Source organism: Pseudomonas sp. GW821-FHT01E05, assembly GCF_059422425.1.
On sequence record NZ_JBWKWW010000019.1, the window covers coordinates 1 to 57,671 of the forward strand.

Consider the following 57,671-nt stretch of genomic DNA (forward strand, 5'->3'; position numbering starts at 1 on the left):
GGCGTCCCCTAGGGGACTCGAACCCCTGTTACCGCCGTGAAAGGGCGGTGTCCTAGGCCACTAGACGAAGGGGACGCTGCCCGGAACATATGGTGTATGTTCCAGTGTCCAAAACCTTATCCGAAGACTTGGCTCTGGTTTCACCAGCCCTGCCCTAGAGCAAAGCTGCTTAAAAATGGAGCGGGAAACGAGACTCGAACTCGCGACCCCGACCTTGGCAAGGTCGTGCTCTACCAACTGAGCTATTCCCGCATTGGCGTCCCCTAGGGGACTCGAACCCCTGTTACCGCCGTGAAAGGGCGGTGTCCTAGGCCACTAGACGAAGGGGACACACCTACAACATTCACTACTTACTGCGTTTCGCTGTGTGCTTTACGCTGTAAGTGGCGCGCATTCTATGGATGGATTGGGAGGTCGTCAACCCCCAGATATAAATTTATTTAAATCAATGACTTCGCCATGGTTTTGGGGGCTGTTTCAGCCTTTTCCCCGCCCAGGCTTTGGCGCCTATATTCTGGCACCCGACAAGACGTTATAGTCCAACGCAGCAAATGATGGCAATGTGCATTCATCCAGCAACTGCCGTTAATAGCGGCGCGACAGCGCGTTTCAACTCGTCGCACTGCCCTATGCGCTCAAATGCTAAGCCACTACACTCGCACGCAAACCCTATAAAGAGGTCTTAACGGTGACACCACTCATGATCACCCTGCTAGTAGTAGCCGGGATCGTAATACTGATCGCCATTGGCTACATGAACCATGTGGTGGAAAACAATAAGCTGAAAAAGGCGCGCACCAAGGTCGAACTCAACGACCGCCTGCGCCGTTGCGGCGAAATCACCGAGACCTTCCCCGGCCAGTTGATGACACCGGCACTCAAGCTGCTGCTGACCCGACTGGAGCTCAATGTCACTCAGCGCCTGTTGAACCTGAACAAATCCGACACATCTACCAAGGCGCGGGTAACCGAACTCAACGCCATGGTCGCCCAGGGCGAATCGATTCCGGTCAACAATCCGCCGGCACCGATCCAGACCGAAGCCAAAGCCAAGGATGTGCGCTTTCTACTAGAAGCGCTGCACGGCCAGGTTACTCGGGCAGCACAGGACGGTTTCCTGCCAGCCAATGAGGCCAAGCACTGGATCAGAGAAGTTCGTCATATCCTGGTGTTGCTGCATATCGAGTTCTTCAACAACCTGGGGCAGCATGCCCTACAACAGGATCAACCTGGTCAGGCGCGCCTGGCGTTCGAACGCGGCGTGCAGTACCTGCGCAAGCAGCCGGATCCGGTGGTCTATAACGAGCAGCTCAAGTACCTGGAAAAACTCCTGGCGCGCGCCAACTCGATGGTACTGACCAACATTGAGCCGGTAGAAGGTGACGTCAACGAGTTGACCGAAGGCCTGAAGACAGTGGAAGCCGACGCTGACTGGAAGAAGAAAGCGATTTACGACTAAGAGATGCTTCCATTGTAGAAGCAGCCGGTCGACGCTCGATTGGTCCGGGCGGCGTTCCGACGATGGACTCAAGGGCGACGCGTTTATTCAGAAAACACGCGTTATCGTTAACGTCCATCGCGAGCAATCGAGCGTCGACCGGCTGCTCCTGCTACAACCGGAAATGCCCAACCATCCCCTTCAGCTCTGCCCCCAGCTGCGCCAGTTCGATGCTGGAGGCGGCGTTACCCTGCATTGCCAAAGACGATTGATCGGCACTGGCGCGGATGCTGGTGACACTGCGGTTGATCTCTTCGGCCACCGAACTTTGCTGTTCGGCCGCAGCGGCGATTTGCTGGTTCATCTGCTGAATCAATGACACCGCAACAGCAATGCTGCCCAGAGCGCTTTCGGTCTGCAACGCATCGCTGACGGCCAGTTTGACCAGCTCGCCACTGCTCTGAATTTGCTGCACCGACGAATGCGCGGCTGAACGCAAAGCGCTCACCAGTCGTTCGATTTCCTCCGTGGATTGCTGGGTTCGTTTGGCCAAAGCCCGCACCTCGTCGGCAACCACCGCAAAGCCTCTGCCCTGTTCTCCCGCGCGTGCCGCTTCGATAGCTGCGTTGAGCGCCAACAGGTTGGTTTGCTCGGCCACGCTTTTGATGACACCAAGCACCGTACCGATGTTTTGTATTTGCGCACTGAGACTTTCAATGCTGGTGCTGGCCGAGGTGGCGGAGTCCGCGAGCTGCTCTATACGCTGCATGCTCTGACGGACAACCTGCTGACCGCTTTCAACTTTGTCGTCGGCCTTCTGTGCAGCCTGAGCTGCTTCTTCGGCGTTGCGCGCCACGTCATGCACAGTGGCAGTCATCTGGTTCATCGCCGTAGCGACCTGCTCGGTCTCTTCTTTTTGGCTGCTGACTTCGAGATTGGTCTGTTCGGTCACCGCCGACAGCGAATGAGCCGAACTCGCCAACTGCTCGATACCCGCCTGCAATCCACTGACGATATTGCTTAGCCCGGCACCCATCTGCTGCATCGCGAGCATCAACTGGCCAATTTCGTCACGACGCGTGACCTCCACCGTCGCACTGAGATCCCCCGCCGCTATTTGTTGAGCGACATGAATCACGCTACGCAGCGGCGCAACGATCAGACGGGTAATCACCCACGCGGCAATCAACCCGACCAGCAGCGCCAATGCCGAGGAGCCGATGATCAGCACCGAGTTCTTTTTAAGCTCCACCTGCATCGACTGATCTTCGGCTGCATAGGCCTGATCGACCCGCTCGACCACTTGCGCGGCACGCTCATGCAGTTGCTGGTAGACCTTTTTCTCCTGCACCAGCAAACCGGTGTATTCGGTAAGCTTTTCGCTGAAGCTGGCAATATGCCCGGCCACTTCGTTGAGGACTGTCTGATACCCCGCATCCTTGACCGTTGCCTTGAGCTGCTCGGCCTGGGTCAGCGCCTGATCAGCCTGCTCGATCTTGCCTTGCTCCCCACTCTCATCTTCGCCCTTGCGGCTCTGATCCAGACGCATGCGAGCTTCGTTCATCGCCTGCAGCATCAGTCTGGATACCTGACTGACCTGATTGGCTTGCGCGATAAACTCTGCACCCTCCTTGCCCTGGGATTGCTTCAGTGTGTAGGCACCATCATCGGCAAGACCGGCCTGAAGTACATCGAGGTTATTGGCGACACTGGAAACCGACCAACTGGCCATTTCCAGCGCGAGATCCTTGGCCTGGGTCAGCTCGACGAACTCATCGAAGGCTTTGCGATAAGCCCCAAGCGCCTGTTCGACATCGTTCATCACCGGGACGTTGGCCGCCGACTGCGCCTTGAGTTGCGTCGCCAGCGCGATCAGACCGTCAACACCCTCATGCAAGGCATCGGCGGTTTTCGAGTCGCCATGCAGCGCATAGTTCTGCTCCAGCAAGCGCACTTTAAGCAGGCCACTGTTGAGCGATGACATTTGTTTGAGACCATCGAAGCGATGACTGATCACCTGTAGGGACCACACGCCTATGGCTGCCACCAAAGCCGTCAGAAGCAATACCAGAAAAAACCCGATACCCAGTTTTTTCGCCATACCAAGGTTGGCAAAACGTCCTTGAGCGGCCGTAATCATTGCGCGTAGTCCCCTTCCAACACCGAATGGCATAAAGGCCATTTTCTGTTTGTGCAGATTCGCAATGGGCTGCCCTTGAGCACAAGTCTCCGGCGTCTGAATAATGGCAAAAAGCTACGCCAAGGTCGTTTTCAGGATGGTAGAGGTCGATCCGACAGAGTCGTGGCGCGGAAAAATGCCAAGGCCCGCGGGTCGTTGGCGTAGGCCACATTGATACGCAGCCATTTGCCTGGAGCACCGTCTGGATTGAACCCACCGCCAGGACAAAGCACTACACCAAGTTTGCCAGCCTGTTCGCGCACCCGAGCATAGTCGGACAACCCGGGCCGAGCCCAAATGAACATGCCACTGGCGGGTCTGCTGAACACTTCCCATTCGGCGTCCTCCAGCGCTTGCAGAGTGACAAGCCTGTCTTTGTTCAAACGCTGACGCAGGCGTTGCGCCATCTTGCGATAGGCACCGGTGGCCAACAGGCTGGCCACCACCGCCTCACAAAATCGCGAAGCTCCGAGGCTGGTAATCATCTTCACCTCGGCCAGCCTGGCGATGATGGTAACGCTGGCGCTGATATAGCCGAGCCGTAGCGAGCTGCTGAGGGTTTTCGAGAAACTGGCGATGTAAATGACCCGCTCATTGGCATCCAGAGCCGCCAGGCGCGTGCAAGCGCCATTCTGGAAATCGGCATAGACGTCGTCTTCGACAATGAAGAAGTCATGGTGGGTCGCCAATTGCAGCAATCGCTGCGCCACCAATGAAGTCAGGCTGCTGCCGGTCGGGTTGTGGTACAGACTATTGATAAACAAAGCGCGAGGTTTATGTTTCTCCAGCACGCTGTCGAGCTCATCGAGGTCCGGCCCGCTACGCGCTCTGGGAACCTCAAGCAGCGTAATCCCATGAAGCCTCAGCAAACGATGGAGATTGGAGAAGCCCGGGGGTTCGATCACCACACAATCGCCCGGTTTGAGCAGTGTGCGCACCACCAGATCGAGGGCATGACTGGCGCCATGGGTGGTCAGGATTTGCTCCTCATCCACACAGATGTTGATCCGCTTCAGATGCTTTTGCAGTTGCTGGCGCAAGAGAGGCAAACCCAACGGCGTGCTGTAGTTGAATAACGCGCTCATGTCGGTGCGAATGAGCTGGCGAATCGCGTAACTGAGGTCATCGCTTTCTCGCCAGCTTTCAGGCAACCACCCGCACCCCAACCTCAACTCACCCGAAGGGCTGCCGGTGAAGCGACTCCACCCCGCCTCGACATTTTCATACCACTGAGCTTTATTCCGGGGCTGGAGCGCAGACACCTGTTCGCCGACGAAGAACCCGGAACCCTGCCGTGATACCAGCAACCCCTGAGCAACCATCCGCTCATAGGCTTCGATGACGCTGGACTGGCTGAGCAGATTGTCCCGGGCCAATTGCCTGACAGGAGGCAGACGCGTACCGGATTGCACGTTGCCCTGATAGATCCACGCAGCCAATGCGTTGACGATTTGCTGCACAACCGGCACGAGCGCCTGCCGATCAATTTTCAAATCCATGAATAGACGATCCCTGACTGTTTTTTCTGAAAACAGTTAAGCACAGGCACGCTGCTGGCAAGGGACGATAAGGCCTTGAAATCGCCCGCCCTAACCATTTGAAACACAACACCCGCCCCTTGGCTGACATGGCCAGTGCATCGTCACCGACATCCAGACAGATGGGATAGTCACGCGCCAGCGAAGAAGGTTTTCCACAGCAAAACGCCCCGGACCAGTAAGGTCCGGGGCGTTTAAGAGGTCAAAGACCCGGCATCCAGTGGATCGCAAGCTGCACCGCTTGAACAAGCAGCATTGCAGGGCAATAACCGGGTTTTATCGCTGTACCTGATCAGAGTTTCGCGGCGTGCCGTTGGTGACGCTCCATGTAGCGCTCCACATAGGAGCACGACGGAATGACCGTGTAGCCCATGCGGTCAGCGTACTCGAGCGCCTGCTCGGTCAGCGCGGCAGCTATACCGCGGCCACGCAGTGCGTTGGGCACGAACGTCCGATAGATGTCCAGGGTTTGCTTACCCAGGTCCATATAGGTCAGGTAGGCACGATGACCGTCCACATTGGTCTCGAACTGATGACCAGCCTGGTCATGGTGGATGGACAACGCCTCGCTCATCACTACTCCTCGCGGGTCTTGGATTCTGACCACTACCTTACCGATGTTTTTCCGGCGAAGAAACATCTACTACGCCACCCCGTGCCTGTCTGGACACCGAGAAGAGCTTACCGATCCCGCACAGCCGAGCACGTTTCAAATAGTAGGCGCCATTATCGTAAATGCTCAAGGCGCGCTCGTCATCGTGTAGCTCCCGCTGGCGCGGCTCTGTATCACGTAGAGGTGGCCCGACCGAACACCCCCTGGTCGATAGCCTGTGCATTGCCGGATATTGAGACTTTATGACGAGCGCCCTGTCTTAAAGTCACCTCAACATGGACAAAGATACGTGAGCCGCTCCGCAATTTCTGAACACAAGTGTAGACCGATCAATATAGACCGACTTTCACCCACACTCCAAAACAGCCCCAGGCGGTAGCGAGCACTCATGATCCACTATGAAGCAGCTCGCCCAGCACGGGCCTCACAGCTGCATACTTTTTATACAGACTGATGAATAGTTGCTCGAAAAATATTCAAGGCCTAGAATATTTTTTGCTTCTTGCGCTACGTCAGTTTACTTACTACAAGTAATGGGTAGTATGTACGCCGGCTATTTCCTCACTCTGAAGAGATGGCTATTTAATAGAAAGTCCTTGAAGGGGAACCCGATGAACAACGTTCTGAAATTCTCTGCTCTGGCTCTGGCCGCAGTTCTGGCTACCGGTTGCAGCAGCGTATCCAAAGAAACCGAAGCACGTCTGACCGCTACTGAAGACGCAGCTGCTCGCTCCCAAGCTCGTGCAGACGAAGCGTATCGTAAAGCTGATGAAGCTCTGGCTGCTGCTCAAAAAGCACAACAGACTGCTGACGAAGCTAACGAGCGTGCTCTGCGCATGCTGGACAAAGCTAGCCGCAAGTAATAATCCCTCGGGATTGTTATCAAGCCGATCCATTCTTGGATCGGCTTTTTTATTGCCCGGATTTTCTGACGGCAATAAAAAACCGCCGAAGCTGTGAAGCCTCGGCGGTTTTTTTAGAGCGATTACTGTTGCAGATCGATCGGTATACTGGACACCAGCGGCGCATTGTTCGGTACTGCGATTTCTACCGGCATGCCATCTTCAGCGGCTACCACGTCGCGCACCACATCCCAGTTCATGCGCAGGTTATTGGCCAGGTCCTGACGCTTGAGCAAGGCGTTGATCACCGCGGTGTGCTTGTCGACTACTGACGGATTGCCTTTGTCATCCAGTGGCGTATGCGCTTCAAGATAGACCTTGCCGCCACTGATACCGAACTTGTACGGATCGTTGAGTATGCGTACCGACGTACCCACCGGCACCATGCCGGCCATTTCCAGGACGTTGTTGTTGTACATCCGGAAGCAGCCATGGCTGGTACGCATGCCAATGCCGAATTTCTTGTTCGAACCGTGGATCAGGTAACCCGGAGTCCCCAGAGTGAACTTGAACGGCCCCAGCGGGTTATCCGGGCCTGCTGGCACCACATTCGGCAACGGGTCGCCATCAGCAGCGTGCTCGGCCTTGATCGAAGCGGGAGGAGTCCAGGTCGGATTCGGAGTCTTCGCGATAATACTGGTGTGGGCGATCGGCGAGCCCCAGCCTTCACGACCGATACCCAGCGGGAAGGTGTAAACCACATTCCGGCCTTTGGGGTAGTAGTACATGCGATATTCAGCCAGGTTGATCACGATGCCTTCACGCGGGCCCGGCGGCAGAATGAAGCGCGTGGGCAGCACGACCTCAGTGCCCGCACCCGGCAACCATGGATCGACACCCGGGTTGGCCGCAACCATCTCCAGATAGCCCAGGTCGTAGGTCGTGCCCAGATCGGCAAAGGTATCTTCATACTTGGCCTTGACCACTTGCACCTGACCGACGACATCTTCGCCCGGCGGTGGTAAAGGCAGCTCCAATGCTGCAACGGGCCCCGCCACACACAGGGCGGCAAGAGACAGGTAACGGGTGACGGCAGGAAAACGCGGCAACATCCGGAAAATCCTTCGCATGATCAACGGGTAAGGGAGGGATTGTACACCGCCGCCCCCACCTTCGGGAGGCGGGGCGACGAGCTCCAGGTTGCACACAATTGGTGCAGGAGCTACCGCAAGGTTCGGGCCGCCGATCTTTTCGCCTCTTACAGCTCGAAGCGCAACTCCGGCCAGATCGGCGACGTCCCGCGTTTCTGTGATTCGAGGATTGCCCGACATAGCGAACACAGGCGCTGGTCCTGGAAGATCGTCCGGTCGACGCTCGACCAGCGCGGCTGAGCCGGCAACAAGGTGCCGCACAGCGTACGGTCGGCCGAGCCGCCCAACTCCAATTGACGCGTCACCAGATGCACCCGGACTTCCTGGCAGGCGAACAGATCCAGCTGTTCATCAGGCTCGATCAGTTGATAGGCAAACAGGGACCAGGCGGGACGCGGCATCGGGGGCTCCAAATCGGGGCGCCACATTAGCCGAAAGACTGCCAGTAGAAAAGTGTCAAAGCAGCGGTTTTAGCGTCGGCCAGACATTTTCCAGCAACTTGCCCTGGGCCACTGCCGCGGGATGTATGCCATCCGCCTGCATCAGCTCGGGAATCCCGCCCACCCCTTCGAGAAAAAACGGTACCAGCGGGATTTTTTTCTCCTCGGCGAGGTTGCTGTAAACCTCGGCAAAGGCCTTGGTGTAACGCGCACCGTAGTTGGGTGGCAACTGCATGCCCAGCAAGAGCACCTTGGCACCGCTGGCACGGGAGCTGTCGATCATCGATGCAAGATTTTGTTGCAATTGAGCGGGCGGCTGACCGCGCAGGCCGTCATTGCCGCCCAATTCAAGGATTACCAACTCAGGCTTATGCTCTACAAGCAGCGCTGGCAGGCGCGCCTGGCCGCCGGCACTGGTATCGCCACTGATGGATGCATTGACTACCTTATCGGTGAAGCCTTCGCTCTTGAGCCGTTGCTCGAGCAGGGACACCCACCCCTGGCGGGTATCCAGGCCGAAAGCCGCGCTGATACTATCGCCAACGATCAGGACAGTACCCGCCGCTGCGCTCTGGGCCATGCACATCAAGGCCAGGCCAGCACTTAAAAACCACACACGCATCGGACTCTCCATGGGCGCAAGCATTCTCACAGCGCGCAACCTTAGCAAAGTGGTTCCCAGCTCGGAAGGTGAACTGACCATCCTGCACGAACTCAGCCTGGAACTGAACACGGGCGATAGCCTGGCGATTGTCGGTGCCTCCGGTTCCGGTAAATCTACCCTGCTCGGCCTGCTGGCCGGTCTCGACCTGCCCAGCAGCGGTGAAGTCGTGCTCGCCGGTCGAGCCCTGAGCACCCTCGACGAAGATCAACGCGCACGGATCAGGGCCGAGCATGTCGGTTTCGTCTTTCAATCATTCCAGTTGCTCGACAGCCTCAACGCTCTGGAAAACGTCATGCTGCCGCTGGAGCTGGACGGCCGCAAGGACGCCCGCGAGCGCGCCAGAGAACTGCTTGAGCGGGTTGGCCTGGGTCAGCGACTCAGTCACTCACCACGCCAGCTCTCCGGCGGCGAACAGCAACGGGTCGCGATTGCCCGCGCGTTTGCTGCGCAGCCCACTGTACTGTTCGCCGATGAACCTACCGGCAACCTCGACAGCCACACCGGCGAGCGCATCAGCGACCTGCTCTTCGAACTCAATAAAGAAAGTGGCACGACCCTCGTACTGGTGACTCACGATGAACGCCTGGCACATCGCTGCCGGCGCCTGATCCGCCTTGAAGCCGGCCTGCTGGTCGCCCCACTGGAGCCTTGATGGCACACTTGCCGCTATTGCGCCTGTTCAGCCTTGCCATCCGCCAATTGCTGCGCGATGCCCGTGCCGGTGAGCTGCGGGTGCTGTTCTTCGCCATTCTGGTCGCCGTGGCGGCGAGTACCGCCATCGGCTATTTCGGCGCTCGTCTGAATGGCGCCATGCTATTGCGCGCGACCGAGTTTCTGGGGGCCGACTTGCTGCTCGAGGGGAGCTCGCCAGCGCGCCCCGAACAGATTCAAAGCGGCATCGAACTGGGCCTCGAACATGCCCGGGTGGTTGAATTTTCCAGCGTCATCGCCACGGATAACGGCATTCAGCTTTCCAGTATCAAAGCCGTCGACAACACCTATCCGTTGCGCGGCGAGCTTAAAAGCGCCGTCGCCCCTTACGCCCCGGAAGAACCCGGGGGCGGCCCGAGACCCGGTGAAGCCTGGGTCGAGGCCCGCCTGTTGCCGGCGCTGGATCTGAAGATCGGCGACAGCATCGATGTCGGCATGAAAAACCTGCGCCTGACCCGGGTGCTGACCTACGAGCCGGATCGCGCCGGCAACTTCTACAGCCTGACGCCCAGGGTACTGATCAATCTGGCAGACCTTGAGGCCACTGGCGTGGTGCAACCCGGTAGCCGGGTCAGCTACCGTGAACTCTGGCGCGGCACAGCGCCCGCCCTGGAAAGCTATCGACAGTTGATCAAGCCCGGCCTGGCCGCCAATCAGCGATTACAGGATGCCCGCGACGGCAACCGGCAGATCGGTGGCGCCTTGGGCAAGGCCGAACGCTACTTGAACATGGCCAGCCTGGTGGCAGTGTTACTTTCCGGGGTGGCGGTCGCGCTTAGCGCCACTCGCTTCGCCACACGCCGATTCGATGCCAGCGCATTGCTGCGCTGCCTGGGTTTGTCTCGCCGGGAAACCATGCAGTTGTTCAGCGTGCAATTGGCCGTACTCGGCCTGCTGGCCAGCCTCGGTGGTGCCCTGCTCGGCTGGCTCGCACAGCTGGGCTTGTTCTATCTGTTGCATGACCTGCTACCGACCGATGTACCGCCCGGTGGCCTGCTGCCGGCGATCGCCGGGATCGGCACCGGGCTGGTGGCCTTGGCCGGGTTCGCTCTGCCGCCATTGGCCGCTCTGGGGCGTGTTCCACCGCTGCGCGTGTTGCGCCGGGACCTGCTGCCAATCCCCTCGAGCACCTGGATGGTCTATGGCACGGCATTGGCGGCCCTTGCGCTGATCATGTGGCGTTTGAGCCTGGACCTGGTGCTGACCTTCGCCCTGCTCGGTGGCGGGGTAATTGCCGCACTGGTGCTCGGTGGCCTGTTGCTGGTGGTGCTGCAAAGCCTGCGTCGATTGCTGGCTCGTGCTTCCCTGCCGTGGCGCCTGGGATTGGGTCAGTTGCTGCGCCATCCGCTGGCGGCAGCAGGGCAATCGCTGGCATTCGGTTTGATTCTGCTGTCGATGGCGCTGATCGCACTGCTGCGCGGCGAGTTGCTGGACACCTGGCAGAATCAGCTGCCCAAAGACGCTCCCAACTATTTCGCGCTGAATATCCTGCCTGCCGATAAAGACGCCTTCACCAATCGGTTGATTGAGCTATCTGCACAATCGGCACCGTTGTATCCGGTAGTACCCGGTCGGCTGATCAGCATCAATGGCGAACCGGCGCGGGAAATCGTCAGCAAGGATACCGAAGGTGATCGGGCCATCCAGCGCGATCTGAGCCTGACCTGGGCTGCCAATTTGCCAACGGGCAACATCCTCACGCAGGGCTCGTGGTGGTCGCAACAGCCTTCCGGTGATGTACCGGGTGTTTCGGTCGAGGCCAAAGTGGCCGAAAGCCTGAAACTCAAGCTCGGCGATCATCTGATCTTCACCGTGGGTGGGGTCAATCGCGAAGCTCAGGTCACCAGCCTGCGTACGATCAACTGGGATAACTTTCAGCCAAATTTCTTCATGATCTTCCAGCCGGGAACCTTGAAGGATCTGCCTGCTACCTACCTGACCAGCTTTTATCTGGCTGCCGGTCATGATCAGCAGATCATCGATCTCGCGCGCGCCTTCCCGGCGGTGACCATTCTTCAGGTCGAAGCCTTGCTCGCGCAGCTGCGCAGCATCCTCGCCCAGGTCACGCTGGCGGTGGAGTATGTGCTGTTGTTTGTTCTCGCCGCGGGGATGGCGGTGCTGTTTTCCGGTTTGCAGGCGACCCTCGACGAACGCATTCGTCAAGGCGCACTGCTGCGGGCCCTCGGCGCGGAGCGACAACTGCTGGTCAAGGCGCGGCGTATCGAGTTCGGTCTGCTGGGTGCGGTCAGCGGCATGCTGGCAGCATTGGGGTCGGAGTTGGTGAGCCTGGTGCTGTACCGCTACACCTTCGATCTGGCCTGGCACCCGCATCCGTGGCTGCTGCTGTTGCCGGTAATCGGCGCGCTACTGGTGGGTGGTGCCGGGGTGTTCGGTACCCGGCGGGCCCTGAACACCAGCCCCCTGACGGTCCTGCGCGAGGGTTGACTGGCTCGGGCCGCGCTCCTGAGCTGCGGCCCGTGCGACAACCTATTTCACGTATTCGATTTTGTTCACCCACCACTCCATGTCTCCATGGGGTGTAGGAACGACAACGTCGTCTCCGACTTCCTTCTTCAGCAACGCACGGGCCATGGGCGAATCGATGGAGATGTAATCCATGCGTTCATAAATCTCGTCGTAGCCGACTATTCGAAAACGCTTGGTTTCACCCTTTTCATTTTCAATCTCGACCCAGGCGCCGAAGAAAACGCGCCCCTCCTGTTCAGGTGAATACTCCACCACCCGCATATCTTCCAGGCGCTTGCGGATGTAACGGACGCGGCGGTCTATCTCCCTCAGCAGCTTCTTGTTGTATTGGTAGTCTGCGTTCTCGCTTCTATCGCCCAAGGAAGCCGCCCACGTGACTTTCCGGGTGGTGTCGGGACGCTTCTCTCGCCAAAGGTAATCCAGCTCCTTTTTAAGGGCCTCATGTCCTTCCTTCGTGATGATTTTCGTGCTCAATGGGTTGCTCGCTTTTCCTGGCGCGGATGCCAGCTTACCACTCAGAAGTTCGCTGAAAACCCGGGGGTCGCAGCAATTTCTTCGTCCTGATTACCCGCTCAAGCTTTCTCGACCAACGGATAAAGCGCCTCATCGAACTGCGACAAGCGCGGGAACTCGATAGGTTGGTCCTGGGCGATGTTTTCCAGGCGCTGCTGATAGCTATGCAGGAATTCCTTGCGCGCGTCGTCGCTGATGTACGGCACATGCCAGGCCACGAACGGCTCCAGCACATCGAACCCGACGTAGGCCAACGTGCCACGCAGGATCGGTCGCAACATGTCTTGCAGCGGGCCATGAATCGCACCGTCGCCGAACATGTGCTCACGGCCGCCCAGCGTCACCGTCACCAGTGCCTTCTTGCCACTGAGCCCGCCCTGATCGTAGAAACGTTTGCCGCCATAGCAGACGCCGGAAACCAATACCCGGTCGATCCAGCCTTTAAGCATCGCTGGCGCCGAGAACCAGAAAATCGGGAAGTTCAGAATCAGCAGATCGGCCCACAGCAGCTTGTCCAGTTCCTGCTGGATATCCGCCGCCAGTGACTGGCTTTTGACCCCCAGACGCTGCTCCAGCGCATAGACCAGATAGTCCGGATTCTCCCGCGAGGAGAAGTCATCAGCGCTGGCCACCGGGTTCCAGTTCATGGCATACAAATCACTGACCTGCACCTGATGCCCCTGGGCTTTCAGGGTTTCTACCGCCTGTTCGCGCAAGGCGGCAGTAAAGGAGTTGGGCTCCGGATGGGCGTGGACGATCAATACATTCATAGGAGTTCCTTGGACGTTTTCAAACCTGGAAGGCGAAGGCTGGGCAACGGTCATGGCGAAATCACACTTGCATCGCCTTCACTTCAACAAACTCGGCCAACCCTTCTTCACCCCATTCGCGACCGTTGCCCGACTGTTTGTAGCCACCAAACGGCGCCTGATAGTTGAACGCCCCGCCGTTGATAAAGCACTGCCCGGCGCGCATTTGCCGCCCCAACCCGAGTGCACGCTCAGTGCTGCCAGCCCATACACCGCTGGACAGACCGAACGGCGAGTCGTTGGCCATTTGTATCGCGTGTGCTTCGTCCGTATAGGGAATCAGGCACAGCACCGGGCCGAAGATTTCTTCCTGAGCGATGCGCATCCGGTTGTCGACATCAGCAAACAGCGTTGGCTTGACGTAAAAACCGCGCTCGAACTCCTCGGCCGTTTCGCCACCACACAGCAGGCGCGCGCCCTCTTGCTGACCGATTCGAATGTAGTCGCGCACGGTACGTCGCTGCGCCGCCGAGCACATCGGTCCCAGGAAGCTCTGCCGGTCGAGCGGATCGCCCATGCGCAGGCTTAGTGTCTCGGCAAGGGCCAGTTCCAGCGCCTCGGCGTAGCGGCTGGCGGGCAGCAGCATACGGGTCAAGGCGGTGCAGGTCTGCCCGGAGTTGATCATCACGTCCTGCACGCCGTAGCGCACCGCGGCTGCCAGATCGGCATCTTCGCCGATCAGCAACGGTGACTTGCCGCCCAGTTCCAGGCATACCCGCTTGACCGAAGGCGCCGCCGCCTGCGCCACGCGTACGCCGGCGCCGGTAGAGCCAGTGAACGAGACCATGTCCACGTCCGGATGCCTGGCCAAGGCCTCACCGACCTTCGAACCCGGCCCGCTGACCAGGTTGAATACTCCGGCCGGCAGGCCGATGGCCTCGATCATTTCGGCCAGCAAGAAGGCGTGCAGCGGGGTTTCCTGACTCGGTTTGACCACCACCGTGCAACCGGCCGCCAGCGCCGGCGCGAGTTTGCCGATCAACTGATGCAGCGGGTAATTCCACGGATTGATGAAGGCGCAGACGCCGACCGGCTCGCGGATCACCAATGAGTTACCGACCTCGCGCACCTCATCCATCAACCCGGCGATTTCGATGTACTGCTCAAGTCCGGCAATCGGCCCGTCGACTTGCACCGAGCGGCACCACTGCACCGGCATGCCCAGTTCGGCGGTAATCACATCCGCCATCTCGTCTGCCCGCGCTCGCAGCTGATCGGCCAATCCGCGGATATAGGCTGCACGCACGCTGGACGAGGTCCGCGACCACGGACCGAAGGCCTTCCGTGCCGCAGCCACGGCGCGTTCGACATCACGCTCGTCACCCAATGGCACCACGCCTGCGACCTGTTCGGTGGCCGGGTTGATCACCTCGGCCATGCCCTGACCAGAAGGCGTCTGCCAGGCGCCGTCAATAAAAAGAGCCGTGTATTCACGCATCAACCAGTATCTCCATCAATTCATTGGCACAGCGAGCGATCCGCCTGCAAGCATCACGCAATGGCCCGGTGTCCAGCACCAGCCCCAGGCGAATATGCCCGGCGGCGCTGGGCCCGAACGCTTCACCGGCCAGTACCGAGACACCGTGCCGATCCAGCAGGCGGTCGGCGAACGCCTGAGCGCTGAGCCCGGTTTCGCGGATATCGACCATCACAAACATGCCGCCATCGGGTTTCAATGCGCGAACGCCGGGGCAGTCCGCCAGGCATTCGCAGACCAGATCCCGGCGCTGGCGATAAGCCAGGCGCATGGCTTCCAGCTCCGGCAGTTGGGTTTCCAGCGCAACCACCGCGGCGTCCTGAATAAAATCCGGGGAGCCGTAGAGCATGCACAACGCGAGGTTTTCCAGATGCCCGGCGAGTGACGGCGGCGCGACCACCCAACCGACGCGCCAACCGGTCATGGCGTGGGATTTCGACAGACTGTTGAGGGTTGCGGTGCGCTCGGCCATGCCCGGCAAACTGGCCGGGCTGATGTGTTCGCCCTCGAACAGCAACTCGCTGTAGACCTCATCGGAAATCAGCCACAGATCATGAGCGATGCACAGCTCGGCCAGCGCCTGCCAGGTTTTGCGCGGCAAACTGGCGCCAGACGGGTTGTGTGGACTGTTGAGCGCCAACGCCCGAGTACGCGGCGTAATGCGCGCGGCGACGTCTTCGGGCAACACGCGAAAGCCGTTCTCGGAGCGCACCGGTACCGGAATCACCACCGCGCCGCAGGCACCGAAGACCGCTTCATAGGTGACGTACATCGGCTCGGCGACGATCACTTCATCGCCGGGATTGAGCACGCATTGCGCGACGCTGAACAACGCACACTGCGCACCGGCCAGCACAACGACCTGATCGGCATCGACCTGTTGGCCGCTGCGTTGCCGATGGCGTTTGGCGATGCTTTCTCGCAAGGCACGCTTGCCGCGCACCTCGGCGTAATGGGTATTGCCCGCCAGCAGGCTGTCGATGGCCGCTTGTACGATCGGCACCGGCGTATCGAAATCCGGGTCGCCCACCGATAGCAGCAAAATGTCTTTGCCCTGTTCCTGAAGCGCCAGGGCACGGTAATGAATTTCCCAGGCAGCCGCGCCGTCACCGGCGATACGTTGGGTCAGATCGGAAAAGCGCATGGTGATGTATTCCCTGTGTATGTTTTTAACCGACCAGAGCACTGGCGTGCTTGAGTTCGATGAGCGTCACACCGTTTCGGTTGAAACCGGCACGCAGTTCGGCTTGCAATTGATCCAGGTTCTGCGGTTGCGTCACGGTGCATCCGAAGGCACGGCCCAGCGCGGCGAAATCCGGGTTACGCGGCAGCACGCCAACAGGCTCGATATCCAGCCCGATCATGTCGTCGCGGATCTGCCCCAAGGCATCGTTGTTCCACAGCAGCACCACCAGCGGGCTGTCCAGCTCTTCCACGGCGGTTGCCAGCTCTTGCGCGGTGTAGAGAAAACCGCCGTCGCCGACCAACACCAGGCCAGGTCGGTTCGGCGCACCGAACTTGGCCCCGATACCCGCCGGCAAGCCGTAACCCAAAGTGCCGTAGCCGGTTGGGTGCAGCCAGCTGCGCGGCGCATTGCTACTGAAGGCGTAATTGCCGGTGTAGGCCAGTTGGGTCATGTCGCTGCTGATAAACGCGTTGTCCGGCAATTCGGCCGAGACCCGGTCGAGGATCGCCTGATGGATCGACTGCAAGGCTCCGTGCCCGGCCTTGACCGCCTTACGCAACATGTCGACCGCTTGGATGGCGGCGCTGGCGTCGCGTGCGGGCTCGGACAGACGCGCCAGCAAGGCGGCCACGGTTTCTTGAGCATCGCCCTGCAAGGCCACCGCGCACGGGTAAAAATCGTTGAACTTGCGCGAGTCGATATCCACCCGTAACAGCTCGGCATTCAGCGGCAAACGCTCGCGCCAATAATCGGTGTCGGCCATTTCGGTACCGACCGCGAGCACCACATCAGCTTCGGCGATCAGCTTCCAGCCAGGTTCCACGCACAAGGTGGAGCCGGCATTCAGTGGCGCATTCGGCGCTAACAAACCTTTCCCTGCGACGCTGCTGAAAAACGGCGCCGCCAGCCGCGTGCTCAATGCCTCAAGCGTTTGTGCTGCATTCAGCGCACCGCCACCGGCGATGATCATCGGGCGGCGCGCCGCTTGCAGTTTCGCCACAGCCTGATCCAGCACCTCGGCAGCCGGTACGCCGCGCCCTGGACGGCGCACCACTTCATGGCTCCAGTCACGCGTCACCGGCGCGGCCAGCACATCCAGTGGCACCGAAATATGCACCGGGCGCGGCCGCTCGCTGTCGAATACCGCATAAGCGCGGGCGATCAGTTCGGGCAAATCCTCGGCACTCAAGGCGACCGCCGAAAACGCCGTGATCGGCGCCGTCATGGCGCGCTGATCCTGGGTTTCGTGCAGGCAGCCCCAACCTTTGCCAAGACTGGCCGTATGGTTGACGCTGGAAATCACCAGCATCGGGATCGAGTCGGCGTAAGCCTGACCGATAGCGGTCGCGGCATTGGTCACACCGGGACCGGTAATGATGAAGCACACGCCCGGTTTGCCGCTGACACGCGCATAGCCGTCGGCCATGAAACCGGCCCCTTGCTCATGACGGGTCAGCACATGACGAATGCCGCTGCCGGGCAAGCCGCGATACAGCTCCAGCGTATGCACGCCGGGAATGCCGAACACCGTGTCGACGCCGTAGTTGGCCAGCAGGCGCACCAGAGTCTGGCCGCCGGTCAAGGTTTTGCTTTGCATGTTCATATCCTCACGCTTGACCGAAGCGAATCAACGCATCGACCGCAGTCGTGCCTTGGGCACCGACCAATAATGGGTTCACATCGAGTTCGAGCAACTGCCCCGCGTTTTCACAGGCGTAGTCCGCCACAGCACGGATCGCTGCGACCAACGCATCCAGATCCGCCGCTTCACGACCGCGAAAACCTTGCAGCAATGGTGCGCTGCGCAGGCTCGACAACGCAGCGCGAATGGCGCCGTCGGAGGTCGGCAACAGCAGGCTGCGGCTGTCCTTGAGCAGTTCCACCAGAATCCCGCCAGTACCGATGACCAGCGCCAACCCGAAGTGGGTTTCACGCTTGATACCGACGATCAATTCGGCCAACGGCGGCGTTGCCATGCGCTCCAGCAGTACTTGATCGAACGGCACCCCCGGTGCGTAGTCGGCAATCCGTGCGCGCATCTGTTCCAGCGCGTCGCTCAATGCCTGCGCATCGCGCAGGTTCAGCGCCACCGCACCGGCTTCAGTCTTGTGCGGCAATTGGGCACTGACAGCCTTGAGCACCAGTGGATAACCCAGCGAATTCGCCGCTGTCAGCGCGTCGCTTGGGGTACTCAGCAGGCCTTGCGGCGTCGGCAGGCCAAAGGCGCGCAAGGCTTGTTTGGACTGCCATTCATCCAGCAACTGCCCCTCACCTTCCAGCGCCTGTGGACAAATCGGCACCAACGCCGACTCTCCGCGCGCAAGCAATACCTGACGATTGTGCTGATAACCGGCAATCCGCCCCCACGCCGCCAAAGCATCTTCCACGCCTTGCAACGCCGCCACGCCATGGGCATGCAAACGCTCGCGAGCGCTGGCCGCAAGCAGCTCGGGAAAGGCTGAAGTGACGAAACCGGTCTTGCCGTGACGGGTCAACGCCGCGCAATACAGTTCCAGCAGCAGATCACATTCCTTGCGCTCGCCGGTCGCCTCAGAAGGGTAATCGAGCACCAACATGGCGGCGTCGGCTTCGGTGCGCAGGGCGCTATCAAGCATCTTGTCCAGCGCTTCGCGGTTGCCCCAGATCGCCGTGGTGAAATCCAGCGGATTGACCAGGTTGGCGTAGCTGGGCAGCACTTGATCCAGCTCGAGCCGCTGGCTTTCGTCGAGTGTGGGCAGGCTCAAATCGTTGCGTTCGGCATAGTCGGCGATCAGCCCGGCATCACCACCGGAACAGGCCAGCGCGATCAGACTCTTGCCAGCCGGTAAATTGCCACAAGCCGCGGCTTTCAGGGTCTCGACAAAACTCACCGGACCACTGACGCGAATCACCCCCAGGCGATCGAACAGGCTGTCGTACAGTGCATCGGAACCGGCCAGCGAACTGGTATGGCTGAGGGCCAATTCAGCACCGAGCTGCGACACACCGGTTTTCAGCGCGATGATCGGAATGCCCTTCTCCAGCGCCTTGTGCGCCGCGCGGGCAAAGCCTGGAACGTTTTTCAATCCTTCCAGATGCAAACCGATTGCCGTGACGCGCGGCTCGTCGAGCAACACATCCATCAGCTCGGCGATGCCCAATTGCGCCTGGTTGCCGACTGAAGCCATGTAGGCCACCGGCAACGAGCGATCACTCATGGACAGGTTGTAGGCAAAATTACCGCTCTGGGTCAGTACCGCCACGCCTTTCTCGACCGTCTTGCCGCCATGGGCAACCGGCCACAGTGCGCAACTGTGCAGGTAATCGAGCAAGCCATAGCAGTTGGGGCCGAGCAAGGCCATGTCGCCGGCGGCCTTGAGCAGCTGATCTTGCAAGGCCTGGCCTTCAGCGCCGGTCTCGGCAAAACCCGATGCGTAGCAAATCGCTCCGCCTGCACCTTTGACCGCCAACTCGGCGACGCAGGTCAAGGTCAGTTCGCGGTTGGTGGCAATGAACACCGCGTCCGGGCCGCACGGCAGTTCTGCCACGCTGCGCACGCACGGCACGCCTTCAAGGCTGTCGTGTTGCGGGTTGACCAGCCACATCTGGCCCTGGTAGCCGCCTTCAGCGCAGCGCTTGAGCGAACGGGCCATGCTTCGGCCGCCGACAAACGCCAGATGGCGCGGCGCGAGCAGGCGTTTGAGGTTGTCGCGAATGTGTTGGGACATAACCGTTCTCCGACCCGATCAGCGCAGCAGCGGCCGCAGTAGCTCGCGGGAAATGATGTGGCGCTGAATCTCCGAGGTGCCTTCCCAGATCCGTTCGATCCGGGCGTTACGCCAGATGCGCTCCACCGGACCTTCGTCCATCAAGCCCATCCCCCCGAAAATCTGTACCGCCTCGTCAGCCACGCGACCGAGCACTTCACTGGCGAACAGTTTGGCCATCCCGGCTTCGCCGTCAGTCATGGAGCCCTGATCCATTTTCCAGGCGGTGTGCAGGGTCAACAGCTCGGCCGCGCGGATTTGCGTGGCCATGTCGGCCAGCTTGAACGACACCCCCTGATAGGTACCGATGGGTTGACCGAACTGCTTGCGATCCGCCGCCCATTGCAGCGACACGTCCAGCGCACGCTGGGCCTGACCGACGCAGTTGGCGGCAACCATCACCCGCCCGGCGGTCAGCCAGGCGTTGGCCACGTCCCAGCCCTTGCCGACTTCGCCCAGCACTTTGGAGGCGGGTACGCGGCAATCGTCGAAGAACATTTCATAGGTGTGATAACCGCGGTTGCTGACGCACTTGGGCCCACGGCGAATGGTCATGCCCGGCGTGTCGCGGTCGACCAGGAACGAGGTTACGGCATTGCGCTTGCGACCGTTGTGTTCGTAGGTATCGGTCACGGCGAAGACAATGGCGAAATCGGCGTGCCCGGCATGGCTGATGAAGTGTTTGCTGCCGTTCAACACAAAGTCATCGCCCTCACGCACCGCGCGGGTCTTGATGGCATTGGCGTCAGAGCCGGCGCCCGGTTCGGTCAGGGCGAAGCAGTCAATCTTTTCACCCTGGATGCACGGCAACAGATAGTCCTGAATCTGCTGGCCGGTGCAAGCCATGAGGATTTTCGACGGACGTGCGACAAACACATGCAGCGCCCACGACACCTTGGACAGCTCGCGTTCGATCAGCGCCTGGGACAGGTAGTCGAGCCCGCCGCCGCCGACCTCTTCCGGCATGTTGAAGGCATAGAAACCCGCCGCCACAGCTTTGCCGCGAATCTGTGCGGCCAGCTCCGGAGAGACTTCATCGGCGCGATCGACCGCTTCTTCATGGGGCAGCAGTTCCTTGGCGACAAAACTGCGAACCGCATCCACCAACATTTCTTGTTCTTGGGTCAGCTGGAAATTCATTGCGCTACCTGCTCTTCGATAACCGAGTATTCGATGACGTTCTATTCGTTGGCTGGAGAGCCCGCCTGGTCGTCGACCCTGTTTGGCCGACCTATTTACCGACAAAGGCCGGCGCGCGTTTTTCCATCGCCGCACGCAACGCTTCGGCGCCGTCTTCACTGCGACCGCAGAGCAAACCGGCGGCGAGTTCCGCGCTCAGTTGTTCAGGCAAGCTGCGATGGGCGCCTTCACGCATCAGTTTCTTGGTCTGGGCGAAGGCGAAGGTCGGGCCGCTGGCCAGACGCGCGGCCAGTTCGCCGGCCACGCTCAGCAGTTGCTCATCGGCACACACTTCACTGACCAGGCCTGCCGCCAAGGCGCGATCGGCGCCCCAGAGTTCATCGAGGAACAACAGACGCTTGGCCTGCTCGACACCGATCAGACGCGGCAGATGCCAGCTGGCACCGGCATCCGGCGAATACGCCATGCTGGTGTAACCGGCCTTGAACCGGGCGGACTGCGCGGCGAGACGCACATCGCAGCACAGCGTCAAATCCATCCCGGCGCCGACGGCGGTGCCATTGATCGCGGCGATGGTGGGTTTATCGAGGCTGTGCAGACGGCTCATCATGGCGTGGGCGGTTTCTGTCCAGCCGTAGCTTTCCAGTGCGCCACGTGCCTCGGCTTCAGCCCATTCAGCGAGATCGGCGCCGGCGCAAAAACTGCGGCCAGTGCCGGTCAAAACGACGACCCGCACAGCAGGATCCGCGTTGAATTGATCGAGCAAGGCGTGAAGGCTTTTCAGCGTCGGGATATCCAGCGCATTGCGTTGTGGTGCGCGGTTGAGGGTGATCCAGGCAACGCCCGCTTCGACCTGACTGAGCAGAGAAGATTGAGTAGTCATACGAGTCCTCGAATTATTGTGATTGACGACATGGCACCCATACTAAACGACTGTTCAGTAAGGCGGCAATCCTGCGGCCAAGGGGCCTGTAACAGCCCTTAAAATTAAATAACTTATTGTTTTAAAAGAAAAAAATTATAGATTTCGAATATCCGCCGAAAAAGCTGTTACATCTTTGAACAACTGACCACGGCGGCTGCTTGCGATTGAGGAATCGGGGGGATGATGAAATGCAGGAGCGAGCTTGCTCCGGGCGGCGTTCCGACGACGACGACATCACATTCAACGGGGATGTTGACTGTCAGTCCGCTATCGCGAGCAAGCTCGCTCCTACAGGTTTTTCGTTTGTTGGCTCAAACCGTTGGCAGGGCCTGCGCCAGAGCCGCTTGACGTTTACGGTTGGTCATGAAGTAAGCGCCGTAGCAGATGGCGATAAAGCCAAAGCCCCAATACAGCGACGGACGTTGGGTCTCGTCGAGGGCCAGGAAGACGAACAGCGAGCAGCACAAAGCGATGCACAGCAGCGGCAGGAACGGGAACCACGGCGCACGGTATTTCAAATCGCTGAGTTTGCCGCCGCCCTTGATGTACGCACGGCGGAATTTGTATTGCGCCAGGGCGATCACGATCCAGGTCACGGTGCCGGACATGCCGCTCACGGCCATCAGCACCATGAACAGGGTGTCGGCAGCGACGAAGCTGGTCATCAGCGACACCAGCGCAAAGCACAGGGTGATGCTCAGAGCACGCAACGGCACGCCGCGAGAGCTCAGTGGCGACAGGCTTTTGGGTGCCATACCGGTTTTCGACATGGCCCAAAGGATCCGCGTCGAAGCGTACAGCCCCGAGTTACCGACCGACAGAATCGCCGTCAGGATCACGAAGTTCATCAGGTCCGCGGCGTAAGGAATGCCGACCATGTCGAACACCTGCACGAACGGGCTTTCCATCAAGCCGGCCTGCTGCCATGGCACGATGGCCGACAGCACCACAATCGCCAGCACATAGAAGATCAGCACGCGGAACACCACGTTGCGCACAGCCCTGGGAATACTTTTCTCCGGCTGATCGGTTTCGCCAGCGGCAACCCCCATGATTTCGCAGCCCTGGAAGGCGTACACCACGGTCATCATCACCGCGAACACCGCAGAGAGCCCGTTGGGGAACAGCGAGTCACCGATCAGATTGGTCATCATCGGCGCCGGGGCACCACTGGTCAGCGGTATCGCGCCGAAAATCACCAGCACGCCAACGATGATAAAGCCGAGGATTGCCGCCACCTTGATGCCGGAGAACCAGTATTCCGCTTCACCGAAAGCACGGGTCGCCAAGGCGTTCAGTCCAAACAACACCACCACGAACAGCGCCGACCAGTACCAGATCGGGATAATCGGGAACCAGCGCACCATCAACATGCCCGCCGCGGTGAATTCCAGACCGACTGTGGTTGCCCAGCTCATCCAGTAAACCCAGCCAATCATAAAGCCGGTGGCAGGCCCGATGTACTTGGTGGCGTGGGTCTGGAAGGATCCGGAAACCGGCATTTCCACCGACAGCTCGCCGAGGCAGACCATCACCAGATACATCAGAAAGCCGGCCACCAGGTAAGCCAGAATGGCGCCCACTGGCCCGCCCTGGTTGATGGTGACACCCGAGCCCATGAACAGCCCGGTGCCGATGACCCCGCCCAGCGACAGCATGAAAATGTGCCGGCTTTTCAAGGCTCGGGTCAGGTGTACGCCTTTTCGTTCGATAGATTCGCTCATGACGGCACCTCTTAAAACTGGGCGAGGTGCGCGGTGGATGACAGGAGGTCATCGCGCGGGGAAAGATCAGCTTTACGGCAGTTCATTATTATTATCTCCAATAAGCTTCGAAGACCGCGTCCGGCGCGGTTGTCCCGATTATTGGAAAGCCATGTAAGTTCGCGTTGTACGCAAAGATCAAAGATGTAATAAGTCGTAACGAATTTGTGCGTCAGGCATTCAACACGTCTGCCAGCACCCCTTGCGAACGCTGCAACACCCCATGGAACTGCGGCACCAGCGCGTGTATCGCCACGGTGTCGTTGATCAGTGCGGCCTCCTCGAAGGCTCGCAGGACATCGGCCAAGGCGCGGAACCCCAGCGAATCGCTGCTCCCGGCCAAACGATGGGCCAGATGCGCCACTTCCGTGCAGTCACCCGCCTCGATGGCTTCCGTAAGCGCCGTGCGATGCTGGGCAATCGAGTCGCGCAACACCTTCAGCAGGCCGTGAAGTTTTTGTTCGCCGAGCAAGGTGCGATGGGTGTGCAGCAACTGCCAGTCCATCAACTCGTGTTCCAGCGCAGGCTCGGGCATGGGCGATTCACCGGCCAATGCCTGGCGCAGACTTTCGAGTTTCAACGGTTTGCCGAGAATGCCCTGCATACCGGCATCCAGATAACCGCGTACCAAGGTCGGCTGCACGCTGGCGGTCAGAGCGAAAATACGGCTGTGTTGATTGGGCCCAGACGTGCTGCGGATCAGTCTGCACAGCTCGACGCCGCTCATTCCCGGCAGATGCACATCCAGCAGAATCAACTCGAAGGATTGCTTGCGGCAGCACTCCAAAGCCTGCTCGGCATCTTCGGCGAGACTGACCCGATGCCCGTCCCGCTCCAGCAAGCCGCTGACCACATCGCGGTTCAGCGCCACGTCTTCGACCACCAGAATGCTCAGGGCCTGGCCCGGCGCACTGGTGGCGGTGGCGTTCGCAACCCCCACGACCGGTTGCAGGGTCAGCTCGAACCAGAAACAGCTGCCCTGCCCCTCCTGGCTGTCGACACCGATGCGCCCGCCAAGAACTTCCACCAGATGTTTACTGATCGCCAATCCCAATCCGGTGCCGCCATAACGCTGCGCCACGTCTTCGCTGGCTTGAGTGAAACGCTCGAAAATCTTTACCTGCACCGCTGCCGCGATGCCGATGCCGTTGTCGGTCACGCTGAAACGCAGGCGCTGTCCAGTTATCAGATCACCAGCAGCCAGCAGCGCGACGTCAACGGTGATCTGCCCTGCCTCGGTGAACTTGACGGCATTGGCCAGGAGATTGCTCAACACCTGACGCAAAAACTGCTCGGCACCGTGGCAACGATCTGCGACCTGCGGATCAAACCGGCAATGCAATTGAGTGCCATTGCTCAACGCCCTCGGCTCAAGCAGCGTCAGCACTTCATCGATCAGTTGCCTGACGGAGAAATCGACGAGCTCCGGATGGCTTTCACCTTCTTCCAGCCGGGCGAAATACAGCACTTCGTTGAGAATCGTCAGCAAACCTTCGCCGGCCTTATACAAAGCTTCCAGACGTTTACCATCGCGCTCCTCGAGGCGGGCGCCGCGCAGCAGTTCAGCCATGCCAAGAATGCCATTGAGCGGCGTGCGCAGTTCATGGCTCATGGTGGCGAGGAAGCGCGACTTGGCGAGGTTGGCCGCTTCGGCATCGTCCTTGGCGCGCAGCAGACTGGCGGTGCGTCGCTCGACCATTTTCTGCAGTTCGTCACGCTTGTCTTGCAGTGCCAGACGGTCGACTTCGCGCCGGTCGATATCGCTAAGGATTGCCCGGCGCATGTCATCGAGCGCGTGAGCCACGGTATCGATTTCGTCCTCGGTACCGGTGCTGCTTTTATCCAGCCGCAAAGGCTCGTGCCAGTCTCCGGCGGCAATTCGCCGGGCAAAATCGGCCATGACCTGCAGATGTCGGGTCACCAAACGGTAGAACAACCCCGAAAGCGCAACCGCCAGACCGCAGAGGAACACACTCATCCATAACAGGCTGGTCAGCCCGGTGGCGTACAAACGGCGATACACCGCCCCCAGATCGGTACTGACTTCCAGCTCGCCCAGATGCCGCGATGGGCCGGCCGGCGGCTGATAGTTCAGCTCGAAACGCTCGATGCGCAACGCCCCCGGTGCAGATGAACTGCCTTGCAGCAGGTCAAAGTCAGGGCTGCTCAAACGCACGCGGGCCACATCGGAAAAATCCACCAACCCGCGTAATTGCACATTCAACTGCTCCTGGTTGAGATCCCAGAGGCTGCGCTCCAGACTTGCCAGGTAGCCGGCCCGGATCAGTTCCATGCGCGAATCGATATCACGCATTTCACGGCGGTACTCGAAGTACAACTGCACGGTGCTGGCGAGGAGGGTGAAACAGAGGCTGAACAGCAGGATGAACAGCAGCAAACGCCGCAACAGGCCGCTGGGATTGGTGCGTTTCATTGCGCATCCGCCGGCAGGTTGATCATGTCTCGGTAGGTGGCTTCACTTTCGTTCAGCCAACGTTCGATCTCGCCGGAGTCGACCATCCGCTGCAGTTGGGCGTCGATATCGGGCATGCGTTCGGCCAGTGCGGAACGGCGTGACACCGCGACCCGTAAATAGTCCACGCTCAACGAATTGGGCAATGCCTCGATGTCTGCGGCGCCCGGCAAGTGTTCAACGAACAGCTGCCCGGTGCGTCGCTCCTGAGTGATGAAGTCGATCCTGCCGCGAATCAGTTTGCCGAAGTTCTGTCGACTGTCGGACACCCATTCGATATTGCCGTGCTGAGCGACGAAACGATCGAAGTCCAGCCCATAGCTTTCACCGAACAGTAAACCGCCACGGTAGTTGCCCAGGTCTTCAAGCCGTTCGAACTTCACCGGATGTTGGCGATTGACGAACACCGCGACTTCTTCGCGCAACACCGGCACCGTCGAGAAGCGCATGCTCTGCTCGCGTTGCGCCGTGCTGTAGGCCAGGACCACGTCAACGCGGCCTTCGGCGGCGTCCAGCAAGCAGCGCTTCCAGTTGCCCAGCACGACGATGTCGACCTCATAACCCAGCTGACCAAACAAGCTTTTGACCACGCTGGGCGCAAGGCCGCGCACCTGTTTGCCGTCGCTCCAGGAAATCGGCGGGTAGACCGGATAATCGCAATAACGAATTCGCTCGGCCGCCGCAGCGCTTGTACCCGCCAGCGCCAACAGCAGCCAGAGCAGCCGCAACATGCCGTTCAGGCAGCCTCACTGGCGGTGAACAAATAACCTGCGCCATGGATGGTAATGATCAATTGCGGTTCGGCGGGATCGTCATGCAGTTTGCGCCGCAAGCGCCCCACCAGGACGTCGATGGAGCGATCATTGGGCACCCATTCACGGTTGCGGATCTGATCCATCAACTGGTCGCGACTCAAGGTATGGCCACTGTTGCGCAAAAACACACTGAGCAACTGGTATTCACCATGGGTCAGCAGGGTTTCGCCACCGGCTTGATCGATCAAGCGTCGGCGATCGGTATCCAGTGCCCAGGCAGCGAACTGTTTGACTTGCTGACGAGGCAGCACCGTCGCCGGCTTGTGCACCTGGGCATGGCGAACCCGGCGCACCAGGTTTTTCGCCCGAGACACCAGTTCACGCGGGTTGAGGGGTTTGATCACATAATCATCGGCGCCGCATTCGAGGCCGACGATGCGGTCGATTTCGTCGTTGCGCCCGGTAATCAGGATGATCCCGACCTCCGAGCGTACGCGCAGCTCGCGGGTAAGGGTCAGGCCATCCTTGCCCGGTAGCCGGATGTCCAGCATCACCAGATCGACAGGGGTGGTTGCCAGAAAGGTTTCGGCCAGTTCCGCGGTTGCGGCGCAGTGCACTTCGTAGCCTTCCTGCGAGAGGTAAGCATGAAGGAGTTCGCGAATCAGCGGATCGTCGTCGACGATCAGTACCCGAGGAGTCATCGCTTGTTGTCCTGCCTGTGCCCGAAGGCGCGTTTCTTATTAGAGTTTTTCCTGCATCAGCGGCAGAGAGTATCCATTGCTGAACAGTCGATCAACAGCCCTCCGTCTGCAGCCGGAAACGCTGGCGACCGCCCGCCTGCAAACCGTCGACCCAGGCTTCGCAAATCTGGATGCCCTGATTCGGGGTGAACGTGCCGGGGTTGAGTCCCGACTCCAGCCACAAGCCGTCGAGCAGCGCGCTCAAACCAATAGCGGCAAGGTCGGCATCGAAGTCTTCCCAGCCCTCTTCCTGCGCCAGATCGTTCAACACCTTGCGCAACTCGGCGCGGTATTCACCGTAGGAATGCTCGTGGGCGAGGTTGATCGCCTCGGCGGTCTTTACCGCGCCCCAAAACGCCAGCCAGGCATCCAGCAATTGCGGATCAAGCATTTCGGCCGAGAACGATGCGCGAAAGAACGCCGACAAACGCTCGCGCGCATTGGGTGCGGCTTGTTCCATGGCTTCGCGTAGCAGGCTCATGACTCGACCGGTGACCGCCATGTAGGCTTCGGCCACCAGTTCATCCTTGCCTGAATAGTGATGACTGATCAGCCCGACCGAAACCCCCGCCTGCGCGGAGATCTTGCGGATCGAAGCGCCCTGGAAGCCGTGGCGTTTGAGGCACACCAGCGTTGCCTCGATCAGGTTGGCCTTGCGCAACTCCGGCTCCATTCGGGAAAAGCGGGCTTCCTGAGTCATTGTGGTCAATCTCCTGGGATCAGTCGTTGGGCTGGTTGTTTGCAGCCACTAAGCTGAACGACTGTACAACAGGAACTCGAACTGTGGCGAGGGGGCTTGCCACGCGAACCGTAGCGGCTGCTACGGGCATTAAGGTCTGCGCCTATTTGCTCGCCCAGGCATTGAAGCGCTCTTCGAGTTCTTCACCGTGATCGACCCAGAACGGCACATTCATCGACAACGCGCCGGTCAGGTTCTGCGGTGCGGTCGGCACCCATTGGGCCAGCTTGGGATCCAGGCGCGCCGCCGCTTGCGTGTTGGTTGGCCCGTAAGGAATCTGCTCGACATACTTGATCTGCGCGTCGGATTGGTTGGCGAAAGCAATGAACCTTTTGGCCTGGTCCACATGTGTTGAGCCTTTGATGATTGCCCAGTAGTCCATGCCGTACAGGCTCCCAGGCCAGACCAGCCCCAGATGGCTGCCGCCTTGCGCGGCGGCGGCGATGCGCCCGCTGTAGGTTGAGGTCATCACCACGTCTCCGGAGATCAGCCATTGCGCCGGTTGCGCGCCGGCTTCCCACCACTGGATATAGGGTTTGAGTTCAGTCAGTTTGGCGAACGCACGATCTACGCCCGCGGGTGTGCTCAATACCGAATACACGTCCTCGACTTTCACCCCGTCCGCCAACAAGGCGAACTCAAGGTTATACACCGCACGTTTACGCAACCCGCGCTTGCCGGGGATTTTCTGTACATCCCAGAAGTCCGCCCATGAAGCTGGTGCCTGCGCCAGTTTGTCGGTGTCGTAAGCAATCGCCACGCTCCATACCAACGCGGCGGAACCGCACGCTTGTGCCGCATCGGGAATCAACTGGTCCTCTCGTCCAAGTTTCTTCCAGTCGAGTCGCTCGTACATGCCCTCATCGCAGCCGCGCATCAGGTCCGGGCCTTCGATCTGCACCACGTCCCAATCGACGTTGCCGGTGTCGACCATCACCTTGATCCTGGCCATCTCGCCGTTGTATTCGCTTTGGATCAGCTTGCTGCCGTCCGCTGCGCTGAAGGGTTGAAAGAAAGCCACATCCTGGGCTTTTTGACCGGCACCGCCATAACCGACCACCACCATGTCCTGTTCTGCTTGAGCGCTACCCAGGCCCATGGCGAGGGTGAGAATCAAAGGATAAAAACCGTGCTTGAGCGTATTCGACTTCATCAGTGGTTCCTCGTGCTGGTATCACTCAGCGAGCGCTGCCGTGACCCGTTTTTATTTTGGTGAGGTTCACCCCAGGAGTGGGTGCGGATTGAAGCTACTCAACCACAATTAAAAAAACAAGTTGATTTTTTACTGAGGGTAAATTTCTATAGCGGAATAATAACAACGCCGAAAATCCTGTTTACCGGCCTCGGCTAGCCTGGAGTACCACACCATGCCGACTTCAAACCAAGCGTTTGCGCACCTCTTCGAACCGCTGCAGATCCGTGGCAAGCGCCTCAAAAACCGCATCATGTCCAGCGGTCACGACACGTCGATGCCGACCGACAATCTGGTCAACGAGCAATTGATCGCCTATCACCGGGCGCGTGCCGAGGGCGGCGTGGGCCTGATCGTGCTGCAAGTTGCCGGGGTGCATGACAGCGCGCGCTACACCTCCCATGTGCTGATGGCCACCGACGACGCCTGCATCGAGGGCTACCGAAAACTGGCCGAAACCTGTCATGCCCATGGCACCGTGGTGCTCTCGCAGATCTTCCATCCGGGGCGGGAAATCATGGAGTCCAGCGATGGCCTGCTGGCCGTCGCCTACTCGCCTTCGGCGGTGCCCAACGAACGCTTTCGGGTCATGCCGCGCGCGCTTGATCAGGCGATGATCGACGACATCGTCGCCGGCTATGGCGCAGCGGCCCGGCGTTTGTATCAAGCCGGGCTGGACGGTGTGGAAGTGGTCGCCAGCCATGGTTACCTGCCCGCGCAATTCATCAACCCACGCGTCAACCAACGCACCGACGGTTACAACGGCGACCTGCAACAGCGCCTGCGGTTTCTGCGCGAAGTCATTGCGCTGGTGCGCGCGAACACTGACGAGCAGTTCATCATCGGCTTGCGCATCTCCGCCGACGAACGCGACCCCGAGGGCCTGACCGAAGACGAGTCGCTGGCGGCGGTCAAGTCACTGCAGCAGTACCTGGATTACGTGCACATCGTCGCGGGGACCTCGGCGTCTTTGGGCGGTGCGGTGCATATCGTGCCGCCGATGGCCATCGAACCGGCCTATCTGGCCAAGGAGGCCGGGACGTTCAAGGCCAGCCTGTCGATTCCGCTGTTCGTCACTGGACGCATCAACCAGCCGCAGGAGGCCGAACTGATCATTGCTCGCGGTCAGGCCGATGTGTGCGGCATGACCCGCGCACTGATCTGCGACCCGCAAATGCCGAACAAGACCGACGCCGGGCGCAGCGAAGATGTTCGAGCCTGCATCGCCTGCAATCAGGCGTGCATCGGGCACTTCCACAAAGGCTTGCCGATTTCCTGCATTCAGCACCCGGAAACCGGCCGTGAACTGGTTTTCGGCTCCCTGCAGCCGACCACCAAACGCAAGCGCATCATGATCGCCGGCGGCGGTCCGGCCGGGATGAAGGCGGCCGCCGTGGCCGCCGAGCGCGGGCATGAGGTCACGCTCTATGAAGCCAGTTCGCAGCTCGGCGGGCAGGTCCTGCTGGCGCAACTGCTGCCTCGGCGCAGCGAATTCGGCGGCGCCAGCACCAACTTGCAGCGGGAAATGGAACTGGCCGGCGTACGCGTGGTGCGCAACACCCGCGTCGACCGGGCACTGGTCGAGCGCGAACAGCCGGATCTGGTGATCGTTGCAACCGGTGCCGAACCCTACTGGCCGGCTTTCGAACGCGGCGGCGAACTGCAAGTGGTGGATGCCTGGCAGGTGCTGCGCGACGAGGTCAAGCTCGGGCGTTCGGCGCTCGTCGTCGACTGGCGTTGCGACTGGATCGGCCCCGGCGTCGCCGAACGTCTGGTGCGCGCAGGGCATCAGGTGCAACTGGCGGTCAACGGCACCCATTGCGGGGAAAACCTGCCGCTGTACGTGCGCGATCAACTGGTCGGTGAGCTGCATCGGCTGGGCATTCCGATCACGCCCTATGCCCGTCTGTACGGCTGCGATGACAGCACCGTCTACATGCAACACACCGCCAGTGCAGAGCCGATCATGTTCGAAGACATCGACACCCTGGTGCTGTGCCAGGGCCATCAGCCGGTGGATACGCTGGGCGCGCAACTGCAGGGGTTGGTGGAATTTCGCCGGATCGGCGACTGCCTGGCACCGCGCACGGCCGAAGAAGCGATTTATGAAGGGTTGAAGGTTGCCTGGGACCTCTGAGGCTGCTTTATACTCCGGGCCCTTGTCAGCGCCCTCGCTGACGTGCCATCGGCAGGCTCGAGCGTTTCAGACGCTCAGCCAACACTCGGTTCGGAGCACGCAATGAGCAACAGCAGCAACCTGCCGCCTGCCAGCGCCGCGTCCGCCAAACAGAGCGGCGCAACAGAGCCGCACTTTCTGGGCACGCGGATTCGCGGGCTGCGCAAACGCCGGGGCATGACCCTGACCGCCCTGGCTGAGATGAGCGAGCTGACGGCAGGCTATATCAGCCAGCTCGAACGCAATCTGGCTTACCCCTCGATTCCGGCGTTGTTCAACATCGCCCGCAGCCTGGGCGTCACCATCCAGTGGTTCTTCGCCAGCGAAGCCAGCACGGCCCCCGAGGACAGTGGTTACGTGGTCCGCAAGAACAGCCGAATGAGCGTGCATTACGAAGACGGCATCGTTGACCAGTTGCTGACCCCGCAACCCAATCGTCAATTGGAGATCCTGCATTCGCGCTTTCCGCCAGGCACTTACAGCCAGCAGAGCTATTGCCATGAAGGCGAGGAAGCCGGATACCTGCTCTCCGGCAACTTTGAGCTGTGGGTCGGCGAGCGCTATTTTCAGCTCAATGAAGGCGACAGTTTCAGTTTTTCCAGCCAGGAACCTCACCGTTATGGCAATCCCGGTGAGGTCGATGCGGTGGTGATCTGGGTAATCACCCCGCCGACCTTTTGAAGCGCCAAAAACAACAAGAAACTGCCGGAACCCGTGGTGTTCCGGACAGTGAAATCCAGCAAAGGCGACCCCATGAACGACCTGATCAAGTGCAACCAAAGCGGCGGACTGTTGACCTTGACCATCAACCGTCCGGACAAGCTCAATGCCCTGAGCAACAGCATGTACACCCGTCTGGCCGACCTGCTGTTTGCTGCCGCCGAAGACCCCGAGACTGCCGTGGTCATCATCACCGGGGGCGAACAGTGCTTTACCAGTGGCAACGACCTGCAGGACTTTCTCCAGGATCCACCGACCCATCTGAATAGCCCGGCGTTCCGTCTCATGGACGCGGTCATCCATCTGGACAAGCCGTTGATCGCCGCGGTCTGCGGCGCTGCCATCGGTATCGGCACCACCCTCCTGCTGCATTGCGATCAGGTGCTGGTCACCCGTAATACCAAACTGCGCATGCCCTTCGTGAACCTTGGCTTGTGCCCTGAATTCGGTGCAAGCCTGCTGTTACCGCGCATGCTCGGCCATGCCAGAGCCGCCCGACTGCTGCTCTGGGGGGACGGCCTGGACGGCACTCAGGCGGTGGCTTGGGGGCTGGCCAATGAAGTGCTGGACGACGGCGAACAATGTCTGGCCGCAGCACAACGGATGGCCGATCGACTGCTGGCCCTGCCTCGCGAGTCCCTGTTGCACAGCAAACGGCTGCTTAAGCAGCCAGTGCTGAAGGAACTGGAGGAAACCCTGCGCAGGGAAAACCTGCTGTTTATCGAACGTCTGAACAGCACCGAAGCCAAGGACGCGTTGAACGCCATGCTGCAACGCAGTAGCGCCAATGCCTGAACCCACTGGCCTCAGCGGCGGGTAATCAACCCTTGCCGGGCGATTCGCGTCAGTTGCTTGATGACTTCTGCCGCGTGCTCGGCGCTGGGTGCCTGAATCACCGCCAGATCGAAACTGTTGCTGGCAAAGCGCGCCAGCGACTCCCCGTCTTCGACAAACTGAATCAGAAAAGCCGAAGGACCACCGGTGCGTCGCGGCCAGCCATCGAGATAGCGCAGCAAAGTGGGTTGATGTTTACCGCCAAGAAGGATTTTTGGATTGCGCTGGGTGAGGTCCGCCGTGATCGGCGCCAGACGTATAAGGGGGCGAAGTGCATTCATCGTGTCGAGTCTCTGCCTCAAAAGTCTGCATGGCAGGTGAGAGGCAACACCGAACCAGCGCTTTAGCGGTATTTCGAAGCCTGTTTCAAGCTTCTGTCGGTAACCCTTTGAGTCACCTGGCGCCCCGCAAGTAGCTGTTTAAATCGGCGCATGAGCAGCATCCTAGAGAAGCCGATGGTGCAGTGTCAAGAATCTCGATGATCACTCTGCTGCCCGACGTCCTCCGTTGAAAACCGCTCTCGATAAGCCTGAGGTGTCACCCCCATGGCCCTGAAGAAACTGCGCCGCAGCGTCTCTTCACTGCCAAACCCGCACTGCGCCGCCACCCGCTTGATCGGCACGGCGGTATCACACAACAAGCGCCGCGCGGTCTCCACCCGAATCAACTCAATCGCGCGAGCCGGAGTCTGACCCGTCTCGGCCCGGTAATGCCGCACAAAGCTACGGTCACTCATCCCGGCTTGTAGCGCCAGGGTCGGGATGTTGAGTTCCATGGCCAGGTTTTCGGCGATCCAGGCGTGGAGCTCGTCGAAGCGATTGCCGTCTTTTTGCAGGGACAAGGTCACGCTGAATTGCGACTGCCCACCTGGGCGTTTGAGAAACACCACCAGTTGCCGTGCAACCTCCAGGGCCATGGCTCGGCCGAGGTCTTCTTCGACCAGGGCGAGTGTCAGGTCGATACCGGCGGTCACCCCGGCCGAGGTCCAGACCGGGCCGTCATTGATGAAGATCGGGTTGGGCTCGACCCGCAGTTGCGGATGTTTCTGTGCAAGCTGTTCACAGCGGGTCCAGTGGGTGACCACGCGCCGACCGTCGAGCCAACCGCTGGCAGCCAGTAGAAAAGCGCCGGTGCAGACCGAAGCAACCCGTCGCGATACTGATGCCTGCTGGCGTACCCACTCAACCAGGCTGGCGTCTTCGGCCGCCGCGTAGACGCCCCAGCCTCCAGCGATAATCAGCGTGTCGCACGGCCGGTCCTTCGCCGGCAGCGGATCGGCCACCAGCGCCAGCCCGGCTGAAGACATCACCGGTCCCGTCTGCGCGGCAATCACCGTCGGCGCATAGGGCTGCGGCAAACCTTGCTGACGGGCCAGATCATTGGCCGAAGCGAAGACCTGCAACGGCCCGGTCACATCGAGCACTTGCACGTTGGCAAAGGCCAGCACATAAACAGTTTTCGGTTGGGTCGTCATGACTGGCGTAAATCGTGGGCTTATTGGCGTATACGCCAAATCCTACGTCGATAGAGTGAAGTCGTCCACCCATGCCGGGTGAGTGCATTGGATCGACCACGAGGATTGTGCAATGACGCTGCAGATCGGTTTTCTGTTGTTTCCACAGGTTCAGCAACTCGACCTGACCGGGCCTTATGATGTGCTGGCCTCGCTGCCGGACGTCACCGTGCATTTGATCTGGAAGGACCTCGAACCGGTGAGTTCGAGCACCGGCCTGATGTTGATCCCGACCACCCGCTTCGACGACTGCCCGCCCCTGGACGTGATCTGCATTCCCGGCGGTTCCGGTGTCGAACCGCTGATGGAAGACACCGAGACCCTGGACTTCATCAAACGTCAGGCCAGCCACGCGCGCTATATCACCTCGGTCTGCACCGGCGCCCTGGTGCTGGGCGCCGCAGGACTGCTACGCGGCAAACGTGCAACCACTCATTGGGCTTACCACGAGTTGCTTGGCCCGTTGGGCGCCATTCCAATACGCGAGCGTGTGGTGCGCGACGGCAACTTGCTGACCGGCGGAGGCATTACCGCCGGAATCGATTTCGCGCTGAGCCTGGCCAGTGAATTGTTCGGCGAAGACACGGCGCAACTGGTGCAGCTGCAGCTCGAATACGCTCCTGCTCCACCGTTCGACTCCGGCAGCCCGCAGACTGCACCGCGCGCGGTGCTGGAGGAAGCCAATCGGCGCTCGGCGCAATCGCGCAAGCTACGTGGTGAGGTTGTCGATCGGGTTGCGCAGCAGCTGAGTCACAACTGGTAAAGCTGCGCCGAACACACAATCTGTGGCGAGGGAGGTCTGCGCGCGGAAAGCGTCGTCGCCGAGCTAAAGCGTAAGGGCGTGATGGTGACAACGGCAGAACCGTTTGCGGCGACCGCCCATGCGCCCCACGCACTGCGGGGGGCGATCGGGCTGCCAATGTTGAAACGGACGCTGGAAACCCTGCGCGAAGTGGTCGAGGTCTGAAGCTGCGGACTTTTCAGCAGATAACAAAAAACCCGCCGAAGCGGGTTTTTCAAGACCATTACGACATCCTGTCGGCTGCATTCCATGCAAATGGTCGGTCATCCATGACCCTGAGCGCGTCCTTCGCTTCAGTTGATGGATGTAGATTAGGCTCAATGCCCAAGCGTCAACAGACGACATTCCATCGACCGCGTGTAAGCCTTTCGCCATAACCGCGCCGTCGTGCAGTAAATGACGATCGGCGCACCGTTTTGGATAACCTCAATGCGCAGCGAGATACGTCTCAATGTTGCTCATCTGCTCGTCCCAGCCCCTGCTGTTCATGCGGAAGGCTTTCAGACGACGCTCCGCCGGGATGTCGTCGAAACCGGACTCCACTACCCGCAGCAAGGTGCCGGCGTCCGGGTCCTCCGGATCCTCCGAGTCCCCCAGGTCTTCCAGCTCAAACCGCACCAGCGTGGTGGGCTCCGCCGAATAGTCGACACCGGGATCCACGGCATAAGGATGCCAACGGAAGGAAAAAACCAGCTCCGGCTCGAGACGCTCGACCAGTACATCCCACACAAGATGTTCGTACCCCGGATAGGTGATTTTCCCTTGGGTACGCTGGCCCGCGACGAAGCGTTGCCCTTTGAGCGCCACGCCGAACCAGTCACCGAAGGCTTCAGCATCCGCTAGCGCACGCCAGACCAATGAGCGCGGCACGTTGAGCAAGACCTTTCTTTCAATGTGATCTGATGATGTGTTCATAGCAATCCTCCTGAATGAACAGTAGGCCTGCCCGTCCCGGGGAGCAACCCTCACGTTACATCAGGTATTCTCAACTATCGGCAAACGTCGGGAAGTTTGGCCATTAATCCCCCCATATGGCCGGTAATCGTCATTAAAAGTAGATACAAGGATGAATCCGTGAATACCCTCAAAGGCAGTTGCCTGTGCAAAACCATCGAATACCAGCTCGATAGCCTCGACATGCCGATCAGCCACTGCCATTGCCACACCTGTCGCAAAGCTCACGCCGCCGCTTTTGCTTCCACGGCAGGCGTCATGCGAGAACACTTTCGCTGGGTCAAAGGTCAGGACAAGCTTTCATCCTTCGAATCTTCACCGGGAAAACTGCGACACTTCTGCTCTGTCTGCGGTTCCCATTTAGTGGCACAGCGCTTGGGTCAGCCTCATGTGATTGTTCGCGTCGCGACGCTCGATGACGATCCGGGAATCAAGCCACAGGCGCACATATGGACGTCCCATGATGTGCCGTGGCTTGAGTATGAAGCGGTAGTGTCCTGGCCAGAATGGCAAGAGTGAAACCCGTGGCCGGCTACCCTCTCATCCGAGAGCAGCCGGTTTGACCATCAGCGCACAAACACCTGTGCCGTGGTAATCGCCATATCCCCACCCGGCATTTTGATACTGCCCACCTGCTTCAGGCTGTCGGCATCAAAAATCGCCACGTCATTGAAGGTCCCGGCCAGGTAGATCTTGCTGCCTTCCTTGTTGAACGAGATGCAGTAGTAGGAGTGATCCAGGGTTGTCGACTGGAGCAGTTTCTTCTGCTTGATATCGTACTTGGCCAACCGGTTGAGGACGCCGAACATCAGGTTCGGGTCTTTGGGTGAACGCATGCCGCTGAAATAGATTTCCGTCAATGGTCCGAAGTCGGTGGTTTCGGTTTTGCCGGTTTTCAAGTCGATGCTGAACAGGCCGTAAAGGAGCTCGGCGGTCGCCGGGTCTTCCTTCTTGTCTTTGAATTTCGCTGCGGTGTAGAGCAGCGAGAAGTCATGCCGATAGGTTTGCTGGTTCCACACGTAGAGCACGTCCGGCGGGCTGTACAACGGACGCTTCCAGTGGCGGCTGGGGATCAGCACGTCGAATTTTCCGGTTTTCACGTCGACCTTGTAGACGTCCGCGCCTGCCACATAGAGTGTGCCGTCATCGCCGCTTTGCATAATGGTGAGCTGCCGTGGCGCAGGGAAGCTGCGGACCGGTTTGGCGCTCATGCCGGCGTCGGTGGCGTAGACATCCAGCCGTGGCGCCTGCACTTCGTAATGGTCACTGCGCATCAATGTCGGATTGGCGACGGTGTAGAGCTCCTTGCCGTCGTGGCTGACGGTGAAGGCGAACATCGAGCGCGCTTTCTCACCCGGTTGTTGGGTGATGCTGGCGTGGAATACCTGCTTGCAGCTATCCAGCTCGACGCCGTAAACATCCGCGTAATGGTTGTTCAGCACGTAGGCAATCTTGCGATCCGGGGACAGCTGGATAGTGCCCGGGCCGAAGGCGTCCGGCAGTTTGCAGGTCTTGTACAGACTGTCGGTCTTAAGGTCGATGACGTGCAGGTTGTTCGGGTAATTGGTGGTCAACATGTACTCGTGACCGGTTTCGAGAATCGGGTTTTCATCGGCCAGTGCCGTGAACGAACACACGCCCAGAATGGCGGAAGCGGCAAGGCCGCAGACATTGGTGCGAAGCATGCTGGAATCCTTCTGTGGGATTATTTGTCTTTCGGGAACTATTTGTCTTTCGGAAAAACAGTCCCCAGATTGCGCCAGCTCTCGTTGGAGGCTTGCGCATCTTTGTTCCAGTCCGGGTAGGTGCTCATCATGTCCGGCACCTGGGCCGGCCACCAGCAGGGGTCGGAGCAACCGTAAAGGTCAGCCTCCATCGGCTGGCACAGCGACGACACGCCGCCAAAGGCGTCGATCTCCCAACCGGGGTCGGTGGTCGAGGCGCAGCCGGCGACGGAGTTCATCGCCACCACTTCTTCGATACGGTTTTCGGCCGCGGCCTGATCGAGCTTCTGGGCTTTGTTGTTGATTGCCTTGAGATGTTTCATATCAGTGAGCCTTGCGCGGAGTGATGTAGCTGCTGATGAACGCAGGGTTGTGGGCCATGATCCGGGTGTAGACCTGGATGCCGAAGTCGACCCAGTCACGCATCAACTCGCAGTAGTGATAGGTCGGGTGCGTCGGGTCGCCATAGCGGGCGTAGCTTTCGTGGTAGCAGCCGCCGGAGCACAGGTTGCGGATGTGGCAGTCTTCACAACCGGTGTTGGTGCGGTCCAGACGCTGGGACAGGAAGTCGTTCAACTCGACCTGCTTCACCCCGCTGTGGACGTTGCCGAACGTCGGTAACGACGAACCGGTAAAACGGTGGCACAGGTTGAGCTCGCCTTTGTGATCCACCGCCAGCATCTTCAGACCCGCACCGCACGGCAGGGCTTTTTTGTGGCCTTCGTGGATGTCGGTGATTAACTGGTGCAGGTTGGAGAAACCAATATTGCGGTGCTCCAGTGCCGCTTCCAGATAACGCCGACCGAGTTTTTTCATGTTGGCGAAGACTTCAATCAGCTCCTCGCTGGACAGGTTGAAGCTGCTGATGTCGCCAGAGGTCACCGGGGCGAATCCGACTTCGGCAAAGCCCAGCTCATTGAACAGGTGATCCCAGATGGTTTCGACGTCGGTGACGCCTGTGGTCAGGGTCACTCGCGCGCCCACCGGGCGGCTGTTGTAGCGCGACAAGAGCATCTCGGCCTTGCGCCGGACCACGTCGTACGTACCCTGCCCGCCCACGGTGATACGGTTGCGGTCGTGCACGGTTTTCGGGCCGTCGATGCTCACTGACAAACCGAAGCGGTGAGCATTCAGGTAGTCGACGGTCTCTTCGGTGAGCAACGTCGCGTTGGTGGTCATGACGAACTCAACGAATTTTCCGGCCTCGGAAAAACGCTTCTCGCAGTAGTCGACCATGTATTCGATCAGCTTGCGATTGCTCAGCGGCTCGCCGCCAAAGAACACCACAGTGAAACGCTCTTCATCCGGGGATTCGCGCAGCAGCATTTCCACTGAAGCGATCGCCGTTTCGACGTCCATTTTCTTACCGGCCGACGGCTTGTCGAGGTCTTCCTTGTAGCAGTAGGTGCAGCTCAGATTGCAGCCAGTGTTGACGTTCAGCACCACGGTATTGATCGCCGTGCGCTCGACCCGTTTGACGCCGATGTCCGGGGTCAGCGGCGAACCGTCGCTGACCAGTTCCAGGGCGATCAGCTCGCGCAGGGTCTCGGTGATTTCCTCGCCGCCGTAGCGCGCGGCCAGGCGCTCGATCAGGTCGTCGGACGAGCAACCGGGACCGCGCAAGGTATCGATAATCGTGCCCGTCAGTTCATCGCTGGCAAACAGCGAACTGCTCGGAATGTGGAACAACATGCGGTCGGCATCGACATGCACTTCGTGCAGATTCCGCTCGATCAGATTCAAAACAGCGCCCATCGCAACCTCCTGTGCAAACCCGGTTATTCAGGGTCTGCGGTCATTCCTGAAAATGCCTGAACTGCTGGTTTAGCCAGACCATCAGGGAATGGGTGGATTGTTCCAGCGTTGCACGGTGACAATCATGTGGCCTTCACCGGTCAGGGATTTTCCGGCGTCATCCACGGCGGCGATTACCTTGAGGTTGCCCGCGTTGTTAGTGGACATTTTGCGTTGTGGATTGGGCCCGGCATCGCCCGGAGTGAACACCCCGTTGTCGGCCTGCATTTGGCCTGCGAACTTGACGTCTTCGTCCTCCTTGGCGCGCTCGTCGAAGGCTTCGACCTTCCACTGCGCCGGGAACACGCCGATCCGATATGGCTTGCCGTCAGCACCTTTGCCCCAGGCTTCGGCATCGAAACGGCCCTGGACCTTCGGTGTGGAACCGCCGCCCTCGCCGATCCGTGCCACCGAAAACCCGGGCACAACCTTGACCTCGGCTATGTTGCTATAGACCGCCAGCGAGGCACCTTTGAGGCTACCCAGCGTGACCTCGCGCAAGCCTGGCTTCGCATCCGCAGCCGCCTTGAGTCTGACCCGCAAGCGCTCAGGGCTTTGCTCCAGCACTTCGACCACGTCCACGCCTTTGCCGAAGTTTGGTTTGCCAGTGAGACCGCTGCCGATCAGCGTGACTTCAGTTTCGCTACCGGCTTTCAGGTAACCCGGCTGCACCGCCAGCAAACGACTGGAACCGTGCCTTGCCGCAATAAAGTCCAGCCCGCGCTCATCGTGCTCGGCCTCGAACATGCGGCCTTGCAGTTCGCTGCCCTTGGCGGCGAACACCTGACGCATGACCACGCCATCGATCGTCACGTTGCCGCGCCATTCGTAGCCGCTGTAGAGGATTGCGCTGCCTTCGCCATTGAACGGGCTGCCGTCGGCGTATTGGCCTTTGACGCTGACCTTGAACTGATCGGTGCCAGCGGTGCTGACGGTCATCACGCCGGCCAGTTCACCCTTGCCCGGCAACTGGCCGCTGAAGCTCCAGTCGCCTGCCAGTGAGTCGGCTTTCGGAGCTGTTTTAAGCCAGTTGTTCCAAGCCTGGTTTTCCAGCGGATAACGCTTGGCCAGCAGCGGCACCATGTCCTTGCGAGCGATATCGAACCAGTCACGGTCGCGGGCCAGTGCCTGATACTCCAACGAAGGCCATTGCCCCAGGTGGAAGTTCACCAGGCGTTCCCACTCCTGAGCCGGCCGCCGTTGCAAGGCAACCCGCGCACCGGAGTGGCAGCGGCCACACATCTGGCTGGTCTGGTCATCGAAATGCTCGACGGTATTGAGTCGACGCTCCAGCGCATAACGCACACCGTCAGTCTCGCTCGGCGCCAGGCCTTGGGTGTCGGCCAGGTATTTGACCAGCGTACGACGGTCCTCATCGCTGATCTGCAGACCATGCATGGTCTGCATACGGGCGATGCTCATCAGCCAGCCTTCCGGGGTCTTGCGCTGGTGGCTGATGCGGCTCAGAGCGTTGCCAGCCTCGGGGGTGTGACAGCCCTGACAGGTTTCCTTGAGGATGGTCTGCGCATCACGCGCCGCCATGCTTGGGGGAGAATGCAGGGCCACACAAGCGGCTATCGCCAGCAGGCTGCCGCTCATGCCTGATCGGAGTTTTCTCTTCATCAACGTCGAACCTCGCACGGTGCTTTCTTATTTTTTATGGATCGTTTTTATGGTCTCTACCGTCAACCGGCACGCTGTTGACGCAGGCCTGAGAAACGTCTGACATGAGCAATACACGGAGCGTGCCAGCTTATAAATAGTGTTTTTAATCAAGGTATTAACCGAAATCCGCGGCCGCAGACCGATTGGATCGATGGTTGCCAACGTCTAATTTCGCGACAACTGTTCCACTCTGAGACGAGCATAGGCGATAGATCCCATAGCAGCCGAACGCAGGCTTCGCCAGCTGCTACGATGACGGCTTAACCGCTTCAGCACCCGGCCCGGACGCGGCCTGACAGGAATCCAGCCATGCTCAACGCCCTGCTTTTCGACCTCGACGGTACCCTGACCGACACCGACAGACTCCACCTGCTGGCCCTGCAACAGCTGCTGCAGGAGGAGGATGGCCGGGCGTTCACGAAGGAAGAATTCGAAGCCCACGTCAGCGGTCAGGCCAACGCCAACATGTGCCGCTATCTGTTCCCCCAGCGCTCGGTGGCCGAACACCAAGCCTTTGCTGATCGCAAGGAAGCGCGGTTCCGTGAACTGTCACCGCAACTCACGCCCATGGCCGGGCTGGTGCGGCTGTTGGACTTTGCCAGGGAACAAGGCATCGGCGTCGCCGTGGTGACCAATGCCCCACGAGCCAATGCCGATCACATGCTTGAAGCCTTGGGTTTGCGAGAACGCTTTGAGACGGTGGTGGTCGCGGAAGAACTACCTCGGGCCAAACCTGACCCGCTGCCCTATCTCACCGGCCTTGAATGCCTGAACGCCAAAGCCCACGTCGCCATCGCCTTCGAGGACTCGATCCCCGGGCTGACGGCAGCGGTGAAGGCCGGCATCTTCACGGTCGGCCTGGTCACCAGTCAGAGCCGTGAAGCATTGCTGGCTGCCGGGGCGCATCTGGTGATTGATGACTTTACCGATGCGGCGCTGTGGGAAGTGATTGATCGGATGCTGAGTCGCCAGGCTTAGAGCGACGCGTGCCTCCAAGGGCTGTTAATGCCCTTGGGAGCGAAAAATCGGCGAAAAAACAATCGGAGACGTCTCAGTGCTGTCGCAAATTGCGACGAAGCACCTGCCCCAGCACGCTCGCCAAAATCCATAACTTGCTGAAAATCAGCCAGTTATTCGAACTTATCCACTTGGCACAGCCATTGCGAAAGACCTCGCCTCACTTCGAACCTTTATTTTCGAACAACAAGAGGTCACGCCATGCAGCTCCCTTCCCTGCTCCCTGCCACCACTGCTTTTATTCAACGCGCGCCACGCATGCTGATCGGCGCCGAATGGGTCGAGGCCGCTGACGGTCAGACCATGCCGTTGCACAACCCGGCCAGCGGCGAAATACTTTGCGTGGTGCCCCGTGCCACAGTGGACGATGTGGATCGCGCGGTGCTCGCGGCACGCCAGGCATTCGATGATTCTGCGTGGACTCGCACCCGGCCTCGGGAGCGGCAGAACCTGCTGTGGAAACTCGCCGATCTGATGCAGCGCGACGCCGAAGTACTGGCGCAGCTGGAATGCCTGAACAACGGCAAAAGTGCGGCGGTGGCACAGGTCATGGATGTACAGCTGTCCATCGACTTCCTGCGTTACATGGCCGGTTGGGCGACCAAGATCGAAGGTTCGAGCGTCGAAGTTTCATTGCCACTGATGCCGGATGATCAGTTTCACAGTTTCATCCGCCGTGAAGCAGTGGGTGTGGTCGGGGCCATCGTCGCCTGGAATTTCCCGCTGCTGCTGGCCTGCTGGAAACTCGGCCCGGCACTGGCGACCGGTTGCACCGTAGTGCTCAAACCGGCTGACGAAACACCGCTGACCGCGCTGAAACTGGCGGAGTTGGTGCTCGAAGCCGGCTACCCGACTGGCGTGTTCAACGTGGTGACCGGCACCGGCATTACCGCTGGCTCAGCCCTGACCCACAACCCGCTGGTGGACAAACTGACCTTCACCGGCTCCACCGCTGTAGGCAAAGAAATCGGCAAGATCGCCATGGATTCCATGACCCGCGTCACGCTGGAGTTAGGCGGTAAATCACCGACCATCGTCATGGCCGACGCCGATTTGAACAGCGCCGCAGCAGGCGCCGCCAGCGCAATATTCTTCAACCAGGGTCAGGTTTGCTGCGCCGGTTCCCGGCTGTATGTGCAGCGCAAACACTTTGACAATGTAGTGGCCGACATCGCCGATATCGCCAACGCCATGAAGCTCGGCAACGGGTTGGACCCTAGCGTGCAGATGGGTCCATTGATCTCGGCCCGCCAGCAGGAACGGGTTTATCGCTATATCGAAATGGGCCGTGAAAGTGGCGCGACCATCGCCTGTGGTGGCGAGCAGTTTGGACCGGGCTTTTTCGTCAAGCCGACAGTGATCGTCGACGTCGATCAGAAGCACTCGCTGGTGCAGGAGGAAATCTTCGGCCCGGTGCTGGTGGCGATTCCTTTCGACGACGAAGCCGATGCCCTGCGCATGGCCAACGACAGCCCCTACGGTTTGGGCGCGAGTATCTGGTCCAACGACCTGGCGGCGGTGCACCGGATGATTCCGCGGGTCAAGTCCGGTTCGGTGTGGGTCAATTGCCACAGCGCCCTGGACCCGGCGCTGCCGTTTGGTGGCTACAAAATGTCCGGTGTCGGGCGGGAAATGGGTTATGCGGCGATTGAGCATTACACCGAGTTGAAGTCGGTGCTGATCAAGCTGTGACACCCTCACCTGATCGTTCCCACGCGGAGCGTGGGAACGATCAAACAGCTTTTGTAGGAGCAGCCGGCCTATACCCCTGCCCCAACAACCATCCGCGAACCATCCTCCCCTGCTCCACCGTCAAATCCGCCAGCGCCTGTTCCGCTGGCCGGGTTTGCAGACGTCGCAGTAAAGGCGCCAGCTCAACGCCCTGCAGATGCCAGATCCCCAGCGGCTGATCCGCCGTCACCACCACCTCGGCCTCATCCACCAAACCCTCGCGCAACACCGGTGCACGCTGTATCCGTAGCGAGGCGAAGTCCGCCGGTTTGTGCGCCGGTTCGCTGTCCGGCCACTGGCGACGTGCCTGCCAGAACGGCTGCTCCTGCCAGCGCTGTTCATCGGCATAGAAGTCACGACCGATACGGGCAAAACGTAGAAACAGTTGCTCGACTCGTTGCTGATGAAACTGCTTTGCCAGGGCCGCGCGTTCAGGTGCACGGAGTAACGTGTTGATCACCACCGGCGCCTGCAACGCCGAAGACAAGGACTGAAAGATTCCGTTACCCGACAGCGGATCAACCGCCATCGCTGCATCACCGACCCGAATCCAGTTATCCCCGCAGACCTGCGGACAAAGGATCGCCGTGCTGCTGCGGGCATGCAGTTGCAGCTCGATTTCAGGTGCAGCGCCAAAAAAGTCGATCGCCAACGCCGATGCCTGGCGCCTGCCCCGACAGTAATCGAGCAACTGCGCCTTACCCGGCAACCCGGCGCTGGCCACGTCCACCGTCAGTTGCCAATAACATTGACCATCGGCCCGCCGCGCCATCCAGGCCCAACCGTCTTCAAGACTCTCGACCGCGCTTGCCGTGGTGCCCGGCGTACCTTGCCAGCGGTTGAGCAGGCTGACGGTTTCCGGCCCGCGCAGACCTTTACCCAACGCCGGAGCCTGGCGTCCTCGCGACTCAACCAGAAAATGCGCCGCTATATCTGCGCGCCCTTCGACTTCCACTCGATGGCCCGATACCTCTGAATGCACCGCCAGCACCCGCCCTTCGACCAACTCGACACCGGCCAGGCGCAAATCTTCGCGCAGGCCTCGATCAAAGCGCGGACGATCCAGCAGGAATTCGATATTTTGCGCGTGTTGCTGAGCGTTCCACGACACCTGACGCTGGGACGGCAGCGTCGCATCGTCCAATGCATGGGTAAAGCCCGCGCTACGCAGGGCGTCGAGAACCCGCACCGAAACGCCTTCCAGTGCCGCAAACCGGCGCCAGTCACTGACCAGCGTCACCGGATAGCCAAGCCGCCGCAAGCCCAAGGCCACCGCCGCCCCGGCTGGCCCGGCCCCGAGAATGAGGATCGCGCTCATGTCCAGACGCGCCGCTCAGGGCCGCGGTAACAGGCATTCTCGCGCAGCCATTCGATGATCTGTGGATTGCTTGCATCGTCATGTTCGGCCAGATAATTGGCGATATGCCCGCTCAATGCCCCACACCCCAGACTCGCACCGGATTGCCCCGGATGAGTGCCGCGAACACAGGCCGCGAAGTCCGCCTGCTGGCTGTTGAGCCACGACCATTGATGCTCGCCACAGCGTGCATCGCCGGTGACCCGCAACACCCCCGGATAACTCGCCGGAAACACTGCCGCGCCCTGCGCCGGGCAGGAAGCGCAGAGCAACACTCCACGCTCCTGCGCCAACCCGCAGGCTTCGCGCAGCAGGCTGCGATCCTGACGCAAACCCAGGCTCAAGTTGATCAACCGCACATCCTGCTCGACCAACCAATCAATGGCCGTGGCGATCTGCAACGCACTGGTCACCCCGCGCTGATCGAAAACCTGCGCAACGCAAAACAACGCCGACGGTGCACGCTGACAAATGGCATCGATCACTGCGCTGCCATGGCCGAGGGGATCATCATGCAAATCATCTTCAGCCAGCCCCTCATCCACCAGACAGAAACGCCGCCCGGCGACCACTCGCGTTCGCTGCGCCATTGAATGACCGCTATCGACAACGCCGATCCGCAGCTCAGGCTTCATGCAGCACCTTCGATGACTTGAGCACACCGTCCACCAATTCAAAACGCAGGTCGGCGTCCGCCAGGGTCGAGGGCCGATGACTGATCAGGATCCGCGTACGCCCGGCAAACAGCCGGTCGATGGCCTCGATCACCTCGCGCTCCGTGGCTTCGTCGACCGCCGAAGTGGCTTCATCGAGCACCAGAATCAACGGGGCTTGCAACAGCGCGCGGGCGATGGCGATCCGCTGTTTCTGACCGCCCGACAGCTGCTGGCCGCGCTCCCCCAACGGGCTGTCGAGGCCTTCGGGCAAGGATTCGATCAGGCTGTCGAGTTGCGCCAGACGCGCCACTTCGGTAATCGCTTCGCGGCTGGCCGAGGGCACGCTATAAGACAGGTTGTCCGCCAGGCTGCCGCGAAACAGTACGATGTCCTGACTGACCACGGCGATGCGCCGGCGCAACTCGAACAGGTCCAGCTCACGCAGGTCAACGCCATCGAGCAACACCTGGCCGGACTGTGGATCGTGGTGGCGTTGCAGTAGATCGATCAGTGTCGTCTTGCCAACACCGGAAGCGCCGCTCAACGCGACTTTCAAACCATAAGGGATTCGTGCTTCGATGCCGCACAAGGTCATCGGGCGCCCTGGATGGCTGTAATGCACCGCTTGAAAACACAGCTCACCCGAGCTCGGCATCGGCTGCGGATCGGCCGGGGTAACGACGCTCGGTTCTTCACCGCGCAACTCCATGACCCGGCCAAGGCTGACGGTCATGCGCTGGATGGCCACGTACAGCCCGAGCAGACTCTGCACCGGCCCCACCGCCATCCCCAGATAAGTGGAAAACGCGATCAGCGCACCGAGCTGCCACGTCCCCTGCACCACCCAGTAACCGCCAATCAAAAAAGCACAGGCGCGGGACAACGAGGTCAGGGTACCGGGGACCGACTGGGTGAAAAACTCAGTCACCTGCAGGCGCAGCAACTGACTCATGTAACCCTGCCCCAGCCTCTCCAGCCGACGCGCTTCGCGTTGTTGTTGACCGGCGCTCTGGATGAATTTCATCACCGGCAAAGTCTCGACCAGGAACGACGACATGTCTGCCGAGCGCTCACGCAGCTGTCGTACATCGCGCTCGACCTTGCGTCGCATCCAGCGCAACCAGAGCACGTCCAAAGGAATCAGCACCAACGCCAGCAGCGAGAGTTTCCAGGACAAGGTCAGCAACATCGCCACCGCGCAGACCAGCCCAATGACGCTGGAGACCGCGGAGAACAGCGAATCGACAGCGAAGCGCTGGATCTCCGCAACGTCGCCGTCGAGGCGCGACATCAGGTCGCCGATCCGCCGTTGCCCGTAAAAGCCTGGCGACAGTGTCTGCAAATGCCGATACAGGTCATCGCGCAGGGCGAATAGAATTCGTCCGGAAAGCCGCGTGTGCAGGTATCGATTGATCCCCGACAGCGCCGTGCCGAGCAACCCGGCAACGATCATCAATCCGGCAATCAGTACCAGCATGGGAAAGTTGCGCGCCAGCAGGCCATCGTCGATCAGCAACTTGGTCAACCACGGTTGCACCAGCACCAGCAACGAGGCGCACACCGACAACCCGAGCAGGCCGCCGATGGCCAGGCGATGGGGCCGGACGAAGCCATACAGCCACTTCAGCGCGGCTTGCAGCGCTTGTGGGTCCCGGCTATCGATCAGCCTGACAATCAAGCGCTGCATCAGTTGCGCAACTGTTTGAGTTTGCGATACAGCGTCGCGCGACTGATACCCAACGCGTCGGCGGCGGCCGACACGTTGCCTTGATGGCTGTCCAGCGATTGGCGGATCAGCTCCAGCTCGTTCTCGCGAATGCTGCCGGTCTGCGGCCGGTCACTGGTGTTGAGCTCATCGAGCATGCTGTCGGGCAGATGCTCCGGGCTCAACTCGATCTCGCCTTCTTCGCGCATGGCCAACGCGGTGCGCAGGACCATTTCCAGCTGGCGGATATTGCCTGGCCAGTGATAGCCGGCCAACAAGGCGTTCAAATCCTCGCGGAGCCTGATCGCAGGCGCGCCCAATTTTCCCAACAAGCTGTTTACCAAGGCGCTGAAGTCCTCACGCTCGCGCAGGGCCGGCAACATCACGCTGATGCCATTGACGCGGTAGAAAAGGTCCTCGCGAAAGTGCTTGTCCTCCACCAGACGCTTGAGGTCGCGGTGGGTGGCGCAGATCAGCGCCACATCGATGTCCTGCTCCTCGCCGGCGCCCAGCGGCGCGACTTTGCGATCCTGCAAGACCCGCAACAAACGGGCTTGCAACGACAGCGGCATGTCGCCGATTTCATCGAGAAACAGCGTGCCGCCGTGGGCCTGTTGCAGACGGCCGATCATCCCGCCGCGACGGGACCCGGTGAAGGCACCTTCACGATAGCCGAACAGTTCCGACTCGATCAGACCTTCCGGGATTGCCGCGCAGTTCACCGCGATAAAGGGTTTGTCGCAGCGGCTACCGGCCAGGTGCAATGCCCGTGCGATGACTTCTTTCCCGGTTCCGGTCTCGCCCAGCAGCAACACCGGCAACTGATTGGCCAAACCTTGACGGGCCATGCGCAAAGCACGGGCATAGCGAGTATTACTGCCTGCCAGGGCATCGAAATCCGGTTGAGTTTTTGCTGTTTTGCCGAGACTGCGCGCTGTGCTGGCGACGTTGATCGAGCGCTGTGGCGCACGCAGGGTTTTGTAGAAGAATTCGCCTTTGGCGGTTTGCAGGCTACCGATGCCGCCCTGCTGCAGACGCGCCAGCAGTTGCAAACCATCCACCCCGAGAAACTCCTCGCAGCGGCGCCCCACCAGGGCCGAACGCTCGGCGTTGAGCAACTGACAAGCCTGGGCGCTGACCGCCAGAATCTGCCCGCCAAGGCTCACCGCCAGCAGTCCTTGCCAGGGTGATTCGAGGTACTGTCGACGACTGTGAAAAGCCAGAACGATCTGCTCTGGATAGCTGGCGTTGAACACCCGGCTCTCAATCTGGCTGACCGCCATGGCCAGCAACGCGGTGCTGTCATGGACTCGCCCGAGCGGACCTTCACGGGTCAAATCGAGTACACCGAGGATGTCGCCCTGAGGACAATGAATCGGCACCGAGGTGCAGGAGAAGTCACTCAGGCGATCGAGGTAATGCTCGCCGCAATCGATAAGGGTCGGCCGGGCTTCCACCAGTGCGGTGCCGAGGGCATTGGTGCCGCGCACCGCTTCGCTCCAGCAGGCACCGAGGGTGATGTCTTGCAGCCCACTGCCCTTGAGGCGATCGGCGCGACCTTCGACGGCCAGAATGGTGGCCTCGGAATTGGCCAGAATGATCAGCCCTTCCTTGCCTTGGCGAGCGGCCAGGTAGTCGATCGCCGGCATTGCGGCATCGATCAACAGGCGATTGCTGGCCAGCAGCACCTCAAGGCTGGCGCTCGACTCCAGAGCCAGCTCATGATTGCCGTTGAAATGCACACCATGGCTGAGGCTGCGCCGCCATGACGCATCGATTTCGGCCCGCAACACCCCATCGGGGACTTCGCCTTCAAGATGAAGCTTCTCCCGAGCCAGTCGGGCTTCATGTTGCAGTTCACTGTTTATTGTTTTTATAAGAGTCATCAAGCGCTCCGGATCGGTCCGCCCAGTAAAACCTGCGCCTGGATACAGCAGCGCCTGATGCAATCTTTACGTTAACGTCAAGGCAATGGCAAGTGCCGTATGGCGATTGACTCCTTGTTAGCGTACTAAAGCATTCGCGGGCAAGCCTCGCTCCTACAGATTCGACGCAATCCCTGTAGGAGCGAGGCTTGCCCGCGATATAGGTAGCCCTGTCAGTCGATATCCATTCACCTGAACAATCAGAGGCTCCAAACCTGCGGTCCCTGAAAGAACGCCCGCGCATTATCCTCAAGACTCTCCAGGTGATACCCGCCCTCCTGCACAATCAAACACGGCAATCCAAGGCTGCGAATCCGCTCACCCAGCCTGGCGAAACCGTCGCGGGTCACCGCCACTTTGCTTTGCGGGTCCAGCTCATAAATATCAAAGCCCAAGGACAGCACCAACACATTCGCCCCGAAGTTCTTCACCGCCGCCAGTGCCAACTCCAGCTGACCCAAAAAATCCGCCTCGCTGGCACCGTGGGCCATTGGCAGGTTGAGGTTGAAGCCTTCCCCTGCCCCCCTTCCACGCTCGTCGGCAAAACCGGCAACCCCCGGATAGAAGTTGGTCGGATCGCCATGAACCGAGACATACAGCACGTCATCCCGGTCATAGAAAATCTCCTGAATGCCCTGACCGTGATGCATGTCGGTATCCAGCACCGCGACCCGCTCAAAACCGCCGCGCAGCATCTGGGCTGCAATCGCCGCGTTGTTCAGGTAGCAAAAACCACCCGCCGCTTCGGCCCGTGCATGGTGCCCCGGTGGCCGACACAACGCGTAGGCAGCCGGCTGGCCGTCGAGCAAGGCCTGGGCTGCGGCTATTGCGCTCTGCGCCGACCAATAGGCCGAACGCCAGGTCAGCTCACCCACCGGACAACTGCCGTCGGCCAGGTAACGCGCGGCCTGGGCGAGAATCCCGCGCAATGCATTGGGTTCGCGAACGAAGATGTTCGACATCACCTCATCGCCCCAGTCCTCCGGGATTTCCTTCCAGCGCTCATGGGCCTCCCGCAGGAATTCCAGATAGGCCGCACCATGCACCGCCAGCAACGGTTGCAAGCCAGCATCCGCAGGTTGCAGCACCTCGAAACCAAGAGAATGCGCCGCCCGGACCAAGCGTTGAGCCCGCTCCGGAACTTCCTGTGGCGTGCGCATCTGGCCGCGTGAGTAGTAGCTGCGTGGGTGGTGGAGCAATTGTTCGGGGTGGAAAAAACAGCGCATCATCTTCTCCTCATTCAGCCTTCCCGGCGCGAGCCAGCACGGCATTGAGCAATACATCGGTGCCCTGACGCACATCTTCGGGCAACACGTCTTCAGCTTCGTTATGACTCAAGCCGCCGACGCAGGGAATAAACACCATGGCCGTTGGGCAGAACCGCGCCAGGTGAATCGCATCATGGCCGGCGCCGCTGACAATCGATTGCTGAGCGTAGCCCAGACCGTCCACAGCCTGCTGCACCGCCGCCACACATTCGGCATCGAACGGCGTCGCCGGGCTGATCCAGTGTGGGGCGATGCTCACACGCAAACCACGATCTTCGGCGATGGCCTGCAAGCGTGCGCGGACCTGTTGCTCCATGGCCTCGATAGCTTCATCGCGGTGATGACGCAAGTCCACAGTGAAATTCACCAGCCCGGGAATGGTATTGCGCGAGGACTTGGCAATGCTCAGTTCACCGACGGTGGTCAGGCCTTCAGGGACGAAATCGGTAGCCAGTGCTTCCAGCGCCAGAATCATCTGTGCCGCGCCGTAGAGCGCATCCTCGCGCAGCGGCATGGGCGTGGTACCGGCGTGGGCGGCCATGCCTTCGACTCGAACATCGAGCCAGCGAATCGCCTGGCCGCCGCTAACCACACCGATGCTCTTGGCGTTGTCCTCAAGAATCGGGCCCTGTTCGATATGGGCTTCGAAATAAGCATCCACAGCGCCGCCCAACGGCCGTTCGCCGGCATACCCGGTGCGTTGCAAAGCCTCGGCAACGCTGATGCCATCGACGTCACGCACGGCCAACGCGGCATTCAGATCCATGATGCCGGTAAACACCGCCGAGCCGAACATCGCCGGGGTGAATCGCGCGCCTTCTTCGTTGGTCCACACCGCTACCTCCAGCGGCTTGCGGGTCTTGATCTGCAGATCATTCAGGCGTCGCACCACTTCCAGGCCGGCGAGCACACCATACACACCATCGAAACGCCCGCCTTCGGGCTGGGTGTCGAGGTGACTGCCCATCATCACCGGTGCGGCATCGGGGTCCGTCCCGGCGCGGCGGGCGAACAGATTGCCGATCGGGTCCACGCTCAAGGTCATCCCGGCCTCGCGGCACCACTGGGCAAACAATTCGCGTCCGGCCTTGTCTTCCTCGCTCAAGGCCAGACGACAGCTACCGCCGCGCGCCGTAGCGCCGATTTCGGCCATGGCCATCAAGCTTGTCCACAAACGTTCACCGTTGATTTTCAACATCAGTCATTTCTCCAAAAATAAGGGGGCGCTCAAGCGCCAGGAGCCTTTTGAAACAATCTTCCTCGAAGGCTGCGGCTTTGCTTGATCGCATGAACGGTCTATCGCTCCCGCGCAAAACGCGGAAGCGATCAGCACCCTCAGAACAGCGGCAGGCTGTAGCTCACCACCAGGCGATTCTGGTCCTGATCGCGAGAGGCTTCGCTGCGAGATGTACCATTGCGCCAGCCCATGGCCACGCCTTTGAGTGGACCGCTCTGGATCACATAATCAAGGCTGAAGTCTCGTTCCCACTCCTTTTGATCCGGACCGGCAGTTGTCTTGATACCCGTACCTGACAAATACATGGCCGAGGCTTTAAGCCCCGGCACGCCCAAGGCTGCGAAGTCGTAGGTGTATTGAGCGAAACCGGTGCGCTCCCCTGCACGGGTGAAGTTCTGGATGTAGCGGTCGGTCAGCAGGTACACGCTGGAACCCGAGGCGCCCTTGTCTGGCAAACCACCCTGATTGAGTTGAACGAAGTTGCTGTCCCTGGATACTTGCTGATAACCCGCCATCAGCGTTTGGGCACCAATACCCCAGGTGAAAGCCAGGCTCCAGGTATCGTTGTCGATCTTGCCGTTGCCATCCTTGGTGAAGCCGCTGGTCCGGAAGCCTTCGCTGCGCCCGGCGGCGGATGCGTTGGCCCCCTCGGCGGTGGTCTTGAAGTAGCGCAGGTCGGTTTTCAGCGAGCCAAAATCACCCAGCTTCAAGTCATGCACCAGACCGCCAAAATGCTGTTGGTAATAGTCCTCAAGGTTGGCGTAGTAATACTGCGCAAGCAGCGCGTCAGTGACTTTGTAATCGGCTCCGGCAAAATTGAACGCATTACTTTCCTGCGTCCCGCCCGCCACTGCCAAGCCGGTGCGGTCGCTGGAGCCACGACCGGTCGCGTGTTCGATATGGCCGCCAGTCAGGGTCAGATGCTCGAAGTCGTTGGAGACGATCTGCCCACCTTCGAAGGTCTGTGGCAACAGGCGACCATCGTTGGCCACCAGAATCGGCAGCTTGGGGGTCAAAGTGCCGTAGAGCACTTGCGTCCTGGCAAAGCGCATCTTCGCCGTCGCCCCCAGGCGTGCCCATTGCTCAGCGGCACCTTTGCCGTCGTCAGGGATCATCGAGCTGCCTACATGGCGGCCGTCACCACTATCGAGTCGAACACCCAGCAGTCCCAACGCATCAACCCCGAACCCCACAGTACCGTCGGTAAAGCCCGATTGATAATTGAGCATCAAGCCCTGGGCCCACTCTTCGGTTTTCGACGGAGCGGCGCTCCCGTCGCGATTGTCGTTGTTGTAATAGAAGTTGCGAAAGCCCAGCGTCGCTTTACTGTCTTTAACAAAGTCCGCCATGCTCAACGGACTGAAAAGTGCACTACCGATCATGACCAGTGCCAAGGGTTGTTTGTTCATTAAATAGAATTCCATAAAACCACGATTATCTTGGCGAGCAACTTTCTACTGTTGATGAGTTGTAACACTCAGTACTTGCGCCAGTGATTCACCGGCGCACAAGCGCTCCAGCAACTTCGGCTCGGCGCGATCCGAAGCCAGCGCTTGTTCGATAACTTGCGCCGCTGTTTGCAGATCGAGAAACAGCACTCCGTTATCGTCGGCCAACACCAGATCACCAGGGAGTACCTGTATTCCCGCGCAGTGAATCGGCTGATTGATCGGGCTATCGCCACGACCATGGAGCTTGGTGGTCAACAGGCTGGTACCACGGGCAAAAACCGGCAGCCCGGCCTCGCGCAGTTCCAGCAAGTCGGTTACCACGCCGTCCACCACAATCCCGACGGCGCCGGCACAGCGGGCCGCGCAACTGGTGACCGCACCGACCGGCGCATGCCGCAGGTCGCCGCCAGTATCGATGACCAGCACATCCCCGGGCTGCAACAGCGCCAGCGCCTGGTTCACCGCGATAGCGTCCGCGCCGCGCAGGCTCAGGGTCACCGCACGACCGACCAACTTGACCCCCGGCACCATGGCGCGCAGCCGTGAATCGGCAAAGCCGTCTTCAAGAAAGTGCCCTAGCGTGGGGAAACTCACTGCTTTGAGTTGCTCGATCAAAAGCTCTAGTTGCGCCTTATCCATGGTCCGGGGCTCCGTTGATCAGTTCGGCCACACAGTCAATTTCCAACGACACGCCCCACAGTGCGACACACACGGTGGTTCGCGCGGGCGGCGCATGGCCGAGCAACTCACGGTAAACCTCGTTGAAGGGCTCCAACTGTGCGGGGTCGGTCAGGTAGGCATTGACCTTGACCAGATGACTGAGGCTGGACCCGGCTTCAATCAGGATCGCCTCAAGGTTGCGCAAGGTCTGGCGCACCTGCTCGGCAAAACTTGCAGGCTGGTCGTCGAGCCCGGTCTGAGCCGGAATCTGTCCGGCGGTAAACACCAGATGACCGCTGACCACCGCTTGTGAATAAGGCCCCACCGGCCCAATGAACCCTGCTGCTGACTGGATTCTGCGCATGTTCTGTGAACTCCGTAGGGATCAGGCCGCAGCCGATTTCAGGGGGGTGGCAGCAGGCTGACCCTCGGCCGGGGCCGAGACTTCGCTGATGTCTTTCTTGAAGGTTTCGGTCAACAGCAACAGCGCCAGCAACGAGATCAACGCCGCGCCGATCATGTACCAGGCCACGGAAGAGCCTTTGCCGGTGGCCGCGAGCAATGCGGTGGTGACAATCGGAGTCGCCGCGCTACCCAGCAGACCGGACAACATGTAGCTGATGGACAACCCCGAATAGCGAACGCGAGTGCCGAACAGCTCGGCGAGGAAGGTCGCAATCGGCCCGTAGTTGGCGGCGAAAGCGGTCATCAACAACAGGTAGCCGAAGATCACCATCGGCAGTTCTTTGGTGTCCATCAACCAGAACATCGGGAACGCCACCAAGGCTTCAGCAACGATCCCGGCCACGATAATCGGCTTGCGACCGTAGCGATCCGACAACGCCCCGAATACTGGCAGCATGACGATGCAATACGCGCAGGACAGCAGCACCACACCGAGCATCACGCTGCGGCTGAAACCGAGGTTCTGCGTGCCATAGGTCAGGCCGAAAGCGACGATGATGTTGAAGGACGCGCCGGTCGACATGGTGGCGATACCGCCCAGCACCACTTGCTTCCAGTATTTACGAAAGACTTCTGCGACCGGCATTTTGACCTGAACCTCAGCCTCCTTGACCTTGTTGAAGGCGGGCGTTTCGGCAATGTTCAGGCGGATATACAACCCCACGGCGATCAACAACACACTACCCAGAAACGGAATCCGCCAGCCCCAGGCAAGCAAGTCCTCAGGCGACAACCAGGCAGCAATTACCAGGAACGCCAGATTGGCAATCATGGTCCCGGCCGGAACCCCGATCTGTACCCACGAACCATATAAACCGCGCTTGTTGGCCGGCGCATGCTCCACCGCCATCAACACCGCGCCGCCCCATTCCCCACCGAGGGCCAGGCCCTGAATCACCCGCAACAGCAGCAACAGAATGGGCGCCCACATACCGATAGCCGCGTAATTGGGTAACAGACCGATAGCGAAGGTCGCTGCGCCCATGGTCAACAGCGAAATCAGCAGCATCGACTTGCGTCCAAGCCGGTCGCCGAAATGCCCGAACAGTGCCGCACCCACAATCCGCGCCAGGTAAGCCGAAGCAAAGGTGCCAAAGGCCAGCAAGGTGCCGATCAGCGGAACGAAGTCCGGGAAGAACACTTTGTTGAACACCAATGCCGAAGCGGTGGCAAACACAAACAAGTCATACCATTCCACCGTGGTGCCGATCACACTGGCGACTGCCACTTTTTTCATACTAATTTCAACTTCGGGTGGTGCGGGGCACTTTTCTACAGACGATATTTCGCTCATAACTGTCTCCAGAGAGCTCTTCAAGAACTCGATGTTTAATTGTTATAACTGGCAGTAAAACGTTTAAAGCGAGGATTATTTTTATAGCCGGCTCGTCAGAACGAACCGGTTCACAAGGCATATTTTATAGTTAACAAACTTGCAACTTCGCTCCGTTGAGGAAGTTACTCAATAACCCAAGGTCATATCCACGCTGTTCAACAACGGCTCACCGGCATTCAGGCGTCGAACATTTTCCGCCACTTGCTCGGCAATACAGTCATGGGACGCCGCCGACGCCATATGCGGGGTGATCGTCACCCCGGGCATGCTCCAAAGTTTGTGTTCTAGCGGTAACGGTTCACGTTCGAATACATCAAGTAATGCGCCACGCAACTGACCGCTTGCCAGCGCCTGTTCGAGATCATCGATCCGCAGATGAGCGCCCCGTCCACAGTTGACCAGCGCTGCGCCGGGGGCGAGCCGGGCAAACGTCGTACTGCCGAGAATGCCGCGGGTTTCAGGGGTCAGCGGCAGCAAGTTGATCAACAATTCCACGCCATCGAGAAAAGGCTCGAAGCCTTCAGTCCCGGCGAATGCCTGCACACCCGGCAAGCTCTTGGCGCCACGGGCCCAGCCCCGCACCGTATAGCCGGCTGCAGCCAGATCGCTGGCGATGGCACTACCCAGCGAGCCAAGGCCCATGACACCCACCCTGAATTGCTTGGCTGAACGTTGCAGCGGGCGTTGCCATGTTTTTTCGCGCTGTTGTTGCAGTACCTGGTCGAAGCCGCGGTGATAGTGAATCACCGCCCAGCGCACGTACTCGGTCATCCCTTGGCGATGACCAGGGTCGACCACTCGGCACACCGGTAAATCTGGACACGACGGGTCATGCTCAAGATGATCGACACCCGCAGCCACGGAGTGGATGACTTGAAGATTGCTCAACGCCCCCAGACTGCCGGGCAATGGAAACCAGCACGCCGCCACCTGCGCCGCTGCGGCCGCCGGATCATCCATCAGCACCGCGTTGATTTGCGGTGCAGAACGGGCGAAAGCGGCTTGCAGTTGCTCGAGCAAGAGGCTGTCGCGTGACAGCAGGACGACCGTGTTCATGAGCAGTAAGACTCGCGCTGGGATTCAATCAGGGTCAGGGCGGCCTCCCAGGCCAGATCGATGATGTTGTCGGACTCATCCCGATCGAACTGCTCGGCGGTGTG

The 57,671-nt window shown here is 60.0% G+C and carries 50 protein-coding genes, 3 tRNA genes and 2 pseudogenes (1 of these 55 running past the window's edge); 11 read left to right on the forward strand and 44 right to left on the reverse strand.

From position 1 onward, the window contains the following. Positions 1-2: 2 nt before the first annotated feature. From AC07W5_RS28210 to AC07W5_RS28220, 3 genes are all read right to left on the reverse strand, one after another. Positions 3-75, reverse strand: a tRNA-Glu gene (locus AC07W5_RS28210). Positions 76-176: 101 nt separating this feature from the next. Then, positions 177-252 (reverse strand) — tRNA-Gly (locus AC07W5_RS28215). Between the two features lie 2 nt (positions 253-254). Then, positions 255-330: transfer RNA gene (locus AC07W5_RS28220), tRNA-Glu, on the reverse strand. Positions 331-688: 358 nt separating this feature from the next. Here AC07W5_RS28220 and AC07W5_RS28225 point away from each other — a divergent pair. Further along, positions 689-1,459 (forward strand): hypothetical protein, encoded by a 771-nt coding sequence (locus AC07W5_RS28225; RefSeq protein WP_495024741.1) that lies wholly within the window; start codon positions 689-691, stop codon positions 1,457-1,459. Positions 1,460-1,610: 151 nt separating this feature from the next. Here AC07W5_RS28225 and AC07W5_RS28230 read toward each other — a convergent pair whose 3' ends face one another. From AC07W5_RS28230 to AC07W5_RS28245, 4 genes and pseudogenes are all read right to left on the reverse strand, one after another. Continuing rightward, a complete protein-coding gene (locus tag AC07W5_RS28230) occupies positions 1,611-2,492 on the reverse strand; it encodes a methyl-accepting chemotaxis protein (RefSeq protein WP_494994082.1) in 882 nt (293 codons plus the stop codon). Beyond that, a pseudogene (locus AC07W5_RS28235) lies at positions 2,472-3,620 on the reverse strand (HAMP domain-containing protein); the annotation flags it as partial. The pseudogene AC07W5_RS28235 and the gene AC07W5_RS28230, both read right to left, overlap by 21 nt. Positions 3,621-3,692: 72 nt before the next feature. Next, positions 3,693-5,116: pseudogene (locus AC07W5_RS28240) on the reverse strand (aminotransferase-like domain-containing protein). A gap of 331 nt (positions 5,117-5,447) precedes the next feature. Then, a complete protein-coding gene (locus tag AC07W5_RS28245) occupies positions 5,448-5,729 on the reverse strand; it encodes a GNAT family N-acetyltransferase (protein ID WP_007931380.1) in 282 nt (93 codons plus the stop codon). A 650-nt stretch (positions 5,730-6,379) separates the two neighbouring features. Here AC07W5_RS28245 and oprI point away from each other — a divergent pair. Next, the gene (gene oprI, locus AC07W5_RS28250) at positions 6,380-6,631 is read left to right on the forward strand and encodes an outer membrane lipoprotei OprI (protein WP_002553018.1); all 252 of its coding nucleotides are present in this window, start codon (positions 6,380-6,382) and stop codon (positions 6,629-6,631) included. A 122-nt stretch (positions 6,632-6,753) separates the two neighbouring features. Here oprI and AC07W5_RS28255 read toward each other — a convergent pair whose 3' ends face one another. The 3 genes from AC07W5_RS28255 to AC07W5_RS28265 form a co-directional block, all read right to left on the reverse strand. After that, the gene (locus AC07W5_RS28255; RefSeq protein WP_494994029.1) at positions 6,754-7,722 is read right to left on the reverse strand and encodes a L,D-transpeptidase family protein; all 969 of its coding nucleotides are present in this window, start codon (positions 7,720-7,722) and stop codon (positions 6,754-6,756) included. 146 nt (positions 7,723-7,868) lie between these two features. After that, on the reverse strand, positions 7,869-8,162 hold the full coding sequence (locus tag AC07W5_RS28260) for a hypothetical protein (protein WP_494994030.1): 294 nt from the start codon (positions 8,160-8,162) through the stop codon (positions 7,869-7,871). Between the two features lie 55 nt (positions 8,163-8,217). Further along, the gene (locus AC07W5_RS28265) at positions 8,218-8,823 is read right to left on the reverse strand and encodes an arylesterase (protein ID WP_494994031.1); all 606 of its coding nucleotides are present in this window, start codon (positions 8,821-8,823) and stop codon (positions 8,218-8,220) included. Positions 8,824-8,833: 10 nt separating this feature from the next. On the opposite strand from AC07W5_RS28265, the gene AC07W5_RS28270 reads away from it, so the two are divergent. Continuing rightward, a complete protein-coding gene (locus tag AC07W5_RS28270; protein ID WP_494994032.1) occupies positions 8,834-9,517 on the forward strand; it encodes an ABC transporter ATP-binding protein in 684 nt (227 codons plus the stop codon). Next, positions 9,517-12,021, forward strand: a complete 2,505-nt coding sequence (locus AC07W5_RS28275) for an ABC transporter permease (protein WP_495024742.1) — start codon at positions 9,517-9,519, stop codon at positions 12,019-12,021. Before AC07W5_RS28270 ends, AC07W5_RS28275 begins: the two co-directional genes overlap by 1 nt. A 42-nt stretch (positions 12,022-12,063) precedes the next feature. On the opposite strand, the gene greB is transcribed toward AC07W5_RS28275, so the two are convergent. From greB to AC07W5_RS28345, 14 genes are all read right to left on the reverse strand, one after another. Further along, positions 12,064-12,537 carry a transcription elongation factor GreB gene (gene greB, locus AC07W5_RS28280; RefSeq protein WP_494994034.1) on the reverse strand — a complete coding sequence of 158 codons (474 nt, stop codon included), beginning with the start codon at positions 12,535-12,537 and terminating at the stop codon, positions 12,064-12,066. Between the two features lie 98 nt (positions 12,538-12,635). Beyond that, positions 12,636-13,346 carry an NAD(P)H-dependent oxidoreductase gene (locus AC07W5_RS28285; protein ID WP_494994035.1) on the reverse strand — a complete coding sequence of 237 codons (711 nt, stop codon included), beginning with the start codon at positions 13,344-13,346 and terminating at the stop codon, positions 12,636-12,638. A 61-nt stretch (positions 13,347-13,407) separates the two neighbouring features. Beyond that, complete coding sequence (locus AC07W5_RS28290) at positions 13,408-14,823, reverse strand: aldehyde dehydrogenase family protein (protein WP_495024743.1); 1,416 nt, start codon at positions 14,821-14,823, stop codon at positions 13,408-13,410. Continuing rightward, on the reverse strand, positions 14,816-16,006 hold the full coding sequence (locus AC07W5_RS28295) for a pyridoxal phosphate-dependent aminotransferase (protein WP_495024744.1): 1,191 nt from the start codon (positions 16,004-16,006) through the stop codon (positions 14,816-14,818). The genes AC07W5_RS28290 and AC07W5_RS28295 overlap by 8 nt, the downstream gene beginning before the upstream one ends. A 25-nt stretch (positions 16,007-16,031) precedes the next feature. Continuing rightward, positions 16,032-17,645, reverse strand: coding sequence for a 5-guanidino-2-oxopentanoate decarboxylase (locus AC07W5_RS28300; RefSeq protein WP_495024745.1), 1,614 nt, complete (start codon positions 17,643-17,645; stop codon positions 16,032-16,034). Between the two features lie 10 nt (positions 17,646-17,655). Next, positions 17,656-19,755 (reverse strand): acetate--CoA ligase family protein, encoded by a 2,100-nt coding sequence (locus AC07W5_RS28305; RefSeq protein ID WP_495024746.1) that lies wholly within the window; start codon positions 19,753-19,755, stop codon positions 17,656-17,658. Positions 19,756-19,773: 18 nt separating this feature from the next. Beyond that, complete coding sequence (locus AC07W5_RS28310) at positions 19,774-20,934, reverse strand: acyl-CoA dehydrogenase family protein (protein ID WP_494994040.1); 1,161 nt, start codon at positions 20,932-20,934, stop codon at positions 19,774-19,776. 91 nt (positions 20,935-21,025) lie between these two features. Further along, entirely contained in the window at positions 21,026-21,817 is a 792-nt protein-coding gene (locus tag AC07W5_RS28315; protein ID WP_495024747.1) for an enoyl-CoA hydratase/isomerase family protein, read from the reverse strand. A gap of 353 nt (positions 21,818-22,170) precedes the next feature. Continuing rightward, positions 22,171-23,583, reverse strand: a complete 1,413-nt coding sequence (locus AC07W5_RS28320) for an amino acid permease (RefSeq protein WP_495013046.1) — start codon at positions 23,581-23,583, stop codon at positions 22,171-22,173. Positions 23,584-23,794: 211 nt separating this feature from the next. Continuing rightward, positions 23,795-26,056 (reverse strand): ATP-binding protein, encoded by a 2,262-nt coding sequence (locus AC07W5_RS28325; protein ID WP_495024748.1) that lies wholly within the window; start codon positions 26,054-26,056, stop codon positions 23,795-23,797. Continuing rightward, positions 26,053-26,826 (reverse strand): substrate-binding periplasmic protein, encoded by a 774-nt coding sequence (locus AC07W5_RS28330; protein ID WP_494994044.1) that lies wholly within the window; start codon positions 26,824-26,826, stop codon positions 26,053-26,055. The genes AC07W5_RS28325 and AC07W5_RS28330 overlap by 4 nt, the downstream gene beginning before the upstream one ends. Before the next feature lie 5 nt (positions 26,827-26,831). Further along, entirely contained in the window at positions 26,832-27,551 is a 720-nt protein-coding gene (locus AC07W5_RS28335) for a response regulator (RefSeq protein ID WP_494994045.1), read from the reverse strand. A 91-nt stretch (positions 27,552-27,642) separates the two neighbouring features. Then, positions 27,643-28,290, reverse strand: a complete 648-nt coding sequence (locus AC07W5_RS28340) for a TetR family transcriptional regulator C-terminal domain-containing protein (RefSeq protein ID WP_494994046.1) — start codon at positions 28,288-28,290, stop codon at positions 27,643-27,645. 142 nt (positions 28,291-28,432) lie between these two features. Continuing rightward, positions 28,433-29,482, reverse strand: coding sequence for an ABC transporter substrate-binding protein (locus AC07W5_RS28345; protein WP_495024749.1), 1,050 nt, complete (start codon positions 29,480-29,482; stop codon positions 28,433-28,435). 214 nt (positions 29,483-29,696) lie between these two features. On the opposite strand from AC07W5_RS28345, the gene AC07W5_RS28350 reads away from it, so the two are divergent. From AC07W5_RS28350 to AC07W5_RS28360, 3 genes are all read left to right on the forward strand, one after another. Beyond that, positions 29,697-31,658 (forward strand): oxidoreductase, encoded by a 1,962-nt coding sequence (locus tag AC07W5_RS28350; RefSeq protein WP_495024750.1) that lies wholly within the window; start codon positions 29,697-29,699, stop codon positions 31,656-31,658. Between the two features lie 102 nt (positions 31,659-31,760). Continuing rightward, on the forward strand, positions 31,761-32,378 hold the full coding sequence (locus tag AC07W5_RS28355; RefSeq protein WP_494994049.1) for a helix-turn-helix domain-containing protein: 618 nt from the start codon (positions 31,761-31,763) through the stop codon (positions 32,376-32,378). Positions 32,379-32,450: 72 nt separating this feature from the next. After that, positions 32,451-33,212 carry an enoyl-CoA hydratase gene (locus AC07W5_RS28360; protein ID WP_494994050.1) on the forward strand — a complete coding sequence of 254 codons (762 nt, stop codon included), beginning with the start codon at positions 32,451-32,453 and terminating at the stop codon, positions 33,210-33,212. An 11-nt stretch (positions 33,213-33,223) separates the two neighbouring features. Here the strand turns inward: AC07W5_RS28360 and AC07W5_RS28365 are convergent, their stop codons facing one another. Next, positions 33,224-33,532 carry a class I SAM-dependent methyltransferase gene (locus tag AC07W5_RS28365; RefSeq protein WP_494994051.1) on the reverse strand — a complete coding sequence of 103 codons (309 nt, stop codon included), beginning with the start codon at positions 33,530-33,532 and terminating at the stop codon, positions 33,224-33,226. A 185-nt stretch (positions 33,533-33,717) separates the two neighbouring features. Continuing rightward, positions 33,718-34,725 carry a GlxA family transcriptional regulator gene (locus tag AC07W5_RS28370; protein WP_495024751.1) on the reverse strand — a complete coding sequence of 336 codons (1,008 nt, stop codon included), beginning with the start codon at positions 34,723-34,725 and terminating at the stop codon, positions 33,718-33,720. A gap of 112 nt (positions 34,726-34,837) precedes the next feature. Between AC07W5_RS28370 and inhA the strand changes: the two genes are divergently transcribed. Further along, on the forward strand, positions 34,838-35,527 hold the full coding sequence (gene inhA, locus AC07W5_RS28375; protein ID WP_494994053.1) for an isonitrile hydratase: 690 nt from the start codon (positions 34,838-34,840) through the stop codon (positions 35,525-35,527). On the opposite strand, the gene AC07W5_RS28380 is transcribed toward inhA, so the two are convergent. Together AC07W5_RS28380 and AC07W5_RS28385 are read right to left on the reverse strand one after the other, a co-directional pair. Beyond that, the gene (locus tag AC07W5_RS28380) at positions 35,515-35,790 is read right to left on the reverse strand and encodes a hypothetical protein (protein ID WP_495024752.1); all 276 of its coding nucleotides are present in this window, start codon (positions 35,788-35,790) and stop codon (positions 35,515-35,517) included. The genes inhA and AC07W5_RS28380 overlap by 13 nt on opposite strands. Before the next feature lie 202 nt (positions 35,791-35,992). Then, positions 35,993-36,481, reverse strand: coding sequence for an SRPBCC family protein (locus AC07W5_RS28385; protein WP_494994055.1), 489 nt, complete (start codon positions 36,479-36,481; stop codon positions 35,993-35,995). Between the two features lie 159 nt (positions 36,482-36,640). On the opposite strand from AC07W5_RS28385, the gene AC07W5_RS28390 reads away from it, so the two are divergent. Next, on the forward strand, positions 36,641-37,039 hold the full coding sequence (locus tag AC07W5_RS28390; protein WP_494994056.1) for a GFA family protein: 399 nt from the start codon (positions 36,641-36,643) through the stop codon (positions 37,037-37,039). A gap of 47 nt (positions 37,040-37,086) precedes the next feature. Here the strand turns inward: AC07W5_RS28390 and peaD are convergent, their stop codons facing one another. From peaD to peaA, 4 genes are all read right to left on the reverse strand, one after another. After that, positions 37,087-38,205, reverse strand: coding sequence for a quinohemoprotein amine dehydrogenase subunit beta (gene peaD / locus AC07W5_RS28395; protein WP_495024753.1), 1,119 nt, complete (start codon positions 38,203-38,205; stop codon positions 37,087-37,089). A 38-nt stretch (positions 38,206-38,243) separates the two neighbouring features. Next, entirely contained in the window at positions 38,244-38,567 is a 324-nt protein-coding gene (qhpC, locus tag AC07W5_RS28400; protein ID WP_489071896.1) for a quinohemoprotein amine dehydrogenase subunit gamma, read from the reverse strand. A 1-nt stretch (position 38,568) separates the two neighbouring features. Continuing rightward, on the reverse strand, positions 38,569-39,999 hold the full coding sequence (gene peaB, locus AC07W5_RS28405; protein WP_494994058.1) for a quinohemoprotein amine dehydrogenase maturation protein: 1,431 nt from the start codon (positions 39,997-39,999) through the stop codon (positions 38,569-38,571). 81 nt (positions 40,000-40,080) lie between these two features. Beyond that, positions 40,081-41,661, reverse strand: coding sequence for a quinohemoprotein amine dehydrogenase subunit alpha (gene peaA / locus AC07W5_RS28410; RefSeq protein ID WP_495024754.1), 1,581 nt, complete (start codon positions 41,659-41,661; stop codon positions 40,081-40,083). 351 nt (positions 41,662-42,012) lie between these two features. Here peaA and AC07W5_RS28415 point away from each other — a divergent pair, with 351 nt between their 5' ends. Together AC07W5_RS28415 and AC07W5_RS28420 are read left to right on the forward strand one after the other, a co-directional pair. Then, positions 42,013-42,681 carry an HAD family hydrolase gene (locus AC07W5_RS28415; protein WP_494994060.1) on the forward strand — a complete coding sequence of 223 codons (669 nt, stop codon included), beginning with the start codon at positions 42,013-42,015 and terminating at the stop codon, positions 42,679-42,681. A 240-nt stretch (positions 42,682-42,921) separates the two neighbouring features. Next, positions 42,922-44,412 (forward strand): aldehyde dehydrogenase family protein, encoded by a 1,491-nt coding sequence (locus AC07W5_RS28420; RefSeq protein ID WP_494994061.1) that lies wholly within the window; start codon positions 42,922-42,924, stop codon positions 44,410-44,412. A 40-nt stretch (positions 44,413-44,452) separates the two neighbouring features. On the opposite strand, the gene qhpG is transcribed toward AC07W5_RS28420, so the two are convergent. The 12 genes from qhpG to AC07W5_RS28480 form a co-directional block, all read right to left on the reverse strand. Then, entirely contained in the window at positions 44,453-45,769 is a 1,317-nt protein-coding gene (qhpG, locus tag AC07W5_RS28425; protein ID WP_495024755.1) for a flavin-dependent monooxygenase QhpG, read from the reverse strand. Continuing rightward, a complete protein-coding gene (gene qhpE / locus AC07W5_RS28430) occupies positions 45,766-46,443 on the reverse strand; it encodes a subtilisin-like serine protease QhpE (RefSeq protein ID WP_495013058.1) in 678 nt (225 codons plus the stop codon). The genes qhpG and qhpE overlap by 4 nt, the downstream gene beginning before the upstream one ends. Then, entirely contained in the window at positions 46,433-48,151 is a 1,719-nt protein-coding gene (locus AC07W5_RS28435) for an ABC transporter ATP-binding protein (RefSeq protein ID WP_494994064.1), read from the reverse strand. The genes qhpE and AC07W5_RS28435 overlap by 11 nt, the downstream gene beginning before the upstream one ends. Continuing rightward, positions 48,151-50,055: a sigma-54-dependent Fis family transcriptional regulator gene (locus tag AC07W5_RS28440; RefSeq protein WP_495013059.1), complete on the reverse strand. Its 1,905-nt coding sequence runs from the start codon at positions 50,053-50,055 to the stop codon at positions 48,151-48,153. The genes AC07W5_RS28435 and AC07W5_RS28440 overlap by 1 nt, the downstream gene beginning before the upstream one ends. Before the next feature lie 239 nt (positions 50,056-50,294). After that, the gene (locus AC07W5_RS28445) at positions 50,295-51,320 is read right to left on the reverse strand and encodes a histone deacetylase family protein (protein ID WP_495024764.1); all 1,026 of its coding nucleotides are present in this window, start codon (positions 51,318-51,320) and stop codon (positions 50,295-50,297) included. A 10-nt stretch (positions 51,321-51,330) separates the two neighbouring features. After that, positions 51,331-52,560 (reverse strand): Zn-dependent hydrolase, encoded by a 1,230-nt coding sequence (locus AC07W5_RS28450; protein WP_495024756.1) that lies wholly within the window; start codon positions 52,558-52,560, stop codon positions 51,331-51,333. Positions 52,561-52,697: 137 nt separating this feature from the next. Beyond that, a complete protein-coding gene (locus tag AC07W5_RS28455) occupies positions 52,698-54,008 on the reverse strand; it encodes an OprD family porin (RefSeq protein WP_495024757.1) in 1,311 nt (436 codons plus the stop codon). 45 nt (positions 54,009-54,053) lie between these two features. After that, positions 54,054-54,689, reverse strand: coding sequence for an RraA family protein (locus AC07W5_RS28460; RefSeq protein ID WP_495013062.1), 636 nt, complete (start codon positions 54,687-54,689; stop codon positions 54,054-54,056). After that, entirely contained in the window at positions 54,682-55,074 is a 393-nt protein-coding gene (locus tag AC07W5_RS28465) for a RidA family protein (protein ID WP_495024758.1), read from the reverse strand. The genes AC07W5_RS28460 and AC07W5_RS28465 overlap by 8 nt, the downstream gene beginning before the upstream one ends. A gap of 21 nt (positions 55,075-55,095) precedes the next feature. Then, entirely contained in the window at positions 55,096-56,469 is a 1,374-nt protein-coding gene (locus tag AC07W5_RS28470) for an MFS transporter (RefSeq protein ID WP_495024759.1), read from the reverse strand. A gap of 168 nt (positions 56,470-56,637) precedes the next feature. Beyond that, positions 56,638-57,567, reverse strand: a complete 930-nt coding sequence (locus tag AC07W5_RS28475; protein ID WP_494994072.1) for a 2-hydroxyacid dehydrogenase — start codon at positions 57,565-57,567, stop codon at positions 56,638-56,640. Beyond that, positions 57,564-57,671: the final stretch of a class II aldolase/adducin family protein gene (locus tag AC07W5_RS28480; RefSeq protein WP_495024760.1), read on the reverse strand. 648 nt of this gene lie beyond the right edge of the window; 108 of the gene's 756 nt are visible here — the last part of the coding sequence; its start codon lies beyond the right edge, outside the window; its stop codon occupies positions 57,564-57,566. The genes AC07W5_RS28475 and AC07W5_RS28480 overlap by 4 nt, the downstream gene beginning before the upstream one ends.

Bases quoted from the DNA above. Each gene is read 5' to 3' on its own strand.
- AC07W5_RS28230 (WP_494994082.1), bottom strand. From the start codon at position 2,492: ATGCTCGCGATGCAGCAGATGGGTGCCGGGCTAAGCAATATCGTCAGT.
- AC07W5_RS28245 (WP_007931380.1), bottom strand. From the start codon at position 5,729: ATGAGCGAGGCGTTGTCCATCCACCATGACCAGGCTGGTCATCAGTTC.
- oprI (WP_002553018.1), top strand. From the start codon at position 6,380: ATGAACAACGTTCTGAAATTCTCTGCTCTGGCTCTGGCCGCAGTTCTG.
- AC07W5_RS28255 (WP_494994029.1), bottom strand. From the start codon at position 7,722: ATGTTGCCGCGTTTTCCTGCCGTCACCCGTTACCTGTCTCTTGCCGCC.
- AC07W5_RS28260 (WP_494994030.1), bottom strand. From the start codon at position 8,162: ATGCCGCGTCCCGCCTGGTCCCTGTTTGCCTATCAACTGATCGAGCCT.
- AC07W5_RS28265 (WP_494994031.1), bottom strand. From the start codon at position 8,823: ATGCGTGTGTGGTTTTTAAGTGCTGGCCTGGCCTTGATGTGCATGGCC.
- AC07W5_RS28270 (WP_494994032.1), top strand. From the start codon at position 8,834: ATGGGCGCAAGCATTCTCACAGCGCGCAACCTTAGCAAAGTGGTTCCC.
- AC07W5_RS28275 (WP_495024742.1), top strand. From the start codon at position 9,517: ATGGCACACTTGCCGCTATTGCGCCTGTTCAGCCTTGCCATCCGCCAA.
- AC07W5_RS28285 (WP_494994035.1), bottom strand. From the start codon at position 13,346: ATGAATGTATTGATCGTCCACGCCCATCCGGAGCCCAACTCCTTTACT.
- AC07W5_RS28290 (WP_495024743.1), bottom strand. From the start codon at position 14,823: ATGCGTGAATACACGGCTCTTTTTATTGACGGCGCCTGGCAGACGCCT.
- AC07W5_RS28295 (WP_495024744.1), bottom strand. From the start codon at position 16,006: ATGCGCTTTTCCGATCTGACCCAACGTATCGCCGGTGACGGCGCGGCT.
- AC07W5_RS28300 (WP_495024745.1), bottom strand. From the start codon at position 17,645: ATGCAAAGCAAAACCTTGACCGGCGGCCAGACTCTGGTGCGCCTGCTG.
- AC07W5_RS28305 (WP_495024746.1), bottom strand. From the start codon at position 19,755: ATGTCCCAACACATTCGCGACAACCTCAAACGCCTGCTCGCGCCGCGC.
- AC07W5_RS28310 (WP_494994040.1), bottom strand. From the start codon at position 20,934: ATGAATTTCCAGCTGACCCAAGAACAAGAAATGTTGGTGGATGCGGTT.
- AC07W5_RS28315 (WP_495024747.1), bottom strand. From the start codon at position 21,817: ATGACTACTCAATCTTCTCTGCTCAGTCAGGTCGAAGCGGGCGTTGCC.
- AC07W5_RS28320 (WP_495013046.1), bottom strand. From the start codon at position 23,583: ATGAGCGAATCTATCGAACGAAAAGGCGTACACCTGACCCGAGCCTTG.
- AC07W5_RS28325 (WP_495024748.1), bottom strand. From the start codon at position 26,056: ATGAAACGCACCAATCCCAGCGGCCTGTTGCGGCGTTTGCTGCTGTTC.
- AC07W5_RS28330 (WP_494994044.1), bottom strand. From the start codon at position 26,826: ATGTTGCGGCTGCTCTGGCTGCTGTTGGCGCTGGCGGGTACAAGCGCT.
- AC07W5_RS28335 (WP_494994045.1), bottom strand. From the start codon at position 27,551: ATGACTCCTCGGGTACTGATCGTCGACGACGATCCGCTGATTCGCGAA.
- AC07W5_RS28340 (WP_494994046.1), bottom strand. From the start codon at position 28,290: ATGACTCAGGAAGCCCGCTTTTCCCGAATGGAGCCGGAGTTGCGCAAG.
- AC07W5_RS28345 (WP_495024749.1), bottom strand. From the start codon at position 29,482: ATGAAGTCGAATACGCTCAAGCACGGTTTTTATCCTTTGATTCTCACC.
- AC07W5_RS28350 (WP_495024750.1), top strand. From the start codon at position 29,697: ATGCCGACTTCAAACCAAGCGTTTGCGCACCTCTTCGAACCGCTGCAG.
- AC07W5_RS28355 (WP_494994049.1), top strand. From the start codon at position 31,761: ATGAGCAACAGCAGCAACCTGCCGCCTGCCAGCGCCGCGTCCGCCAAA.
- AC07W5_RS28360 (WP_494994050.1), top strand. From the start codon at position 32,451: ATGAACGACCTGATCAAGTGCAACCAAAGCGGCGGACTGTTGACCTTG.
- AC07W5_RS28365 (WP_494994051.1), bottom strand. From the start codon at position 33,532: ATGAATGCACTTCGCCCCCTTATACGTCTGGCGCCGATCACGGCGGAC.
- AC07W5_RS28370 (WP_495024751.1), bottom strand. From the start codon at position 34,725: ATGACGACCCAACCGAAAACTGTTTATGTGCTGGCCTTTGCCAACGTG.
- inhA (WP_494994053.1), top strand. From the start codon at position 34,838: ATGACGCTGCAGATCGGTTTTCTGTTGTTTCCACAGGTTCAGCAACTC.
- AC07W5_RS28380 (WP_495024752.1), bottom strand. From the start codon at position 35,790: ATGGTCTTGAAAAACCCGCTTCGGCGGGTTTTTTGTTATCTGCTGAAA.
- AC07W5_RS28385 (WP_494994055.1), bottom strand. From the start codon at position 36,481: ATGAACACATCATCAGATCACATTGAAAGAAAGGTCTTGCTCAACGTG.
- peaD (WP_495024753.1), bottom strand. From the start codon at position 38,205: ATGCTTCGCACCAATGTCTGCGGCCTTGCCGCTTCCGCCATTCTGGGC.
- qhpC (WP_489071896.1), bottom strand. From the start codon at position 38,567: ATGAAACATCTCAAGGCAATCAACAACAAAGCCCAGAAGCTCGATCAG.
- peaB (WP_494994058.1), bottom strand. From the start codon at position 39,999: ATGGGCGCTGTTTTGAATCTGATCGAGCGGAATCTGCACGAAGTGCAT.
- peaA (WP_495024754.1), bottom strand. From the start codon at position 41,661: ATGAAGAGAAAACTCCGATCAGGCATGAGCGGCAGCCTGCTGGCGATA.
- AC07W5_RS28415 (WP_494994060.1), top strand. From the start codon at position 42,013: ATGCTCAACGCCCTGCTTTTCGACCTCGACGGTACCCTGACCGACACC.
- AC07W5_RS28420 (WP_494994061.1), top strand. From the start codon at position 42,922: ATGCAGCTCCCTTCCCTGCTCCCTGCCACCACTGCTTTTATTCAACGC.
- qhpG (WP_495024755.1), bottom strand. From the start codon at position 45,769: ATGAGCGCGATCCTCATTCTCGGGGCCGGGCCAGCCGGGGCGGCGGTG.
- qhpE (WP_495013058.1), bottom strand. From the start codon at position 46,443: ATGAAGCCTGAGCTGCGGATCGGCGTTGTCGATAGCGGTCATTCAATG.
- AC07W5_RS28435 (WP_494994064.1), bottom strand. From the start codon at position 48,151: ATGCAGCGCTTGATTGTCAGGCTGATCGATAGCCGGGACCCACAAGCG.
- AC07W5_RS28440 (WP_495013059.1), bottom strand. From the start codon at position 50,055: ATGACTCTTATAAAAACAATAAACAGTGAACTGCAACATGAAGCCCGA.
- AC07W5_RS28445 (WP_495024764.1), bottom strand. From the start codon at position 51,320: ATGCGCTGTTTTTTCCACCCCGAACAATTGCTCCACCACCCACGCAGC.
- AC07W5_RS28450 (WP_495024756.1), bottom strand. From the start codon at position 52,560: ATGTTGAAAATCAACGGTGAACGTTTGTGGACAAGCTTGATGGCCATG.
- AC07W5_RS28455 (WP_495024757.1), bottom strand. From the start codon at position 54,008: ATGAACAAACAACCCTTGGCACTGGTCATGATCGGTAGTGCACTTTTC.
- AC07W5_RS28460 (WP_495013062.1), bottom strand. From the start codon at position 54,689: ATGGATAAGGCGCAACTAGAGCTTTTGATCGAGCAACTCAAAGCAGTG.
- AC07W5_RS28465 (WP_495024758.1), bottom strand. From the start codon at position 55,074: ATGCGCAGAATCCAGTCAGCAGCAGGGTTCATTGGGCCGGTGGGGCCT.
- AC07W5_RS28470 (WP_495024759.1), bottom strand. From the start codon at position 56,469: ATGAGCGAAATATCGTCTGTAGAAAAGTGCCCCGCACCACCCGAAGTT.
- AC07W5_RS28475 (WP_494994072.1), bottom strand. From the start codon at position 57,567: ATGAACACGGTCGTCCTGCTGTCACGCGACAGCCTCTTGCTCGAGCAA.